54 protein-coding genes and 4 pseudogenes (1 of these 58 cut by a window edge) are annotated in these 57,313 nt (G+C 44.7%); 28 read left to right on the top strand and 30 right to left on the bottom strand.

Annotated elements, in window-relative coordinates:
- On the top strand, positions 1-24 hold the 3' end of the coding sequence (locus QUA16_RS08095; protein WP_333102576.1) for a hypothetical protein. 99 nt of this gene lie to the left of the window's left edge; 24 of the gene's 123 nt are visible here — the last part of the coding sequence; the start codon falls outside the window, past its left edge; the stop codon is at positions 22-24.
- Between the two features lie 112 nt (positions 25-136).
- Here the strand turns inward: QUA16_RS08095 and QUA16_RS08090 are convergent, their stop codons facing one another.
- Positions 137-838, bottom strand: a complete 702-nt coding sequence (locus QUA16_RS08090) for an alpha/beta hydrolase (RefSeq protein WP_333102577.1) — start codon at positions 836-838, stop codon at positions 137-139.
- Between the two features lie 304 nt (positions 839-1,142).
- On the bottom strand, positions 1,143-1,355 hold the full coding sequence (locus QUA16_RS08085) for a hypothetical protein (RefSeq protein WP_333102578.1): 213 nt from the start codon (positions 1,353-1,355) through the stop codon (positions 1,143-1,145).
- Positions 1,356-1,437: 82 nt separating this feature from the next.
- On the opposite strand from QUA16_RS08085, the gene hpsL reads away from it, so the two are divergent.
- Entirely contained in the window at positions 1,438-3,102 is a 1,665-nt protein-coding gene (hpsL, locus tag QUA16_RS08080; RefSeq protein WP_333102579.1) for a hormogonium polysaccharide biosynthesis protein HpsL, read from the top strand.
- Between the two features lie 140 nt (positions 3,103-3,242).
- On the opposite strand, the gene QUA16_RS08075 is transcribed toward hpsL, so the two are convergent.
- The 6 genes from QUA16_RS08075 to typA all read right to left on the bottom strand — a co-directional run bounded on the left by QUA16_RS08075 (position 3,243) and on the right by typA (position 10,088).
- The gene (locus QUA16_RS08075) at positions 3,243-4,664 is read right to left on the bottom strand and encodes a DPP IV N-terminal domain-containing protein (protein WP_333102580.1); all 1,422 of its coding nucleotides are present in this window, start codon (positions 4,662-4,664) and stop codon (positions 3,243-3,245) included.
- A gap of 23 nt (positions 4,665-4,687) precedes the next feature.
- A complete protein-coding gene (locus QUA16_RS08070) occupies positions 4,688-5,134 on the bottom strand; it encodes a hypothetical protein (RefSeq protein ID WP_333102581.1) in 447 nt (148 codons plus the stop codon).
- Entirely contained in the window at positions 5,131-6,003 is an 873-nt protein-coding gene (locus QUA16_RS08065; protein ID WP_172192852.1) for a ParA family protein, read from the bottom strand. The genes QUA16_RS08070 and QUA16_RS08065 overlap by 4 nt, the downstream gene beginning before the upstream one ends.
- A gap of 237 nt (positions 6,004-6,240) precedes the next feature.
- A complete protein-coding gene (locus QUA16_RS08060; RefSeq protein WP_333102582.1) occupies positions 6,241-6,834 on the bottom strand; it encodes a hypothetical protein in 594 nt (197 codons plus the stop codon).
- Positions 6,824-7,975: an AAA family ATPase gene (locus tag QUA16_RS08055; protein WP_333102583.1), complete on the bottom strand. Its 1,152-nt coding sequence runs from the start codon at positions 7,973-7,975 to the stop codon at positions 6,824-6,826. The genes QUA16_RS08060 and QUA16_RS08055 overlap by 11 nt, the downstream gene beginning before the upstream one ends.
- Positions 7,976-8,297: 322 nt before the next feature.
- Positions 8,298-10,088 (bottom strand): translational GTPase TypA, encoded by a 1,791-nt coding sequence (typA, locus tag QUA16_RS08050; RefSeq protein WP_333102585.1) that lies wholly within the window; start codon positions 10,086-10,088, stop codon positions 8,298-8,300.
- A gap of 247 nt (positions 10,089-10,335) precedes the next feature.
- Here typA and QUA16_RS08045 point away from each other — a divergent pair, with 247 nt between their 5' ends.
- The 3 genes from QUA16_RS08045 to QUA16_RS08035 all read left to right on the top strand — a co-directional run bounded on the left by QUA16_RS08045 (position 10,336) and on the right by QUA16_RS08035 (position 11,757).
- Complete coding sequence (locus QUA16_RS08045) at positions 10,336-10,701, top strand: type II toxin-antitoxin system RelE/ParE family toxin (RefSeq protein ID WP_333102630.1); 366 nt, start codon at positions 10,336-10,338, stop codon at positions 10,699-10,701.
- Positions 10,694-11,062: a transcriptional regulator gene (locus QUA16_RS08040; RefSeq protein ID WP_333102586.1), complete on the top strand. Its 369-nt coding sequence runs from the start codon at positions 10,694-10,696 to the stop codon at positions 11,060-11,062. The genes QUA16_RS08045 and QUA16_RS08040 overlap by 8 nt, the downstream gene beginning before the upstream one ends.
- Before the next feature lie 71 nt (positions 11,063-11,133).
- Positions 11,134-11,757 carry a GUN4 domain-containing protein gene (locus QUA16_RS08035; RefSeq protein WP_333102587.1) on the top strand — a complete coding sequence of 208 codons (624 nt, stop codon included), beginning with the start codon at positions 11,134-11,136 and terminating at the stop codon, positions 11,755-11,757.
- A 143-nt stretch (positions 11,758-11,900) separates the two neighbouring features.
- On the opposite strand, the pseudogene QUA16_RS08030 reads toward QUA16_RS08035, so the two are convergent.
- Both QUA16_RS08030 and QUA16_RS08025 read right to left on the bottom strand, forming a co-directional pair.
- Positions 11,901-12,128: pseudogene (locus QUA16_RS08030) on the bottom strand (type II toxin-antitoxin system HicB family antitoxin).
- Between the two features lie 612 nt (positions 12,129-12,740).
- Complete coding sequence (locus QUA16_RS08025; RefSeq protein ID WP_333102588.1) at positions 12,741-13,064, bottom strand: hypothetical protein; 324 nt, start codon at positions 13,062-13,064, stop codon at positions 12,741-12,743.
- Between the two features lie 217 nt (positions 13,065-13,281).
- Between QUA16_RS08025 and QUA16_RS08020 the strand changes: the two genes are divergently transcribed.
- Complete coding sequence (locus tag QUA16_RS08020; protein ID WP_333102589.1) at positions 13,282-13,494, top strand: helix-turn-helix transcriptional regulator; 213 nt, start codon at positions 13,282-13,284, stop codon at positions 13,492-13,494.
- Between the two features lie 70 nt (positions 13,495-13,564).
- The gene (locus QUA16_RS08015; RefSeq protein WP_333102590.1) at positions 13,565-13,786 is read left to right on the top strand and encodes a helix-turn-helix transcriptional regulator; all 222 of its coding nucleotides are present in this window, start codon (positions 13,565-13,567) and stop codon (positions 13,784-13,786) included.
- 26 nt (positions 13,787-13,812) lie between these two features.
- Here QUA16_RS08015 and QUA16_RS08010 read toward each other — a convergent pair whose 3' ends face one another.
- Complete coding sequence (locus QUA16_RS08010) at positions 13,813-13,956, bottom strand: hypothetical protein (protein WP_333102592.1); 144 nt, start codon at positions 13,954-13,956, stop codon at positions 13,813-13,815.
- A gap of 55 nt (positions 13,957-14,011) precedes the next feature.
- On the opposite strand from QUA16_RS08010, the gene QUA16_RS08005 reads away from it, so the two are divergent.
- The 4 genes from QUA16_RS08005 (at position 14,012) to QUA16_RS07990 (ending at position 17,437) form a co-directional block, all read left to right on the top strand.
- Positions 14,012-14,842, top strand: a complete 831-nt coding sequence (locus tag QUA16_RS08005) for a M15 family metallopeptidase (protein ID WP_333102593.1) — start codon at positions 14,012-14,014, stop codon at positions 14,840-14,842.
- A 156-nt stretch (positions 14,843-14,998) separates the two neighbouring features.
- Positions 14,999-15,577, top strand: a complete 579-nt coding sequence (gene coaD / locus QUA16_RS08000) for a pantetheine-phosphate adenylyltransferase (protein ID WP_333102594.1) — start codon at positions 14,999-15,001, stop codon at positions 15,575-15,577.
- Positions 15,460-16,146, top strand: a complete 687-nt coding sequence (locus QUA16_RS07995) for a DivIVA domain-containing protein (RefSeq protein ID WP_333102596.1) — start codon at positions 15,460-15,462, stop codon at positions 16,144-16,146. The genes coaD and QUA16_RS07995 overlap by 118 nt, the downstream gene beginning before the upstream one ends.
- A gap of 238 nt (positions 16,147-16,384) precedes the next feature.
- Complete coding sequence (locus QUA16_RS07990) at positions 16,385-17,437, top strand: acyltransferase (RefSeq protein WP_333102597.1); 1,053 nt, start codon at positions 16,385-16,387, stop codon at positions 17,435-17,437.
- A 14-nt stretch (positions 17,438-17,451) separates the two neighbouring features.
- Here QUA16_RS07990 and QUA16_RS07985 read toward each other — a convergent pair whose 3' ends face one another.
- Positions 17,452-18,183, bottom strand: a complete 732-nt coding sequence (locus QUA16_RS07985) for a TIGR04283 family arsenosugar biosynthesis glycosyltransferase (RefSeq protein ID WP_333102598.1) — start codon at positions 18,181-18,183, stop codon at positions 17,452-17,454.
- Between the two features lie 225 nt (positions 18,184-18,408).
- Between QUA16_RS07985 and ubiG the strand changes: the two genes are divergently transcribed.
- Both ubiG and QUA16_RS07975 read left to right on the top strand, forming a co-directional pair.
- Positions 18,409-19,254 (top strand): bifunctional 2-polyprenyl-6-hydroxyphenol methylase/3-demethylubiquinol 3-O-methyltransferase UbiG, encoded by an 846-nt coding sequence (gene ubiG, locus QUA16_RS07980; RefSeq protein ID WP_333102599.1) that lies wholly within the window; start codon positions 18,409-18,411, stop codon positions 19,252-19,254.
- 371 nt (positions 19,255-19,625) lie between these two features.
- On the top strand, positions 19,626-20,534 hold the full coding sequence (locus QUA16_RS07975; RefSeq protein WP_333102600.1) for an alpha/beta hydrolase: 909 nt from the start codon (positions 19,626-19,628) through the stop codon (positions 20,532-20,534).
- Between the two features lie 81 nt (positions 20,535-20,615).
- On the opposite strand, the gene QUA16_RS07970 is transcribed toward QUA16_RS07975, so the two are convergent.
- From QUA16_RS07970 to QUA16_RS07950, 5 genes are all read right to left on the bottom strand, one after another.
- Positions 20,616-21,059: a DUF4079 domain-containing protein gene (locus tag QUA16_RS07970; protein WP_333102601.1), complete on the bottom strand. Its 444-nt coding sequence runs from the start codon at positions 21,057-21,059 to the stop codon at positions 20,616-20,618.
- Positions 21,060-21,336: 277 nt separating this feature from the next.
- The gene (locus QUA16_RS07965) at positions 21,337-22,107 is read right to left on the bottom strand and encodes a WecB/TagA/CpsF family glycosyltransferase (protein ID WP_333102602.1); all 771 of its coding nucleotides are present in this window, start codon (positions 22,105-22,107) and stop codon (positions 21,337-21,339) included.
- A gap of 442 nt (positions 22,108-22,549) precedes the next feature.
- A complete protein-coding gene (locus tag QUA16_RS07960; RefSeq protein WP_333102603.1) occupies positions 22,550-23,920 on the bottom strand; it encodes an O-antigen ligase domain-containing protein in 1,371 nt (456 codons plus the stop codon).
- Positions 23,921-24,025: 105 nt separating this feature from the next.
- A complete protein-coding gene (locus tag QUA16_RS07955; RefSeq protein ID WP_333102604.1) occupies positions 24,026-25,147 on the bottom strand; it encodes a glycosyltransferase family 4 protein in 1,122 nt (373 codons plus the stop codon).
- Positions 25,148-25,571: 424 nt separating this feature from the next.
- Entirely contained in the window at positions 25,572-26,741 is a 1,170-nt protein-coding gene (locus QUA16_RS07950; RefSeq protein ID WP_333102605.1) for a glycosyltransferase family 4 protein, read from the bottom strand.
- 1,193 nt (positions 26,742-27,934) lie between these two features.
- On the opposite strand from QUA16_RS07950, the gene QUA16_RS07945 reads away from it, so the two are divergent.
- Positions 27,935-28,075: a hypothetical protein gene (locus tag QUA16_RS07945; protein ID WP_333102606.1), complete on the top strand. Its 141-nt coding sequence runs from the start codon at positions 27,935-27,937 to the stop codon at positions 28,073-28,075.
- A gap of 24 nt (positions 28,076-28,099) precedes the next feature.
- Positions 28,100-28,321 (top strand): annotated as a pseudogene (locus QUA16_RS07940) (ATP-binding protein); the annotation flags it as partial.
- A 28-nt stretch (positions 28,322-28,349) separates the two neighbouring features.
- On the opposite strand, the gene QUA16_RS07935 reads toward QUA16_RS07940, so the two are convergent.
- On the bottom strand, positions 28,350-29,075 hold the full coding sequence (locus QUA16_RS07935; protein ID WP_333102607.1) for a type II CAAX endopeptidase family protein: 726 nt from the start codon (positions 29,073-29,075) through the stop codon (positions 28,350-28,352).
- A gap of 329 nt (positions 29,076-29,404) precedes the next feature.
- Between QUA16_RS07935 and QUA16_RS07930 the strand changes: the two genes are divergently transcribed.
- On the top strand, positions 29,405-30,994 hold the full coding sequence (locus QUA16_RS07930) for an Hsp70 family protein (protein WP_333102608.1): 1,590 nt from the start codon (positions 29,405-29,407) through the stop codon (positions 30,992-30,994).
- Positions 30,995-31,123: 129 nt separating this feature from the next.
- The gene (locus QUA16_RS07925; RefSeq protein ID WP_333102609.1) at positions 31,124-31,951 is read left to right on the top strand and encodes a YwqG family protein; all 828 of its coding nucleotides are present in this window, start codon (positions 31,124-31,126) and stop codon (positions 31,949-31,951) included.
- A 197-nt stretch (positions 31,952-32,148) separates the two neighbouring features.
- Here the strand turns inward: QUA16_RS07925 and QUA16_RS07920 are convergent, their stop codons facing one another.
- Together QUA16_RS07920 and QUA16_RS07915 are read right to left on the bottom strand one after the other, a co-directional pair.
- Positions 32,149-32,670, bottom strand: coding sequence for a L,D-transpeptidase (locus tag QUA16_RS07920; RefSeq protein WP_333102610.1), 522 nt, complete (start codon positions 32,668-32,670; stop codon positions 32,149-32,151).
- A gap of 101 nt (positions 32,671-32,771) precedes the next feature.
- Positions 32,772-33,410 carry a bifunctional 4-hydroxy-2-oxoglutarate aldolase/2-dehydro-3-deoxy-phosphogluconate aldolase gene (locus QUA16_RS07915; RefSeq protein ID WP_333102611.1) on the bottom strand — a complete coding sequence of 213 codons (639 nt, stop codon included), beginning with the start codon at positions 33,408-33,410 and terminating at the stop codon, positions 32,772-32,774.
- 372 nt (positions 33,411-33,782) lie between these two features.
- On the opposite strand from QUA16_RS07915, the gene QUA16_RS07910 reads away from it, so the two are divergent.
- On the top strand, positions 33,783-33,965 hold the full coding sequence (locus tag QUA16_RS07910; protein ID WP_333102612.1) for a hypothetical protein: 183 nt from the start codon (positions 33,783-33,785) through the stop codon (positions 33,963-33,965).
- A 297-nt stretch (positions 33,966-34,262) separates the two neighbouring features.
- On the opposite strand, the gene ftsH3 is transcribed toward QUA16_RS07910, so the two are convergent.
- On the bottom strand, positions 34,263-36,101 hold the full coding sequence (ftsH3, locus tag QUA16_RS07905) for an ATP-dependent zinc metalloprotease FtsH3 (protein ID WP_006633639.1): 1,839 nt from the start codon (positions 36,099-36,101) through the stop codon (positions 34,263-34,265).
- Between the two features lie 284 nt (positions 36,102-36,385).
- Here ftsH3 and QUA16_RS07900 point away from each other — a divergent pair, with 284 nt between their 5' ends.
- From QUA16_RS07900 to QUA16_RS07885, 4 genes are all read left to right on the top strand, one after another.
- The gene (locus QUA16_RS07900; protein ID WP_333102613.1) at positions 36,386-36,769 is read left to right on the top strand and encodes a hypothetical protein; all 384 of its coding nucleotides are present in this window, start codon (positions 36,386-36,388) and stop codon (positions 36,767-36,769) included.
- Between the two features lie 232 nt (positions 36,770-37,001).
- Positions 37,002-38,333 carry a DUF268 domain-containing protein gene (locus QUA16_RS07895; protein ID WP_333102615.1) on the top strand — a complete coding sequence of 444 codons (1,332 nt, stop codon included), beginning with the start codon at positions 37,002-37,004 and terminating at the stop codon, positions 38,331-38,333.
- A gap of 97 nt (positions 38,334-38,430) precedes the next feature.
- A complete protein-coding gene (locus tag QUA16_RS07890; RefSeq protein WP_333102616.1) occupies positions 38,431-44,058 on the top strand; it encodes a glycosyltransferase in 5,628 nt (1,875 codons plus the stop codon).
- A 340-nt stretch (positions 44,059-44,398) separates the two neighbouring features.
- Complete coding sequence (locus tag QUA16_RS07885; protein ID WP_333102617.1) at positions 44,399-44,962, top strand: DUF7638 domain-containing protein; 564 nt, start codon at positions 44,399-44,401, stop codon at positions 44,960-44,962.
- Positions 44,963-45,074: 112 nt separating this feature from the next.
- Here the strand turns inward: QUA16_RS07885 and QUA16_RS07880 are convergent, their stop codons facing one another.
- Positions 45,075-45,224 (bottom strand): hypothetical protein, encoded by a 150-nt coding sequence (locus tag QUA16_RS07880; RefSeq protein ID WP_333181086.1) that lies wholly within the window; start codon positions 45,222-45,224, stop codon positions 45,075-45,077.
- A 2-nt stretch (positions 45,225-45,226) separates the two neighbouring features.
- On the opposite strand from QUA16_RS07880, the gene QUA16_RS07875 reads away from it, so the two are divergent.
- Positions 45,227-45,397, top strand: coding sequence for a hypothetical protein (locus QUA16_RS07875; protein ID WP_333102618.1), 171 nt, complete (start codon positions 45,227-45,229; stop codon positions 45,395-45,397).
- A 190-nt stretch (positions 45,398-45,587) separates the two neighbouring features.
- Here QUA16_RS07875 and QUA16_RS07870 read toward each other — a convergent pair whose 3' ends face one another.
- Positions 45,588-46,481, bottom strand: coding sequence for a CNNM domain-containing protein (locus QUA16_RS07870; RefSeq protein ID WP_333102619.1), 894 nt, complete (start codon positions 46,479-46,481; stop codon positions 45,588-45,590).
- A gap of 388 nt (positions 46,482-46,869) precedes the next feature.
- Positions 46,870-47,955, bottom strand: coding sequence for a hypothetical protein (locus QUA16_RS07865; protein WP_333102620.1), 1,086 nt, complete (start codon positions 47,953-47,955; stop codon positions 46,870-46,872).
- Between the two features lie 113 nt (positions 47,956-48,068).
- Here QUA16_RS07865 and QUA16_RS07860 point away from each other — a divergent pair, with 113 nt between their 5' ends.
- Complete coding sequence (locus QUA16_RS07860; RefSeq protein ID WP_333102621.1) at positions 48,069-48,977, top strand: YihY/virulence factor BrkB family protein; 909 nt, start codon at positions 48,069-48,071, stop codon at positions 48,975-48,977.
- A gap of 34 nt (positions 48,978-49,011) precedes the next feature.
- Here QUA16_RS07860 and QUA16_RS07855 read toward each other — a convergent pair.
- A pseudogene (locus QUA16_RS07855) lies at positions 49,012-50,281 on the bottom strand (RNA-guided endonuclease InsQ/TnpB family protein).
- A 316-nt stretch (positions 50,282-50,597) separates the two neighbouring features.
- Between QUA16_RS07855 and QUA16_RS07850 the strand changes: the two are divergent.
- The gene (locus QUA16_RS07850; protein ID WP_333102622.1) at positions 50,598-50,813 is read left to right on the top strand and encodes a hypothetical protein; all 216 of its coding nucleotides are present in this window, start codon (positions 50,598-50,600) and stop codon (positions 50,811-50,813) included.
- A complete protein-coding gene (locus tag QUA16_RS07845; protein ID WP_333102623.1) occupies positions 50,773-51,789 on the top strand; it encodes a glycoside hydrolase family 104 protein in 1,017 nt (338 codons plus the stop codon). The genes QUA16_RS07850 and QUA16_RS07845 overlap by 41 nt, the downstream gene beginning before the upstream one ends.
- Positions 51,790-51,869: 80 nt before the next feature.
- On the opposite strand, the gene QUA16_RS07840 is transcribed toward QUA16_RS07845, so the two are convergent.
- The 3 genes from QUA16_RS07840 to QUA16_RS07830 form a co-directional block, all read right to left on the bottom strand.
- The gene (locus QUA16_RS07840; protein ID WP_333102624.1) at positions 51,870-52,586 is read right to left on the bottom strand and encodes a DevA family ABC transporter ATP-binding protein; all 717 of its coding nucleotides are present in this window, start codon (positions 52,584-52,586) and stop codon (positions 51,870-51,872) included.
- Between the two features lie 237 nt (positions 52,587-52,823).
- Positions 52,824-54,008: an ABC transporter permease DevC gene (devC, locus tag QUA16_RS07835; RefSeq protein WP_333102625.1), complete on the bottom strand. Its 1,185-nt coding sequence runs from the start codon at positions 54,006-54,008 to the stop codon at positions 52,824-52,826.
- Positions 54,009-54,157: 149 nt separating this feature from the next.
- Positions 54,158-55,585, bottom strand: a complete 1,428-nt coding sequence (locus QUA16_RS07830) for an HlyD family efflux transporter periplasmic adaptor subunit (protein WP_333102626.1) — start codon at positions 55,583-55,585, stop codon at positions 54,158-54,160.
- A gap of 115 nt (positions 55,586-55,700) precedes the next feature.
- Here QUA16_RS07830 and QUA16_RS07825 point away from each other — a divergent pair, with 115 nt between their 5' ends.
- Positions 55,701-56,312, top strand: a complete 612-nt coding sequence (locus QUA16_RS07825; protein WP_333102627.1) for a TetR/AcrR family transcriptional regulator — start codon at positions 55,701-55,703, stop codon at positions 56,310-56,312.
- A gap of 88 nt (positions 56,313-56,400) precedes the next feature.
- Here QUA16_RS07825 and QUA16_RS07820 read toward each other — a convergent pair whose 3' ends face one another.
- Together QUA16_RS07820 and QUA16_RS07815 are read right to left on the bottom strand one after the other, a co-directional pair.
- Positions 56,401-56,688: a hypothetical protein gene (locus tag QUA16_RS07820; protein WP_333102628.1), complete on the bottom strand. Its 288-nt coding sequence runs from the start codon at positions 56,686-56,688 to the stop codon at positions 56,401-56,403.
- A 112-nt stretch (positions 56,689-56,800) separates the two neighbouring features.
- The gene (locus tag QUA16_RS07815; protein ID WP_333055399.1) at positions 56,801-56,947 is read right to left on the bottom strand and encodes a hypothetical protein; all 147 of its coding nucleotides are present in this window, start codon (positions 56,945-56,947) and stop codon (positions 56,801-56,803) included.
- 127 nt (positions 56,948-57,074) lie between these two features.
- On the opposite strand from QUA16_RS07815, the pseudogene QUA16_RS07810 reads away from it, so the two are divergent.
- Positions 57,075-57,313: pseudogene (locus QUA16_RS07810) on the top strand (RNA-guided endonuclease TnpB family protein); the annotation flags it as partial.

Here is a 57,313-nt window from a genome sequence, read left to right as displayed (position 1 = left end):
TCAACAGTCAACAGTCAACAGTGAACAGTGAACTCGGATTTACTATTCCGATGAAGAGTGGATTTGATATCAAAAGTGTCTGCAGAATGCCACAACAGCGGCTTCAAACCGCCTTTAGGACAAATTTAGGATTTTTTTACCAAAGCCCTCTGACCGGCGTCACAGGCTGCCGTGCGGGTGCTGGCAAGGGCGCGACGCGGCGCGGCGCTGGAGGCGGAGTTGTTGGCTGCACGCTGCGGCGAGGTTCGATCGGACTTTCAGTGCGATTTGTTTCAGTTGTGCGAGTTGTCGATCGCGTCACATCTTCAAGCAGGCTTCGCAGAGTTCCGGCTATACTCTGAACTTTCCCAACAGTGGTGCGAAGGCTGGCAACATCTACGTAAACCTCGTTAAGAGGATACTTTTTCAGGATTTCCAGCAGCGATACCTTACCGTCGTCCCCGGCAGCCAGGATCACCGCTGCCCGCAAAGCTTTCCCGCTTTCTGTGCGGCGCTGAGTCCGAATTGCTTGACCGATGTCGTCAGTGATTTTTTCTCCTGGGGTGCTGTAAACTACCCTCGCCAGATTAGCAGGCTTTAAACCAATTTCTAAACCCATGAACCCCCGCAGCATTTGCGCGTCCATTTTGGAGAACCGGATAATTTGTTGGAGGGTTGGCGTCGTCGTGCCGTTTTTAGCAAATTCTTCTAAGTCGCTGATATTGATGCCTTGTCTGATCGGGCCAAATGTGAGGACAACTTTTTCGGCCCCTAATGCTCTACTGTTGCTAGACAATATGCTCCCGCTTGCTCCTAAAAGTACGGCAATGCCGATCGATACAAATTTTGTTAATTTCATATTCACCGCTACATTAAAATTATTTTTTCGAGATTTGTACATTTTTGTACATTATAGATGCAGCAGTTATATTCTACAATGTCGCCCATGTAATTTGTGCCCGCGTCACACCGACAATCTCGACCGAGACTTTTTCTCGATCTTGACTTTAAAAATAAGTTACCACATCTGCCGAAATCTGTTCGCTTCTATTCCTTCTGCCTTCTACCTTCTACATCTGCAGCCTTCTATATCAGAGTGTCTTCCGCCTTCTACATAAGTGCCTTATAAAAATTCTAGGAACTGCCCTGACGGGAGGACGTTATTAATTCCACAAACATAAGGGATCGATTGCTTCTTCTTTGTCTCTTAGGCAACTAAATCCCTCTTCCTTCTTCCCTCCTTCTTCCTTCTTCCGACGGACATCGGACTGACATCCGTTACATCCGTTATAGAATCCGTGGCCGAACTTCCTTCTTCCATCCGTTACATCCGTTACATCCGTTACAAAATCCGTTGCCGAACTTCCCTCTTCCATCCGTTACATCCGTTACATCCGTTACATCCGTTACATCCGTTACATCCGTTACAAAATCCGTTGCCGAACTTCCTTCTGCTATATGTTGAAAACCAAGCGCAAATCCAAGAAATCCAAACACAAGCACAGCGAAAAAACAACAGCGCTAAGCAAAAAAGAAGTAGCTGCACAAAAACGCAAAATTTCAGAAAAGCGCAATGAATTGGTGCAGGCGATCGCCATAAGCTGCTTAGTCAGCGTTGCTCTCAGCATCCCCCTGTTGTTCGTAGCCCGCCCTAAGATTGCTATTGCAGGAGGCGCGGCCGCAGCCATCTTGCTGCTTTCCTACAAATACCCCCGTCAAGCTTTATGGGCTTTTCTAATTTACCTGCCTTTCAGTGGTACAATTACCTACGCAATTGGTGGCGGGAATGCGGCCTTTCAAGTAGCCAAAGATGCTTTCTACATACCAGCCCTCATCGCCCTAATTCAAAGCTGCAAAAAGAAACAGTTGCCCCTGTTCATTCCCAAACAAATGCTTTCTACCTTCAGCATCCTGTTGATGATGGCAATGCTGACTTTAATTTTTGTCAACGGGGAGATGCAGCTCAACCCTATGAAAGGCGACAAACCAATTCTGCAAGGAATTCTCGGTTTAAAAGTATTGATAGGTTACATACCGCTGATTGCTTGTACCTATTATCTGCTCCGCACTAAGAAGGATTTGGTATTTTTTAGTCGAATGCACATCGTTTTGGCGATCGTTTGCTGCCTTCTCGGTTTGATTCAGTACCTGTTGCTGCAAAGTGGAAAGTGTGCCGGAACCCGAGGAATGACCGGAGCAGAATTATATAAAGCAACGCTGCAAGCTAGATGTTTTGTCGGCGGTTCTTTGGTGTTCAGTCCAGAAGTCAAGTTTGTCCGCTTGCCGGGAACTTTTGTCGCGCCTTGGCAGTGGGCGTGGTTTTTAATTTCTAATGCTTTTTTAACCTTTGCTGCTGCCTTTTGCGATCCTTCATTTTGGTGGCGAGTTATCGGTTTATTTGGCATGGCTTTAGTATTTGCCAATGCAGTTCTTTCCGGTCAAAGAGCTGCTTTAGTTATGGTTCCCGTTGCTACGGCAATCCTGCTAGTTCTCACCGGTCAATTAGTTAATTTAAAACGATTTATTCCCATCGGTGCAGGACTGGCGATTCTGCTGTTTATCGGTGCAGCTATTAACCCGGGAATTATCGAGCAGCGGTGGGAGAGTTTTATTAACCGCTGGAATGCTGCACCACCCCAGCAGTTTCTATTTAATCAGTTCGAGCAGAGCAACAATTTTATCATTGACAAACCTCTCGGTAAAGGTGTGGGACGTGCCACTAATTCAACGCGAATATTTGGTGCCACGCAGCTAATTGAAACTTTCCAACCTAAGTTGATCTACGAACTCGGTTATCCGGGGATGATTAGTTTTCAGATCATGCTTTTACACTTAGCTTTTCTAACTTTTAGAGCTTACCGATCAGTCAAGGACAAAAGTTTGCGGAGTTACGGAGCTAGTTTTTGGGTGTTTGTTGCATTTATTACGATCAATACTCAATACTATCCGCTGGATGTAGATCCAGTGTCCGTGTATTATTGGGTTTTAGCTGGGGCGATTTTAAAGTTGCCCAAAATTGATAAACAGGTGCAGGATGAAAAACAGCAGGAAGTTGAGTCAAATGAATTGCAAGTTCACCAAGCATTAAATGAGAAAAAAATTATTGCATCTTCCCCAATTTGAGAAGAGTTTTGAGTGTTGAGTTTGGTGGATTCTTTCTTGTTCAGTAACCCGCTTTCGCTCCAAGGCGATGCAAAGATAGCCCGCCCTTCTGGGTTTATCTGTGCTAAAACTACCCCTACAGCATATTTTTGCTCTTAATTTTACTGCGGTTGCCAAACGGGATTGCTAGCATTCAAATCTTTGTCGTTTGTCACTTTAGTCAATCCCGAACCGTCCCGATTAATTACATACAAGTTGCTTTTGTCGCCTTCGGTTTCATTATATATAAAAGCAATTTGCTGGCTGTCAGAAGACCAAGCTAATTGAGAAATCCCCGACGGTTTTAGCCTGGTAGCTAGTTGATTTAGCTGGTTCCCGTCAGCATTGATTGTGTAGAGTTTTTGATGGTTGAACTCTCCGGCGACGAAAGCAATAAATTTGCCATCCGGCGACCACGAAAGTTGGCCGTAGTTTCTGGGTTTTTGGGTGAGATTCTTGGCTGTCCCCCGGTTAATGTCGAGCAGGTAAATATCTTGCTGTTCGCCTGATGAATCGCCGGGTTTATTGTAATAGTAAGCAATGCGACTGCTGTCGGGAGACCAAAATATTTTGACGTTGTAAACCTCATTTTGCGGGTTGTTCCTCAAATTTTTGAGGTTGGTTCCATCGGCATTAATTGTGTAAATTTGCTGTTTCGGATAAGCGCCGAACAGGAAAGCAATTTTTGTGCGATCGGGCGACCAAACAAGTTGACTGCCGCCGGATATATATTCGCCAGGACTTTTAGTTAGTTTTTTCATTCCCGAACCATCGGCATTCATTTTGTAGATATTTTTATCCTTGACAAATGCTACCTGCTGACCGTCCGGCGAAAGGTAAAATTGTGATGAAATTTCTGTTTTAGGCGGATATCCTCCTACTTCCAAATTCCTAACTAATTTAGTTCCTTGGATGCCAGAAGTGTCGCTTGTATAAAGTGATTGACTGCCGGGAGTATCAGAGGTAAAACCGTTGCAATAACGGGCAAAAAGAAGTTTCTGGCTGTTGGAAAACCAAGCTATTTCAAAATTAGCTGCTTTGCAAGCATCCCCAGCAAACAGTTTAGTTAGTCGAGAACCGTCAGCATTGACTGTATAAATGTCGGTATCGCCACCCACGAAAGCCAGTCGCTGACCGTTGGGCGACCAAACTAGGGTATAGCTAACATCTATGTTTGGGGCAAGTTCGCGGCGGGAGGAACCGTCAGCATTGACCCCAAATAAACTTGTTCTAAACTCGCTGCCGCGCATCTGGAGAGCCACAAACGCCAGTCGGCTTGGTTTTTGGGCTGCGGTTGTCGGAGGGCTTTGAAGGCTCAAAAACAAGGTGATTGAGAATGTTAGGGAGATGAGGCCGATCGCACTTATCGGCCATAATTTATGGAAGCTGAAAAGTTGCAGAATTTGCCACAAGCTTTTCAGGGGCAGCCAAGATGCCCAACCCCTACTCCCCACACTCAACTGAAAATCTTGTGGAACAAGCTTTTGTGGAACGGGCATCTTGCCTGTTCCATCTCGCAGCGGGAAATGCAAGTTAAAACGCATTTTATCGATTCCTCTGCTAATTTTCAAAGTGTTTGTCTGTCGATATGCCGCGACAGCCTCAAACTCTGTTTAATTCTGCCAATAATTAGCTCAAACATTTTTTTGCGGGACGGATTCTTGCTGCTGGGCGGCATCCCTAACTCGCAACACATCAAGTTCAAGTCAGTTGCACTCATTGCCAACAACTTTTGCCTCACCTCTTCTTCATTACCCTTCTTAGCTTGTAAACGAAGTTCTTCATAAACTTCTAGAACATTGGCCGCCGATAAATTAGCAGGTTTATTAACATCAGCACCCCTGGGAATATCCGAAGTTTTTGAGCCAGCAGAAATCACTCCCCGTTTGACTTGAGTCTCAAGCCGGGTTAATTTTCGAGCAACGTCCCGCAAGATTTCCTTAAGTTCGCCAATTTCCTCAACCAACCCCCCGCTTTCTTGTTGGGAAGCAGCCAAAATTTCTTTTTTACTCATTTCAGATACTCCTCACACTCGCGCCATAGTTTTTCAAATTCTCTAACTAATTCTCGTGGCAGTTCTCCCTCATTAATCGCCCGTTTTAGCCCGACGCTTTCCCGAATCGTCGATTCTAAAAATCTAACTTCTATGTTATTATCTTTTGATATCTCATCGCAAAGTCTCTTTACTTCTCTCATGTAAAACTGAACTTCATTTGTCAGCAATCCTCCATAGGTTTTAGCTTTATTCATAAAGACTGCTATCTTGGGAAACGGATAAGGCTCAATCCGTTTCTGAAGCGAGTTTAAAACTAAACTTAATCCCCTAGAACCAAAATAATCGGGATTGACGGGAATTAATATTAAGTCGCAGCAAGAGAGTACGCTGTAGGTGAGGAGACTGAAGGAAGGCGAACAGTCAAAAAGCATCAAGTCGTATTTGGGGAGATTGGCAGAGTTGGCGATTTTGCCGATGAATCTGCGGATGAAGTCTTTAACGCTTTTTCCCTCAAATCCATCGATATCCAACCAATACAATTCTTCAACTGAAGGAACAAAATGCAACTGTTCGTCAATCTGATAAATGGTGTCGAAACCAACGGGAAATTTAAAATTCTGTCCGGCTTTTTTAAAGACTTCTAGAGCGTCGTAAATTGTAAGTCTGTGCTTGAGAGATTGTTCGTACCACTTACCAAACTTATCATCTAAATGACCTGTATTTTCGTTAAGTCCGATCGCCTCTGTGAGCGACATTTGCGGATCTAAGTCTAACATCAAGACTTCTAAGTCGGTTCCTTGGGATATAATATTTCCCAGACTCCAAGTGACGGTAGTCTTCCCGACACCGCCTTTGAAGTTGATTACGGCTATTGATTTAGGACTCATGGCTGGCTTTGTTTGGATTTTGCTCAAATATAAATTAAAACATATTGTGGCGGTTAGTCGATCGCGCGATCGGCCATTAGGGTCACTAGGTGCAAATTTTTATATAAAAAGGAAAGTTTGATATTATATCATTAACTAAGTAGAACAACTTAAACAAAACAGAAAACCCAGATACTCGATGGCTTTAAGAAATCGGGGATATAACAGAACATCATGTCACATCAACTAACTCATTCTTTACAACTGTAGCCTTTGCAACTCCCTACACGCATAACGGAGAGAAGGCAAAGTAATGCGATCGACTCCCTGATGACATATTTCTGTAGCCAATTTTTTTGCCGCTCTTTTAGCTAGTTCAATCCTCTCTTCTGCACTCATTTTTTTATCTTTATAATCAGTATTTTCATTACATTCTTGCCCTTCCATATTGTTATTAATGTAATAAAACCACGTTTCAATATTTCGGGCGGGCACAAAAATAGCCACTTTCTCATTAGGCAGTCGCGGATCTTTGTTTAAATTCCCTGCTGTTTCGTCTAATGCTATATTTAAAGAACGCATTCGATCGTCCAAGCTATCTTCATCAGCATCAATCATCACTACTACAGCAATATTTCTGTACTTACGGCTTCTATAACTTTTAATCAGCTGTGGATAATGCTTGAGTATCAAAGCATTGTTATTTTTAATTGTTTTCCCTTTAGGATTGCCAAAGTCTTTAATTTTGCGATCGTCCAATCCGCAGCAGATCAGATATTGTCTGATAAATCGCTCTTGGTCAATATCTTCACAGAGAATAGTTACTTCTGGTAAATCATCTCTACTCGTCATAAATCCATCCAAGTTCTATAAGCTTAGCAACTGATAAACCTTCTTCTTCTGTATCAGTAATTCGCCGCACGCGGACTGCTTCATTATCTCTTCGTTCAAACCAATAACCTGAATTGCTTGCTAAGTAATTAATTAATGAGGGGTGATGAGAAATTAACATTACTTGTGCTTGATTTTCCAGACAATAGTCCATCACCCTACCCCACCAAGGTTTTATTTCCGGTAAAGCCAGGAAATTTTCTGGTTCATCAATACACAAAGTAAAATTATCATCAGGAGAACAATATATTAAGGTGTATAGAGCAATTAAAGCTTTTTGACCGTGCGATAATTCATTAAGCCTATAAGCAGCCTTGCTGGGACGGGTAAAAGATGCTGACAAAATCCTAACATCACCGGATTTAGAATTTTGAAATGAATCAAATCCTTGGATAATCTTTTGTAATTCCAGCGTTAACTTAAATATTTTACCTTGAGATTCTTGAGATAAATAGCTGTACCAAGCTGCATAATTTGACATATCCCAGTTAGGTGAACTTTCCTCCTTAAGGCTTTCTGATTCCATTATATAAGGATTGATCTGTACAATAAAAAAGTTAGAAATCCGTTTTTTGAACCATGTAAGCTTTAGATTGTCAGGCCTCTCGTAAATAAAACCAATGCCAGAACGCGACCAATCAAAGAACGGCACGAAAGCACCTTCGCGATCGGGATCGTCATTATACAACCTAGCTTGGCCTACAGTTATACCTATATCGCCTGGATCAACCCAGAAATTAAACAGAGGTTGTCCGTCAAAAGTTAAGCTTTCTAGTCGCATTCTAGGATGTGCATAGTCTCTTTGATGTTCGATCTCTAGGGTATATTTATAAAGGCCACCATTTCCTTCAATATCTAATTCAAATTTTTGAATGTTTGATTTTTGCCATCTTGTTAAATCCTTGCTTGCAAACAAATCTGATACTTTATAATCTTGCTGGAAAGCTTGATCGCCTAAAATAAATTTCTGTAGTTTTCTTAAAACCTCGAAAACGGTAGTTTTGCCCGATCCATTTGAACCCAGAAAAAGATTTAAGCTATCTACTGTCAATTCAAAATTAACTAGGCATCTAAAATTATTTACATAGATTCTCTTCAGCATAATTTGAATTATTGATAAACGTTAAGATAATGAGCAATTTAAGCGTCGATTAGAAATACATTCGTTCTCCCACAAGACTTTGTACTTGCAAAGCCAACCCAATTAGTTATTTTTATGTCTTGAAATTGGTTAACCGAAAGGCTTCTTTAACCAATTCTTAGTTAAGTTCAACGGTGGTTTTCATGGTTCCATCTGCTTAATTGCTTATCCAATTTAGATTTTCCTCATAATTACTGGGTTGTTTACAATTATTAATATTGCCTTTAAATACAGTTGGAAGTTGACACTAAGGACTGGCAAAATTGCCAGCCCTCAAGTTGTTTTAGCGTTTGACTAACTTCTTAGAAACCTTCCGCAAGCGAATTGATTTCGGTGTTACTTCCACCAATTCATCCTGGCCGATGTACTCCAAAGCACGTTCCAAACTCATATCGACTGGCGCTTGCAATTGTGCCAATTCTTCACCGCCAGATGCGCGGTGGTTTGTCAACTGCTTCGACTTGCAAATATTCAGCTCCATGTCTTCATCTCGGTTGTTTTCTCCGATAATCATCCCTCTGTAAACCTTGGTTCCGGGGGTAATGAAAAACACGCCACGGTCTTCAGCATTTTTCAGTGAATAAGTAGTTGCAACTCCTTCTTCAAAGGAAATCAATACTCCGTTGCGACGGGCGATAATTTCTCCACCGAGGGGGCGATAGTCGAGGAAGCTGTGGTTCATAATTCCAGCGCCGCGAGTCAAGCGCATGAACTCGCCTCGGAATCCAATCAAACCGCGAGCGGGAACTGAAAATTCGATTTGGGTGCGACCGGTGCTGCTGACGTGCATATCTTGCATTTCTGCTTTCCGCTGACCGAGGCGTTCGATGCAGCCACCGACTGCTTCTTCGGGTACGTCTAACACCAAACATTCAAAGGGTTCGCAGGGACGACCGCCGACTTCGCGGAAGATTACTTGGGGCTGGGATACTTGGAATTCGTATCCTTCGCGACGCATATTTTCGATCAGGATTCCGAGGTGGAGTTCGCCACGGCCGGATACGAGGAATTTGTCGGGAGAGTCGGTTTCTTCGACGCGCAAGGCGACGTTGGTTTGGAGTTCTCGCATTAGCCGATCGCGAATTTGACGCGATGTTACCAAACTACCTTCTTGACCGCAGAACGGCGAATCGTTCACAGAGAAAGTCATCTGCAAAGTTGGTTCGTCTACTTTGATTAAAGGCAGCGCTTGCGGGTCGTTGGGACAGGTAATTGTCTCGCCAATATACGCATCAGCAAAACCGGCAACGGCGACAAGATTACCAGCAGAAGATTCTGGGATATCAATCCGCTTCAGGCCTTCAAAGCCCATCAATTTGGTAATTTTTGATTTGACAATCGCGCCGCTTTCTGTGATTAAGACTGCTTGTTGACCGATTCTAATCGTACCGTTGTGGATGCGGCCGATGACGATGCGACCGACGTATTCTGAGTAATCTAAGGTGGTTACTTGCAGTTGTAGTGGCTTGTTGGGGTCGCCTACGGGGGGTGGTACGTGGTCGAGGATTTCTTCAAAGAGGGGCTTCATATCTACCCCTTCGTCTTCGAGGTGTTTTTTGGCGTAACCGCTTAAGCCGGAACCGAAGAGGTAGGGAAATTCGCACTGATCGTCGTCAGCACCTAGTTCGAGGAACAGATCCAAAACTTTATCGACGGCTTTGTGGGGGTCTGCTCGCTCGCGATCGATCTTATTGACAAAGACGATCGGGCGCAGTCCTTTTTCTAGGGCTTTTTTGAGCACGAACCGGGTTTGCGGCATCGGGCCTTCGTTGGCGTCTACGATCAGCAGACAGCCGTCAACCATGCCGAGAACTCGTTCGACTTCTCCGCCGAAGTCCGCGTGTCCGGGGGTATCGACGATGTTGATCAGGGTTTCTCCGTACCTGACGGCGGTGTTTTTGGAAAGGATGGTAATGCCACGTTCGCGCTCGATGTCGTTGGAGTCCATGACGCAATCTGGGATTTCTTCCCCTTCGCGGAAGATCCCGGACTGTCTGAGGAGAGCGTCCACAAGGGTGGTTTTGCCGTGATCGACGTGAGCAATGATGGCGACGTTGCGAATGGGAAGACTCATAATGCGTCTGGAACGTTAAACGGATCTAACTAAAGATTTCTTAATAATTGTAGCGCATGGAGTCAAGGGCCGATCGAGCGGGGCTGTAAGATTGGAGTGAGATCGTCACTAAAATCAAGATTATGGAAGCGCAACAAGCGTGAAATTGAGCGTTACACCACGCCTGACGGCAGAGTTTCTTTCGATCGGCGATCTTGAGTTGGCCCTGGTGAAGAAGGTTGGATACGGGGCGATCGCCGGTATTAAGATGAGGGTGCAAGTACGATCGACTTTATGGAAGTACAACGAGAGAGATATTCAGCAGTATCAGATACCTGATGGCAAAATTCCTTTTTCCGAGTGGTTGGAATCTCTTCGAGACTTTAAAGGCAAAGCCAAGATTGTTAAAAGGCTTGAGCGGATTAGCGATGGCAATCTGGGAGATTCTCGATCGCTGGGAGAGGGAGTCTGGGAATTTAGGATTGACTTTGGCCCAGGCTACCGCGTTTATTTTGGACAAATAGAAACAACTATAGTGCTTCTGCTCTGTGGCGGAGATAAAAGCACTCAAGAGCAAGATATTAGCACAGGTAAGAAATATTGGAGAGAATACAGGAGCAGAGAAAATGCCTAAAAGCGTACCTTACCATCCGTTAAAAATCAAATCTCTCAAAGACCCCTTATTTGCTGTGGCTTACCTCACAGAGATACTTGAGGAGGAAGAAGGAGATTTGGAATTAGGAATCATGCGAAAAGCACTTCGAGATGTATTTGAGGCTCTAGGCGAACCAAATATGTCTGCTGAAGATGCTAAATTGCATTTGGAAAAATTAGATGTTTTGTTGTCGGGAGAAGGAAGTGCGACAATTTATGCTTTGGCAAGTTGGCTAAATCGTCTGGGATTGAAGTTATCTGTTGTAGTTGATGAAGGGGATAAAGGAGAAGATAAAGATTCTGTTGGTACTGCTGAATTGGCGGAAATTGGTAATATTTGATTGGGGGCGATCGAGCTTGCTTGAATGTCGTTTATCTTAGTCAGGTAGCAATTGATAGAGGTAATTATTCAATGATAAACAATGACAATTTGATTTCAGCCGTAGGAGTAGATTACAGCTATCTACGGGATTTATTAGCTGCCCAAAAATGGAAAGAAGCTGATCAGGAAACAGTTTACAAGCTGAAGGAAGTTTTAGGAAGACAACATCCAGTATACATCAGAAGGGCAGACATCAAAGGCTTTTTCTGCGAAGACCTGCTTACCATAGACCAACTCTGGTTAAAGTACAGCAAAGGCCGTTTCGGTCTTAGTGTCCAGAAGCGGATTTGGGAGATGCTCTACAGAAATTGGGAGATGTTAGGCGAGCGCGTCGGATGGCGCGCTGAGGGCGGCGAATGGCTCTACCGCGACGAGCTCACTTACACTTTAAATGCCCCCCCTGGACACCTCCCAATTAGTATATGGGGTCAGTTCGGGTTTTTCTATGAGTCTAACCATCGCTGGGTTGTTGGCGGCAACGAAAAGAAGTTGTTTTGGTTATTATTCATAGGACGACCGGAGCGTAAAGCGGAGCTTCTCTTTCAAAGACTTGAGTATTGTAGTTTGTGCCAGAGGGGAGAGCGAGCTTCAAATTCATTATCAAGGGCGTACTTCAAATTCATGGCTCTCCTGCATTTGTGGTGGAAACAGTAGTGTGAGCGTCTCGCTAACGCGGGATCTGGGGCGCGCACTACGGGAATTTTTATTTTTACGATCGCCTAAAACTCAGGAGAGCCGAAGTTGGTAATGTTTGATTAGGGGCGATTTATTGCATTTGAAAGTAGGAAGCACCTTAATCAGACTAATTGTAACAGTTTGCCAAGGGTTTGAGGTTCTGGTAAAGCTTTCCCCTCTTCCTCGGAAGATTCGATTAAAAGTTCTAATACTTCTCAGGCATTGTTGAGAGCTTCTTCATAGGTATCTCCATGAGTGTGACAAAAAGGCCCCCATTCGGGAAGACTGGCAACGAAACAATTATCTTCTTCCGACCATTGAATTAAAATAGTGTAGGGATATTTAATCATTTTTCCGCCTCTTGTTGTTGTCTACTTTCCTAGGCCAGCCCTTCAAAAAGCCTGAATACACTCTTTCACAACAACATAAATTTTTCGCAGCCACTCCACCTGCAAACCTGACAAACCGTGCTTAATCTTACCCACCAATTTACCCCAGTTGTAGAGTTCTTCCACACTCCGAGACTGCCGAAATTTCCCCTCTTGACACTCCCTAGCCTAAAGGCGTAGGGATTCTTAATTCATCGACTGACCTTTAAGCGCTATGTCCTTTCGGCAATCTTTAAACTTTTCAACCGTGCAATTACACCAATTGACGAGCCTAATTCACAGCAACCCCAGAGGGTCTATCTCCAAAAGCTTACGCTTGATACGAACCTAGAGTTCGGGTATGCCCTACCCTACTTAACAAATGAACTAAATTATTTGTTTTCTGGTAAAGAGAATGCGTCGATACTCTAGCTGTTTTAAGAGTTTTCGCTGCTCTCGGTCCAACAATTTATGCCTAAAAGTGTGTCTCCGTTTCACTTCGGGCAAAGGAGTTTAACCTTGACTGTTCTAGTCTAGCACAAATACAAGAAATTTCCGGATTTTTAGGAATGGATTTAAGAAATTAAAGCCGTCCTAGAAGGACGGGGTTTTAAACCCTATTTTCTGATAAAAATCCACCCAAAATATCGGTGCTCGGTGTTGGCTGCTTCTCCAGCGTTTCCGCCACCGAATGCAATCTTGCAGCGTCGGCGGTTCGACTCCTAAAATTGGCGGCATATCTCCGTAGCTGACAAACCGACTAATCCCAACTCCCACAACTTGGATGACGTAAGCCCAGCAGCGAATGTCCCGAATCTGTTCTGGCTTGACTTTCAAGACTTTGGCCACTGCTTCTTTGGTGACAAAGCGAGCAAGTGGATTTATTTGCTTGGCTTCTGAGTTTTGTTTTGGTATCATGGTTGGTGACTCGGTGACTGCGACTTGTTTGGGGTGACTCCGACTTGATTTTGGGTGAATCCTACTTTTTGTTGGTGAATCCTACTTTTTGTTGGTGAATGCCAAATTGTCGGTCATTTGAATAAATAGCTGTTCGCTCTTCAGTTTTAGACGCCGGGGGGCGATCGCTATTTATGATGTAAATATTTTAAGGCCAATACTGGCCTCTTGTCAAGAAATGGGATTGGTTAAGTTGCGGATTCGAGAGCTGGCTGCCGAGAAGGGTTGGACTTTGACAGAGGTTTCTGAGCGATCGGGAGTTCACTACAGCACGCTTAAGAATTATGCTCGTTCGCCGGGGTTAGCAACGGTTGACGTTACTCATTTGCAAAAATTAGCTCGAACTTTTGACCTGTTGATTGAAGATTTGTTTGATGTTGTGGAAGATTAGGCCCCGGGAGTGCGGTTACGGTGGTCGGCGCTTTCAATCTCATATATAGTATAGGTGAAATTTCACCCTAATGTCAAGAGGCGAATTGGTTAAATTGCGGATCAGAGAGTTTGCTGCTAGGGAAGGCTGGACGCTGAAGGAAGTAGCCGATCGCTCCGGGGTATCCTACAATACTGTTAAAAGTTATGCCCGATCGCCCGGTATGGCAATGGCTGACATCGGTGCTCTGCTAAAATTGGCGCGGACGTTTGATGTGTCGATCGAAGAATTGTTAGATTTTGTGGAACAGTAACAAATTACACTTAAAATAAACCAGCGCTACCAGCGCCAACCAGTGCGACCTCGCAGGGACGATCGACTCTGGGCCCAAGCAACAAATACGAGAGTTGGCGGATGGGACGGGGCGAGGTCAGAAAGAGATGATATACTCTCAGCGACAATTGTAGCTGTTCGATCGCCCATATCGGTCTACAATTTGTAACGTTGAGCCTTATTGAAGTGCAGGAGTGGAGCTGGCTTGGATAACGCTAGTCTGTCAAGAAAACCCGCGCAAGCCTCGGAGCTTGTCGCCGACGAAATTCCAGAAGCAGTGCGAGATCACCCATACCCAGAAGCAGGGCAGAGTCAGTCTAAGAAAAAAGGGCTGATTTGGAAACTGCTAGGGTTGGCCGCATTAGCCTTTGGGGTCAGCATCTGGCTGCACCTCAACTTTAACTTGTTCCCAGCCACCAGTCAGGCAGAGCAAACTCAACAAGACTCAGCGCCGACAATTTCCGCGTCTCCGTCGGCCGCGAGTCCAGCTAGCAATCCAAAAGCCGGCACCGCCGCCCCAGAGAACCTGCTGGGACACTTGCCGTACTCCGAAGCACCAGCCAAAGACTTGGTAGGCGTCACCCCCGACGGTAGTGTCAAACTCCGCACCTCAGCAGCAGCAAAATATCAGGAAATGGCCAACTCCGCAGCGGCATCAGGCATCTACTTTGCTCCCATATCTGGCTTTCGCTCCCTGGAAGACCAGCAGCACGTATTTTTTGACGTGAAAGCCGAACGCAGGCAAAACGCCAGCAAGCGAGCGGAAGTCAGCGCCCCTCCAGGTTACAGCGAACACCACACCGGTTACGCGATCGACATCGGCGACGGCAGCGCCCCGGAACACAACCTCAGTCCCAGTTTTGAAAATACCCAAGCATTCAAGTGGTTAGAAGCCAACGCCGTAGCCTTCAGCTTTGAAATGTCCTTCCCCAAAAACAATCGCCAAGGCGTCAGTTACGAGCCTTGGCACTGGCGGTTTGTGGGGGACAAGCAAAGCCTCGAAACTTTCTACAAAGCTCATTCCATGAAAAAGTAGAAGTCAGTTGTCAGTTGTCAGTTGTCAGTTGTCAGAAGGAAGGCACTACACGGATTAACACGGATACAAGATAATAGACTCTCCCACTCCCCCGCTCTCTCCCTCTCCCCCTATCCCACATTCCCCCACTCCCCCCCACTTCGTTGAGCCAAACTCGTGATTGCAATCTATCCAGGCAGCTTTGACCCCATTACCTTCGGTCACGCAGACATTATCGAGCGGGGATCTAAACTTTTTGACCGGGTAATTGTTACCGTAGTCAGAAACCCCAGCAAAACCCCTCTATTCACCGTAGAGGAACGGATCGAGCAGATCCTGCGCTCTACCCAACACTTGCCAAATGTAGAAGTAGAAAGTTTTGAGGGTTTGACAGTAAACTATGCTAAGATTCGACAAGCCAAAGTGCTGCTGCGGGGGCTCCGGGTATTAACAGATTTTGAAATGGAACTCCAGATGGCCCACACCAATAAAACCCTTCTGGGGGAAATTGAAACAGTTTTTTTGGCAACTTCTAACGAGTACAGCTTTTTAAGTAGTAGTGTAGTTAAAGAAATAGCCAAGTTTGGTGGCTCCGTAGATCATCTTGTTCCGAAACACGTCGCCCTAGATATTTACAAATGTTACGCCAGCAGGAACCAACTCGCATCGAACCCGACATTACCGGACGCGGCACTGAGAACGAACCACCTCAGAACACAGCCGTCTTCGGAGATCCCACCCGAACCGCAGGAGTAGACATCCAGCGGGAATTGAACAGGCTTGAGGAAATTGTTCTCGACAGCCCGCGAATTCCTATGACCAGACGCACTCTGGTGGATGAAGAACAGTTGCTCGATCAGTTAGACTTGGTGAGGCTAAATTTGCCGATCGCCTTTCAGGAAGCCGAGACGATCATCCGGCACAAGGACGACTTGCTTCAAGAGGCGGAACTTTACGCTCAGGAAGTGATAGAAGCAGCAGAACAGCGAGCTGCAGAAATTTTAAACGATATGGGCCTGCTCCAGCAGGCGAAGATAGAGGCAGATCAATTGCGGCAGCAAGTTTTGCTCGACTGCGAGGCAATTCAGCAGGCAACGCTGGCGGAAGTCGAACAAATTCGCTACCAGGCTCAAGAGGAATTGGAAGAGATGAGAGTCAGGGCGATGGCTGAATGCGAGGAAATTCAAAACGGAGCCGATGATTATGCTGACCAAGTGCTCGATAATATCGAGCACAAGTTGAGCGATATGCTGCGCGTGATCCGCAACGGGCGCGAGCAGTTGGATAGTGTTTCTGCGTCGCACATCCATCACAACAACGGTTAGCCAACAGTGAACTCATTGCTTGAACATTTCTAAAAGTCTACCTAATTTAGGTAGATTTTTTTTCGCAATAGTCTCTATAGTCTTTCTTCCTCAATCCCCGCACTCGGTGACTTATTTTTGCAGACATAAGTTTTGTGAAGATTGGAGCAAGTATAAAATTTTATGCTAGAGTTTGGTAAAAACTCATCAGGCAAAAAATTCCTCATTGGATTCCAATTTTTACAATCTAATTGTTACCATGCAAAAAGTTTCTAATCGGTTCGCTGAATTTGATTTGCTCCGAGCTTTAGCGATCGTCAGTGTTGTGATTACTCATGCTGGGTTCTTCGCATTTCGCGATCGCAGAATTTTATTTGTGGCTATCGATACATTGCAACTATTTTGCGTACCTGCATTTTTACTGTTGAGCGGTTTTTTTCTCACCAACAAACTGGAAAATCAAAATAATCCCGCACTGGTAGTCAAAAAAAGACTGTCCAAAATTATACCCCCTTATCTGTTTTGGTCAGTAGCTTTGTACATCTTAAATAATTTGGGAGAAATCCAAAAATTTGATTTACTTTCATTCCTTAGAGATATCTTGACGGGTTCAGTGATGCCTCCCTATTACTTCATCGTTGTGATTGTTCAATGCTACGGCTGGTGGTGGCTTCTCGTGAAATTAAGATTTTTAGAAGCCAGAAAAGTTTTGGCTTTGGGCTTAACAATTCAAGCAATTTTTACAATCTTCTTCTACTTAACCGCTTTCAAATATATATCTATACCTCTACCTTTGATGGAGCGCTGGATTTTTAGTTGGATTTTGCCATTTTCAACAGGTATATTTTTGGGCGGTTCGTATGACAGAATTCAACCCGTTATCGAACGGAAAAAAATGCCAATTTTAGGGGCAACGCTCCTTTTTTATCTAGCGAGCATTTGGGAATATTACCTGATAAGTGGAGTGAATTCGGAGGGATGGTTTTTCCGCTCGTTTTTTAAACTATCGGCTCAAGGATACGCAATTTTGTTCGTATTATCGATCCTCGCATTTTCTAAGAGTATTGCACTTCCCAGTAGAGTATCTGGGTTAGTCAAAATATTGGCTGCTTATTCATTCCCTATATATCTCCTGGATTCGACAGTAGTGAGATATGTGGCGTTAGTGTTTTATAAGTTTATTGACACCGTACATCCGCTGCTGAAGCTCGGCTTTTTAGTGACAGGCACTTTGTTCGGTTGTTGGGCGATTATTTACCTGTTGCAGAAAGTTTTGCCAAAAAATTACAGCCAGTACATTCTGGGAATTTAATCTGATTTTGTGTGTCAGCGGATGTCTTCATAAAACTGCTTGAGATAGCGGGGAGAAACGCCAAAACCCCACAAAAAACCAATCGAAAGATAGATGGCAATAGCTTTAAATTCGCCCCAACTCGCAACTCGCCGATCGCTACTTTCCACTACTCTATTTACTAACTTAAGTCTCCCCCGTCGCACTAACTTCAAACACAAATCCGCTTCCTCCATAATTGGCAGCGCAGCATCGAAACCCTCGCAGTCCCAAAAATCGGTACGGCGGCAAAAAATAACTTGGTCGCCAAACAGCAGGCGCAATCCTTTGAAAAATAAATGAGGTCGAAATAACAGCGGCGCGTAATAAGTTTTCAGGTAATTGTGGAGGGAAAAACCCCATCTTGTTTGCTGCGAACCAGCCATCAGGGAGATAAACCCGCCGCCGGAAATTTCGGCATCGGACAAGGTTTTCTGGATGACCGCTACAATGTCGTCGGGAACTAAAGTATCGGCGTGGAGAAAGCACAGAATTTCACCGGTGGCGACTTGAGCACCTAAGTTCATTTGCACGGAACGTCCGGCTGTACTGCTAGAAATAACGCGCGTGGCGGCCGAAAGTGCGATCGCCACAGTGTCGTCTTGACTGCCGCCGTCTACCACTAACACTTCCCAAGCGGGAGGATTGAGGATGCTGAGTTGGCGGAGGGTGCGTTCCAGACAAGTCGCTTCGTTGAGGGCTGGGATGATAATAGAAACGCGATCCATCTGGTTGAAATTTATGCCAGAGATATTATAATAAAAAACTGTGGCGATTCACAACTAACGAGAAAATAGAACTTACGCGGGCGGATTCCGAAACCCGCTGTCTGCCTGCGAAGTTGTCACGAAACCTCGGTTTTTTCACAAAAATTAGGTGTATTGGCGTCCTATAAAATCTAGCAAATGTGCAATCGCCATATATATTTTCCACTAATCAGGACTGAAAAAATCGTGCAGAAAACCGAAGTAAAAAATGATTTAGAATTTTATGAGGAAAATGCCGAGAATTGGTGGGACGAAAATGCTAAAATTTATGCTCTCTACCATCTAAACAAACCCAGATTTGAGTTTTTCGACAGACACGCGACTAATTGGCAAGGGCTGAAAACCTTAGATGTCGGGTGCGGCGGCGGCTTTTCTTGCGAGTTTATGGCCGAGAGAGGGGCTATTGTTTCTGGAATAGATCGATCGGACAAATGTATTGTAGCCGCTCAAAATCACGCAGTTACCAGCGGTTTTGAGATTGACTACAGGCAAGGTTTTGCGGAAAATATGCCCTACGACGACAATACCTTTGATGTTGTAATCTGCGTGGATGTTTTGGAACACGTTGCCGATTACAAAAAAGTTGTGTCTGAGGTTCACAGGATTCTCAAGCCTGGGGGACTGTTCTTTTTTGATACAATCAACCGAACTTTTTCTTCGCAAATTGTGATGATTGGGCTGATGGAAAATATTTTGCAGGAGATTAAGCGGGGCGTTCACGATTGGGAAAAATTTATTACCCCGGAGGAACTATCTGTGGTAATGCAGGATATTGGTTTTGGCAAGATTGAAATTAAAGGTTTTGATATGTTTGGCGAAATTGGCGCTATGTTAGCCGCAATGCACGGGTTTTGGGAAGATTTTACACGCGGAAAGCAGGTGTTTCCTTCGGCGAGTATTTTCAAACAAGTATCTCAAACTTTAACATCTAATCTAGCTAACTATATGGATTACAAAAAGTCGGGGTTGTTTAAAATCAAAATTAATGAGGATCAGTCGATTATGTATGTTGGCGTTGGGGCGAAGAATTAGTCGGTTAATTGTTAACTGTTGTCATTTGGGGCGAGTTGGAGACGGATTTGGGCGATCGACAAATCCGGCTAAAACCCGCCTCTATTGCATTTTTTAGGGTACGCAGGCTGCGGTATACCTTATCCTGTGGAGTGCAATACACATATTCCGTAGGCACGGTGCTGTATCCTTAGTATATTGCGGGCAATTGAGAATTGCTATATTGGCGATCGCACGACAAACCTAAGCCTGGGCTGAGGGATACTGAGTATCGATCGAATTTTAATGACTCGCCCCAACTCCTAAAATAGCGATCGAGCAAGCATATATACTTAAATGTTAGGGCGGACAGAGTGGCATCGCCCCTACCGATTCACAATTTATCAAGAATTATGCCAGCAAGTTTTCTGCCAAAATCGATCGCACAACTCACAGAATCTACCTCAATTGCCTTAGCCCAAAGCATTCAACGAGAGGCAATTACAACTCCCCTATCTTCTGGGCCAATTGCCACAACCTACGTGCGCCAAGGCAGCGGCAACACACCGATTTTACTACTTCACGGCTTCGACAGTTCCTTGTTTGAATTCCGCCGCCTGTTGCCGCTGCTGGCTGCCGAAAATGAAACTTGGGCGGTTGATTTGTTGGGTTTTGGCTTTACAGAAAGATCGGCTGGTTTGGCATTCAGCGCGAGGGCAATTGAAAGTCACCTTTACTATTTTTGGAAAACGCTAATTTCGCAGCCTGTAATCTTAGTCGGTGCTTCAATGGGAGGTGCAGCAGCAATTGATTTCACTCTCAATTATCCCCAAGCTGTAAAACAATTAGTGTTAATAGATAGCGCAGGTTTTGCCATCAGTTCTAATAAGGGAAAGTTTTTAATTCCTCCTCTAGGATATCTGGCAACTTCATTTTTACGCAATCCCAAAATTCGCCAGCGAATTAGCGTCAATGCTTATTTCGATAAAAATTTGGCTTCTCTAGACGCTCAAACTTGTGCTGCTTTACATTTGGAAATGCCCAACTGGAATCAAGCTTTAATTGCGTTTACCAAAAGCGGCGGTTATGGTGGTTTTGGGGAAAAATTATCGCAAATTCGGCAGCCGACGCTGATTTTGTGGGGAAAACAAGACCGGATTTTGGGGACGGCGGATGCGGAAAAGTTTGCAAGGGCGATCGCAAATTCTCAACTAATTTGGATACCCGACTGCGGGCACGTTCCCCACTTAGAAAAGCCACAGATTACCGCGCAGCATATTTTAGAATTCATCACCAAAAGCGGACTCACGCAAAAAAATTAAACCTAGGGTGCGCTGCGGCGCACCTTACATATATGGTTTCCCTGGCACATTTGGTATAGTTTTAGGTCAAATAGACAGGTTTCAAACTTTCGGCAAATACTTTTGTACGATCGTCCATCCTGTGAGCAACACAGTCAGAAATCCCCCAAACAAGGCCAAATTAGTGCCGATATGGAGGGGACGCGCCCAAGGATGTTTAGGGCCAATTTGCAGCCCGCTTCCGACAGAAACCAACACCAAAGCTACAACAGCTAACCCCGCCGGTAAATGAGCCGAGTGACCCAAATTACCGTAGTATCCTAGCGTACCGACTACACCAATTCCCAGCAGTAAAATTACCAAAGTCGCCATCCCCGCACCAGTGGCTAAATGAAAGGGACGCAGCCATTTTGGGCGCGGTTGTTTGGTACTCCTAGCGGCAAACATCCACGTTCCAGTAACGGCCAGCAACAGGTAAGCCAACAGGGAAACACCCATTGACCAAGCCGCTATTTTCCACAACCACAAGAAAGAAGGCAGATTCATCGGTTGCATCCCTAATTAGGATTTTCCACAAAAGGTTTCTTTCCGATTTTACCTGCACTTGAAAGCAAAAATGAATTATTTTGAGAGAAAGTGCGATCGGACTATCCACAGATTGCATCAGTCTTACCTTGAAGTCAAACGCACTTTCTCTGATACTCAGCTTAATTTACGCTAGAGATTTGTCGCTCCAGCTTTTAGGAACCGCCTTCCCCTTCTAGCTTCCTGGTTTGGCGGTCAAGGCAAGGCTTTTTATAAAAGCCTAATTTTTGTTCTAAGATTAATCGGAAAAAAGGCTGTCGAAAGGCATTTTATAAAAGCCTAATTTTTGTTCTAAGATTAATCGGAAAAAAGGCAGACCTTCAATCAAATATCTTTTCCACAACCTTCTCGGTTCACTTAACAGTCGGTACGCCCATTCTATGCCGACTTCGCTCATCCATTTGGGGGCTCGGGCTTTGCAACCAGCTTCAAAATCAATGGTTGCACCTACTGCTAAGAAAATTTTGACGTGTGTTAATTTGCTCCTGTATTTAACCAGCCACTTCTCTTGCTTGGGCGCTCCCACTCCTATAGCCAGAACTGTCGCTCCTGATTTATTGATCGCGTCAATTATTGTTTCACATTCTTCCTCATTTTTTTCAAAGCCAAAAGAAGGAGAAAGTGCTTCAACCACTATTTCTCTACCAATTTTTTGGTTAATTTTTTCCTGGGCTTTCTTAGCTATACCTTCAGAAGCTCCTAGCAAAAATATTTTAATCTTCTCGTTATCTTTGTGATACATATAAAATGCCGGAAACAAATCCGAACCCGAAATCTTTTCTTTGAGGGGAGTACCCAAAAACTTGGAGGCATACATCAATATTTGGCTGTCGCAGACTCTATAAGTAGATGTATTGTAAGCTTCATAGAAGTCGCGGTCATACTGCAACTTAATCAAGTGGTCTACATTGGGTGTAAATACGACACCACCTTCGCAGTCGAGTTTTTCAAACAACTCTGTTATTGACAAGTTATCTATCGAGACATTCAATAAATTAACTGTTTTCATTTATTATGCCCTTCCCGTTTTAGATTAAACTACAACTCAAACTATTATAACCCACAATAGAGTTTCGTGTTTTAACTACTTGGGCGCTTCAATGAACATACTTTTCTCAGTATATCCTCCTAGACCCTACCTGTCTACTCAGGATTTTTAAAGATTATGTAAAGAATCAACTCGTTTTAGAAAAAGTGTATAAAGCCAATTTTTAAGTTTACAACTCGCAACACAGTTTCAATCAAAAAGCCATCCCGTGCTCATACTTGTTGAAGCATGGCAACTGAATGTAAAAAAGAGTTTATGAGATTAAAATTTTAGGCTAGTGAGAAATATCTCGCAACTTCCGAACTTGATTTCATGCAAAAAGGGTAGATTTTTTAGTTGTTGTCTCCACGGAAGGCAAGATAGTGTCAAGCTTGAAGTGAAGCGGCGATCGCATTCCTGAAAATCATCCTGATTTTTGGTGAACCAGCGACTGTCTTCTGGGTGGCAAACTGGTTTTCTTGGCCTTAAGACTTTCTGGAGCTTTTAAAACCAGACCCGATATTCCTCCAGCAATCATCGCAAAAATCGGGTTAGTCATAGCGTTCAAAACACAGTCAAACACGTACATAGTTAAGGCTACTCCCAGGGCGGCAGCGGGCGCTACTTTCGGATTAGACCAGGTTCTGGCAGGATACTTGAACACGCAAAAGACGATAACAGGAAGTAACAATGAAGAAAATAAACTAGCTAAACCGACTGCACCGTTGATGCCAAATGTAATAATCCATAAGCTGTCGGTGACCGTGATATCTTTACCGTACCCGTTGTACACGCGGTTTGCGCCGGAATCTCCCCAGCCAAAAAGAAATCTTTGCCGCGCTTTTTCCCCCAAAATCTCTTCCATGTCAAATCTAAACTTCAGAGAGCCGGCTCGTTCTTCGCCAAATATTTGAGTGATGAATCCAATCACGTCTTTGCTCGAAAATTGACCCGATGCAGCTATGTACAGATAAAACACTATATATCCAATTATGAAGAGCAGGGGCAAAGAGGTGCGAAACCACTTGGCAGAGAATAATACGATCAACGCCATTCCAAATAAACTGTAGGCGCCAGTAGAACGGCACAGGAAAAAAGCGATAGTTAATATAATTGCTAAAGTCTTGATGTTACGACCCATAAACTTTTTGAGCGTCCCAGTTTGCCACAGCCAAACAGCAATTAAGGCGGCTGTCATCATCCACATACCCACCATCAAACCGTGCTGCATAAATACTACCGGTCTCCACCCCCCCATACGCCTTGCTTGACCCCAGTCCTCAAAGGCACTGACGCCGTAAACCATTTGGTGCAGAAGTGGGCCCTTAACCCCTTCAACTAAAGTAAAAGGAATGTAGGCTAACCCACCTGCAAAAATCCCGATCGCCAATTGTCGCAGCCCGTCTAAATTACCCACATACAAGCGTCCTAAAAAATAAGGCAGACCCCAAGTAACGATTTGGTTGAAAGTCGGAGAAATCGGGCTGCCGCCATTACTAACTTGTGAAACAATGGGACACAAACAGTAAATTACCATTGGCACGTCCAGCCAACCGGGCTTAAAAGAGGTGATGCGCGAAGTATCGTAGATAAGAGTCCCCAGCAAAATGCCGTAGCAAGCTGCGGAGATTTTGGTATACGCTGGCAATAGGGGGATGGGATAAGAAGCTTGCGGTAAAAACAGCCACGCTGCCACAAAACTTATAATTACCGCCCGCTGAGCCGGAAACCTCACAAACAGGTAAAAAACGACTGGAATAAAGCCGAACATAGCAACTGGGATTAATGCAACCATAGGTCTTTTTTGGCAGTAAAATTATACAAAGACAACTCAAATTGCCCGATAAAAATTCTCGATTAAACGATCGCCCAACCCCAATCTTTTAAATCAACCTCAATTTTACGTCTTGTTCGTTAATTGTGCCTGACGTTCCAAAGCAGTGTATAGTGCCGCCTCGAAGAGATTAGTTGCATCCTCCCAAGTATAATTTATTACCGTCTCCAAAGCAGTCTCGGACATTGCGCGCCATTCGGCATCAGGCAAGTGACTAATCTGCTCGATCGCTTTTGCCATATCCTCTGGGTCTTCTGACTTGACAAGTATGCCACCCCCGCCAGCAAGTAGTTCCGGAGCCGCACCAGCCGGAGTGCCGATGACTGGAGTGCCGCAAGCCATAGCTTCTAAAATTGGCAAACCGAAGCCTTCGGAGCTGCTGGAAAAGAGCCAAGCATCGCATTTGCTGTAAAATTCTTTTAGTTGGTCTTGACTAGGTGCTTTATTATACTCAGTACCCGGGGGCAGAAAATTGGGAGGAGGAGTATCGCCGGAACCAAAGGCAACTAAACGAAGGTTAGGAATTTTTTCAGCAGCTATAGAGAAAGCTTTCAGGGCCAGAATGCAGCCTTTCCAAGGAGTTGTAGTATAGTACATCCCGACTGTGGGAACTAATTGCTTGCCTCGGGGCTGCTTCGCTCGCGAGTGGGGGTCGTAAAACTGTTTGGTGTCCACCGTAGGAGGGACGAGAGATACAGACAAATCGCCGTATTCATTCCGAGCTATGTCGGCCAGCCACTGGGCCACAGCGATTTTGTGCATCGGCAGCCGCCAAGTTGCCTCTACTCGACCTTTTGGTATGTAGTCAAAAGCCTCGTAGTGTTGTAGAAAATATACTTTCGTTCCTTTGCTGGGAGAGAGTTTTGCCACCCACTCGGCAGTTTCCCACCAAGTAGCCATGACAATATCGGCATCAGGTACGTCCAAATCGGTAATTGGGCGGTTGGTTTCGAGAACTCGACTTTCGACCTCCACTTTATCAAAGTGAGACTTTGGTGTCTTGGGAGGGGACTCCCAACCCCTACCCCTCAGCAACGAGCGCAATTGTTGGATCAAAGCCGGTTGCCACGGGGGTTGAGAGACGATAAATATTTTGTGTCCTCGCTTTTGCAGCAGTTCTGTGTAAATAGATAACACCCTCATGCCACCTGTAAGACCAAGGGTAGGAAGGACAAAAGTAATTTTCATGAGTAGATGCTGAAGATTGATACTGGTTAAAACTCCTTCATAACAAAAACTTCGCACTTACCAGCCTCTGTTTGGCTTTTGTGGGGGGTGCGGATCTCTGCAGGAGGGATCGTAACTCGAGAGTCAAGCCGATCTTACTTTGTCGTCAGGGACTTTTCCCCATTACAAATGGGCAGATGTTTGACGACAAGACAAGTTTAACCTGTAACGGAGCCAGCCTTAAAACCTCCGTTGCCCTCTGGTTCAGATTTGGGCAGATCAATTTATAACCAGTATTCCCTCGTCGCTGCGGTCAGAACTCGTGTCGAGACTGCTGCGTAGAAAATAGGACACAGGGGATTTTAGTTGTGGCAGAAGAACCCCACCAAACGATATTGAGTTTCTCCTCAGAATCCCGCACCTAAAACGCCCGTAGCGCCCAATTTCAAATGGCGGCGCGACTGTTAGCATACAACCGGATTTTTTTTTCTCCCTTGAAGGGAGAACAGGAATCTATGTTAACCTCGCCCTGCTTAGATTTGTCTACAGCAACTTTCAATGCCGCTTCAAAATGAGCCGTGGCATCATCCCAAGTATAATTGTTCACCTTGGCATAGGCGGCTTCAGACATGGCTTGCCACTTGGAAGTTGGCATCTGACAGATACGCTCTATGGCTTTTGCCATTTCTTCGGGATCTTCTGGTCTTACAAGTATGCCAGTACCGTCGCTCAAAATTTCAGGAGCAGCGCCTGCTGGGGTACTGATGACGGGAGTGCGGCACGCCATCGCTTCGATAATTGGCAAGCCGAAGCCTTCTGAGCGGCTCGCCAGCAGCCAAGCATCGCATTTGCTGTAATAGTCTTTGATTTTGTCTTGGTCGGGTTGAATTACATACTCGGCATTGGCCGGTAGGGGCAATTCCGAGGATGGGGCCCCTGTACCGAAGGCAACCAGACGCAGGTTGGGGATCTTTTCGGCTGCTAGGGAAAAAGCTTTGAGGGCGATGTCGGTTCCTTTCCAGTAGATTGTAGAATACATTAGACCAACTGTAGGAACCGATTGTTTGTTGCGAGGACAGGCGTAAAATTGCTTGGTGTCCACGGTAGGAGGAGCTAAGGAAACTTTCTCATCGCCATATTTAGTCCGAGCTAGCTCAACTAACCACTCAGAGATCGTGATTTTGTGCATGGGCAGCATCCAAGTTGCCTCTACTCTACCTTGAGGTAGATAGTCAAAAACTTCGTGGTGCTGGATAAAATAAGCTTTTGCTCCTTTTCTAGGAGAGAGTTTGGCTACCCACTCGGCGGTTTCCCACCAGGTGGCAACTACTACGTCAGCGTCAGGTACATCTTTGTCCTCTACCGGGCGGTAGCGATCGATAATTTTGTGTTCTACACCTAAGTTATCGAAAAATGAGGGTTCGTTTTCAGGTGGGGAAATCCAACCCCCTCCCCGCAGCAGCGACTTGACTTGCTGGCGCATACTCGGTTGGGCGTGGGGTAGAGAGATGACGAACACGGAGTGTCCTCGCTTTCTCAAAAGTTCTGCGAAAATAGATATTACTCGTATTCCACCAGTTAGAGACAGAGTAGGAAGAACAAAGGTGATTTTCATTTTTAAGTCCCGCTGACGACTTAAACTCGCTTTCGGCGCTGCTACCAGCGCTGATGTTAGAGCCCAAAAGGAAAGGGGGGCGGGTGAATATTAATTACCGCTTTCCTGGTGTTTACATAGAATCCAACCGATCGACTGTTCGCAACACCCCAATATCTATCTGCCAAAACTTGAATGTCATTGCAATGATAATAACGATGGATGCGATCACGGAACAGTTCCCATAGGGATAATTTGCAGGTAAGCGAAATTTCCCCCTGAAGATGGATACCTCATCAAATAGGATCTTTTTTCGCGACAAACACCAAGCTAGACCACAGCATCTGTTAAAGATAACATCATTTACTATCCAACGGACAGGGATGTACGGGAAACCGAATATCAGCCAACTTTTAATGTGGGGATAAAGGTAGCATTAACAACAATACGCAGGATATTGATATCGCCTTTGGCCAAATTTTATACTGGATTCAAGAGGGGAATTCTTACCTTGAGAATGTTGATTGCCCCATTGAACTAACAGATATAAATACCATCAGTGGCTATGATTTTTTGGTAACTGTGGTGTCGGTATTGCTTGATACACTATCCTATTTTTTCAAGATTCAGAGATGGTGGTTTTCTCAGATACCTGCAAGGGCGCGATCGCGCGAATGACCGTTGTGGACGCGCAAATGAGGGGAGAAACCCTGTTTTTCAAGCGATATCCCTCGCCCTCAGTTTTCGTATGTTCATGAAAAAACCTGGTTGATGCGTCCACTGTTTGAAAAAATAGGTTGCCCAATCGTGCTACAGAACATAGAGTTTCACCGATATAAATTTAATTAGCTGCCTGAGTTTTAAATTTGTTAATAAAAGGCGCTCGCCTGAAAAATTTGCCACAAGAAACTGCCACTGCGGGGCAGAGTATATGTAGCGTTCCTGCCCAATTCCGGTCTAAGTAATTACCGTAACAAAACTTGAGCAGCAACTTATCAAATGACCCTATAAAGATCAAAGGAATACTCCAGGGGGATCGGCCTATATCGTGCAAACTTTGACTCCTAAGCAGTAGCAGCAGCTTCGTGATATGTATCAAACGATTTCGCCTACAAAAAATTGGATGTTATGAAAGCATAATTTTTCCTAAGTTGGCAATTCCAGATGACAATCGGTGTGATCTTGGGGACCGGGCCGCCGATGCTTGTAGCGATATGTGGGCCAGTTTTCATGCAGCTAAAATTATGCGATCGCAAGCAAAACCGAACCTAGAATTAAAAGCAAATGCCTTAACCGCAGGCATCTTCCTGTGGGAAGATATGAACGTTCGATTATTGCACAGCATCAGTCAATAGCCCAGTTCGGATATTCCGGCTGCTGAAGAATGGATTAGTTTTAAAGTCAGCGATACTGGAATTGGAATGAATACAGAGTAAATTGAGAGAGTATTTCAAGCTTTTAGGCAAGCGGACGAGTCTACTACTCGCCGATACGGCGGTACGGGTTTGGGATTGGCAATCGCCCAGAAATTCTGTCAGATGATGCGGGGAGATATTAGTCGGGAGAACGAGTTGGGAAAAGTGTCAATTTTTACTGTATAATTGCCGACGATAGTCGCTGAAAAAGCAGCTAGTTAAAGAGGATTTGCCAACCAATAATTGCCAAGGCCAAATCTGCGATCGCGTGGCTGATATAACTCGACCAAAGCGAACGGTAAGTTAGATAAGAATGCGACCAAATTATCCCGGCGGCGAAGACAGCTAAGGAGCCTAATAGCACAGCCTGCCAGTCGCTGTAAGCTGCTATTACAAAAATGTGGTGGAGGGTGAAAAATAGCGAACTCAGAAATATTGCTTTTGTGCCCGGTATGAGAATCTGGCACTTGTTGCAGACAAACCAGCGCCAAGTAAATTCTTCTATCAGCGAGTTAACTAGCACAAAATATGCTTCTACAATCAAGTAAATAGTAGGGCTGCTAATACCTAATTGGTAGGATTTTTCTTTAGCAACTACAGGATCGATCCAGTGCTGACCAAAAAGGCTATAGATACCCAGAATTACCGCAAACATGAATATTCCCCAAATAGATCCAGCCAGCAATTCTTGGCGCTTGGGTAGGGATAAACTGAGCTTTTCGCGATCGACAAAAACAGACCACGCGATCGGAAAAACTAGCAACCAAACTTGACAAAAGACAGACAGTGTTTGTCCCCAGCTTCCAGGGGCAATATACAAGGCTGCTATGATACCCATACTAGCCGCAGGGACAAGCAGTGTTAGAGCCAATAGTGCTGATTTGCGATCGCCCATATCCAGCATTTTGCAGGCTTCCTTAAAAAATTGGATTGAGATCAAAGGAAAAAGCTTGGTGGCGGCGGACAAGTTATACCACTTTCAAGAAACAATGCAACTGTAGGCCAGTGTTCCAAACCCTTATGCCGTCAGCCATTCCCAAGTGTTTAATCTAAAATTTAAAATGGTATGAGTTTTGTGCCGCTTATAAAAGTGGCGCTTATTTGTTGCAACCAAAAATATGCAGTTGCACAAAATTGAAGACTCCGCTGCTAAAGCAGTTTTGATTGCAACTAAGTATTTATGCAAGCACAAGTTGATAATCTATTTGCATTTGGGGTTCAAAATACAATAATATGATTGAATCCTTCGTAGCTGTGTATTTTGGCTGAATGGCGATCGCAATTGATTTTGGAACTAGCAACACTGTCGTCGCTCGCTGGAATCAAGTCCTCCAGCAGCCCGAAACTTTGAAATTACCGGGATTGTCGGCAATCTCGGCTCAAAATCCGCCCCTAATTCCCAGTTTACTCTACGTTGAGGACGCTGATCAAAGTAAAGTCATACTCGGTCAGCAAGTCCGCGACAAAGGCCTGGATTTGAGTGGAGATTCTCGGTTTTTCCGCAATTTTAAGCGGGGAATTGGCACTTCGGTTCAGGGTTTTGTGCCGGAACTTGACGGGCAACTTATTACTTTTGAACAAGTAGGTGAGTGGTATTTGAGCCAAATTGTGAACTCAATTCGCGAACTGCCTTTGCCGATCGACTCTTTGATTTTTACAGTGCCTGTAGATAGTTTTGAAGCTTACCGCCATTGGTTGGGCAAAGTGTCTCAATCTCTGGAAGTAGAACAGGTGCGGATGTTGGACGAACCTACGGCGGCTGCTTTGGGTTACGGTTTAGCCGATCGCGAAAATCTGTTAGTCATTGATTTCGGCGGCGGAACTCTAGACCTTTCTTTGGTGCGTTTGGACGCTTCCTCCAATAAAAAGCCCCTCGGTTTTATTCTCAAGTGGGGCGAAAAATTATTAGCTGAATCTTCAGCGCAAAAAACAAAAGTTGCCCGGGTTTTGGCTAAAGCCGGACAAAATTTAGGCGGTTCTGATATTGATAATTGGCTGGTTGACTATTTTGTGCAAACAAAAGGGCTGGCAAAATCTCCCATTACAACGAGATTGGCAGAACGGTTAAAGATTCAGTTATCTTTGGTGAATCAGGCAGTTGAGGTTTATTTTGATGACGAAAATTTTGAGAGTTACGAATTAGAATTAGACCGAACTCGTTTTGAATCTATCCTCGTTGAACATCAGTTTTTTGACAAACTGGACGAGTGCATGAATCAAGTATTGCAGCAAGCGCGGCGCCAAGGCTTAGAAATTGGCGACATTGATGCAGTTTTGCTAGTTGGCGGTACTGTGCAAATTCCCGCTGTCGGGCGTTGGGTGCAGCAATATTTCGATACGGCAAAAATTCGCTGCGACAAACCCTTTGAGGCGATCGCCCAAGGTGCTCTGCAACTGAGTCAAGGCATAGAAATCAAAGATTTTCTCTATCACAGTTACGGAATTCGCTACTGGAACCGCCGCGAAAATTGCCACAGTTGGCACAGTTTAATTAAATCCGGCCAGTCTTATCCGATGAGCGAACCGGTAGAATTAGTCTTGGGGGCTTCTTTAGAAAGTCAGCCAAGTATAGAATTAATTATCGGCGAATTGGGAGCGGAAACTGGCGGCACGGAGATATATTTTGACGGCGACAGGCTAATTACTCGCCAACTCGCGGGCCAAACATCGGTACAGCCCCTAAATGATAAAGAAGGAGCCCGCAGCATCGCGCAATTGACGCCGCCTGGGTATCCGGGGAGCGATCGCATAAAAGTTTTATTCCGCGTTGACGAACAGCGCTTTTTACGCATTACCGTGGAAGATTTGCTGACAAATGAAACTTTGTTAGAGGATAAACCAGTGGTGCAGCTAAGTTAAGCATTCCTGAACGCATAGGAGCTCAGAAACCGGGTTTTTTAGGAAAATCCTTTGTTGCAGCCCGCCGATGAAGTGAAAAACCCGGTTTCTTTGATGGAGTGTGTCCAAGACTAAAATTATTAAAAGCAGATGAACTACAAACTAGAATTTCCACTCTCTCGAGAACTAGAAAAGTATCGCGACAGAATCGAAGCTACCATTAAACCTTACATCGAAATTCAAACCCAGAATAATGACCAGGTTAATTGGTGGCAGAGTAAATTTGGGGGATTGCCCTATTTACCTAAAGGCTTTGAATATCCCAAAACTTGTGACGGTAAATATTTATTTTTGCTAGCGCAACTCAACTTTGATGAAATACCGCCTTTAGATGGTTTTCCCGATCGGGGTATCTTACAGTTCTATATAGCTGACGATGACCTATATGGTTTAGATTTCGGCAATTACGCCAATGTAGATAATCCCGCAGTCGAGCAAAAATTCAAAATAATCTATTTTCCTCAGCCCGACTTCCAAGTTGAAAATATCATTACCAATTATGATTTTTTGCCGCCACCCCAATATTTTCCTGTTGATGGCTGTTGCAGCTTGCAGTTTACTAAAAAATATGCGCCCATTAGTACCAGTGACTACCAATTTACAGAAATTTTAGGCGCGGAAATTGAAGAGTTATTTATGAACTCTGAAATAGAGGATGAGTACCTAGAAATATCGCCTTCCTTTGGTCATAAAATAGGTGGTTATCCTGATTTTACACAAACCGACGTAAGAAAATATAGGAGTAACTCCACTCAAAAACAAAAGCCAGACATTCTTCTCTTCCAAATGGATACCGATTGCAATGAGACAGTAGATATCATGTGGGGAGACGGTGGTATAGGTAATTTTTTTATTGATGAATCAGCACTCCGGGAATTAGAGTTTAGTAAGGTTTTCTACAATTGGGATTGTGGTTGAAGGCAGCAGTTAAGCAAGTACGCGTAAAAAACCAGTCCTAGACGCACTACGACCAAAGAAACCGGGTTTTTTACTCAATCTAAGGGCTGTACCAAAGTATTTCGCAAAAAAACCCGGTTTCTGACCACCGGTGCATAAGTTCTAATAATGTTCGACGATGCCCGATGCCCGATGCCCCATGCCCCATGCCCAAGGGCCTAAATTTCAGATTTGTGCACCACCACTGGCGTTCCCACCGAAGCCCATTCAAATAGCCATTTAGCGTGATTTACAGCTACATTTGTGCAGCCGTGAGTAACGGGATTGCCAAACAAATTGTGCCAGTAAGCGCCGTGAATTGCCATGCCTCCGTCGTAATACATTGTATAGGGAACGTCGGGCACGTCGTAGTCTGGCCCAGTCATTCTAGCAACGCGGTATTTGGTTTGAACGGCAAAGGTTCCCGTGCGGGTGGGAGTCGATGATTTGCCGCTGGAAATAACCACCGCGTAAACGGGTGTATTTCCTTCCCAAGCTATTAACCTTTGTCTTGACAAATCTATTTCAATCCAGCGTTCGCTGGATTGCTGCAACTGCATAATTTTATTGGCAATTAGGTTGTGCTGTTCGCTGGCAAATGCGGTCATTGAACCGCCGCAGAATGTAGCAAAAGTGAGGGCGCAGCCGGCACAGAAAGTTCCAGCGCGACGGAAGTAAGTTGAGTTGATAATGCTGTTCATTTCTCACACCTCGTACTATTTTAGATTTTAGATTTTAGATTTTAGATTGGCTTGTCCTATTTTAGATTGTAGATTTGAAAAGTTGGATTGGGAAACGGGACTTAACAAGTTGTTAAGTTTTGGGAGAGAGTTCGGGCAATTTGGACGATCGCCCGCCAATCGCGATTTTCCACTAAGTGTTTAGGAAATAAGTCTCCGGCTAAACCAACGGCGATCGCCCCAGCGTCAATAAATACTTTCGCATTTTCCAACGTCACCCCGCCAGTGGGAATTAAAGGAATGTTTCCCAGGGGGCCTTGCAGGCTTTTCAGGTAAGCCGCGCCTCCCAAAGCCGATATCGGAAACACTTTAACGCAGGTAGCACCTGCTTGCCACGCGGTTACAATTTCCGTAGGAGAAAAAGCACCGGGGACGATCGGCACTCCCGCGTCAACGGCTGTTTTAATCATAGCTAAATCGGTGTGCGGAGTAAACAGAAATTGAGCGCCGCAGTCAATTGCTTGTTGCAACTCTTCTAAGTTTAATAAAGTGCCAGTACCAATACTAAAAGTAGGGAATTCGGAGCGGAGTTCGGCAATTACTTCAGCGGCTTTGTGGGTATTCCAAGTAATTTCAATAAACTGGATTCCTCCTGCTGCTACCGCTTTTGCCATCTGGGAAGCGAGTTCCTTTTCTGAGGAACGGATGACTGCGATCGCGCGGTGTTTTTTTAGTAGTGTCAACCAAGATTGATTATTCATACAAGTTTAGAGTTGAGAGTTTAGATTTTAGAATTTGGCGCGATCGGTCGAAGGATTTTAAAGTGGGCAGATCCCAAATTTGAAACTCATATCATTCTGACTAGCCTCTAATTTTAATACAGGTTGCTAACTTCGATATATGGCAAATTACAATATGTGCGACGTTCAATTTTTAACGGACAATCTAGGCAACAAAACCGCTGCAATTTTTGACCTCAAAAACCACAGAGATTTTTGAGCTGACGTGCTGGCTGAATGCGGCGAACCGACAGACTTTCAGTTTTTATATCAATTCCTGTTGTATCGGAATGATGAAACCGCTCTTGACACAGAGGATACAGAGAAAGGGAAGAGAGAGATGAATACAGGACGATGCCAACGGATTTGATATTAGTTGAGTCTCAAGGCGAAAAAGTCGTGGTGCTGCTTGACTTCCAGTACCCAGACGATATCTGGGAGGAGTTGAGGACTGTCGGATTATTGAATATAGAAAAGAGGAACCAAGAGTTCCCTGGGAAGAAGTTAAGCGCTAGCTGCTGGAAAAAGGTATGCTGAATGTCTGATATCATGTCCGATCGATTGACCATAATATCCCGGCTGGGCGGGTTTTTGAGATGGTCAATTATTGGCCGATATTATTGGTGAACCCGCCCCTACCTGATTTCGGGCGAAGCGACCGGACATAATATCATTCTTTAGATTAAATCTAAAATCCAAAATTTAAAATTTAAAATCGATCGATCGCACTCATAAAAAAATCGGGGCGATTCCAGACAATCCCAGAATCACCCCAATTATTGATTTCAAATTTTAGATTTGATCTAAAATCCAAAATCCAAAATCCAAAATTGATTAGGCGATGGTCGCCATTTTCACATCGCTATTAGCTAACAAATTTTGCAATTCATCAGCATCCACCGTTTCCTTTTCAACTAGCATATCTGCCAAGGCGTTCAGGACGTGGCGGTTGCCGACGAGTACATCTTTAGCGCGGCGGTAAGCTTGTTCTACCAACAAACGCACTTCATCGTCGATCGTCGCAGCAGTTTCTTCCGAGAAATCGCGTTCAGCCATGATATCGCGACCCATGAACATATTGCCTTGTTGGCGACCGAGAGCTACAGGGCCTAGCCGATCGCTCATTCCGAAGCGAGTCACCATTTGCCGCGCTACTCTTGCCACTTGCTGCAAGTCGTTCGACGCGCCAGTCGTTACTTCTTCTTCGCCGAAGACAATCTCTTCAGCAATGCGGCCGCCCAAAGCTACCGCCATTTGATTTTGCAAGTAAGACCGAGAATACAAGCCAGAATCCATCCGATCTTCGCTGGGTGTGAACCAAGTCAAACCGCCAGCGCGGCCGCGGGGGATAATGCTAATTTTCTGCACGGGGTCATAATCGGGCATCAGCGCGCCGACTAAAGCGTGACCGGCTTCGTGGTAAGCTACCAAAGTTTTGCGCTTTTCGCTCATCACGCGGTCTTTCTTTTCCGGGCCAGCGAGCACGCGGTCGATCGCGTCGTTGACTTCATCCATCGAGACTTCGGTCAAGTTGCGACGGGCGGCTAAAATTGCTGCTTCGTTGAGTAGGTTGGACAAATCCGCACCGGTGAAACCGGGTGTCCGGCGGGCGATTTTTTCCAAGTCCACGTCTTTTGACAAAGTTTTGCCGCGGGCGTGAACGTTGAGAATTTCTAGGCGGCCTCCGAAGTCGGGGCGATCGACTACAACTTGGCGATCGAAGCGACCCGGACGCAGCAGCGCCGCATCGAGCACGTCGGGGCGGTTGGTGGCAGCAATCAAAATGATGCCTGTATTGCCCTCAAAGCCGTCCATTTCTGTCAGCAACTGGTTGAGAGTTTGTTCCCGTTCGTCGTTACCACCGCCCAAACCAGCGCCCCGCTGGCGACCTACGGCGTCAATTTCATCGATAAATACGATACAAGGAGCGTTAGATTTAGCTTGTTCAAACAAGTCGCGGACGCGGGAAGCACCGACACCCACGAACATTTCCACAAATTCTGAACCGGAAATCGAGAAGAAGGGAACGCCTGCTTCTCCAGCCACTGCTTTTGCCAGCAGGGTTTTGCCAGTTCCGGGAGGGCCCACCAGCAGTACGCCTTTGGGGATTTTTGCTCCGACTGCGGTGAACCGGTCTGCATTTTTCAGGAAGTCCACGACTTCTGCGAGCTCTAGCTTGGCTTGTTCGATGCCGGCCACGTCGCCGAAAGTCACCTGAGTTTGTGGCTCCATTTGGACTCTAGCTTTGGATTTGCCGAAGTTCATGGCTTGGTTGCCGGGCCCGTTTTGGGCGCGCCGCACCAGGAAAAACAGTCCGACCAAAAGCAGAATCGGGAAGAACAGGCTGCTGAGGGCTTTTACCCAGAAGCCTTCGTCGCTTTGGGGCAGAACTGAAATATCTACGTTATTTTTGGTCAGGATGTTGATCAGTTCGGGGTCGTTCGGCAGGTTAACGAGTACCTTGTTGCCGTCCTGGGCTGTGACCAGGGCTTTGCTGCGATCGGAACTGATATTTATTTTGTCTACTCTCTTGCCTTCGACTTCCTGAATGAATTGACTGTACTTCCAAACTTCGCGGCTTGGGGGCTGTTTGTCAAAAAAAGCCGTTGCTAAGGCAATGACTACAATAGCCAGCAGTGCGTACAGGCCAGCGTTTCTCCACCGTTTATTCACCGAGGTCGATCCTCCTAATTTTTAGTCCCTGTGATCTGGGAATTTTTATTTATGTTCATCAATCTTAACGTAATTGTAACTTGTTTTTGTGTGGTGAGGAATCCCGGCCATGCTGTGGCGGTCTGATGTGGCGGGAACGGAACTTCTCATCTGCCCGCGAGTAAGCCATCAATTACAATATTAAATGATTTTTGTCAAGAGTTGGCGTCCCCCAGCCCACAAGGTTTTCGGCGATCGGCGGGCGATTTTCAGTTAATCTAGTAGAAACCAAGAAGTGAGCAGCGATGGGAATTACCTACACTACCTTAAAAATTAGAAATTTTTTGACTGACAGCGAGATAGTGGATCAGGAGGCAAAAGTAGATACAGGAGCGACGATGCTAGTTTTGCCCGAATCAACTGCTGCACAGTTTAACTTCCCTAAGATTAGGAAGCAGATAGTTAAGTATGCTAACGAGCAGACGGCCCAAAGAGATATTGTTGGTGGGGTTGAAGTCGAAGTGTGCGGTAGGAAAGGTTGGTTTGAAGCAATCGTCTCACCTGGGAAAAAGTATGCTTTACTCGGTGCTATGGTGATGGAGACGCTCGATTTGATTGTCGAGCCCAGAGGGTTGCAAATATATCCAAATCCGCGATCTCCGAATATGCCTATGGCTGAGATAGAGTAGAGCGTTGAATTTGTCAATTGAACGAGAGAGAGTGATGTTAAAGCTGCTCGCTTGCGATCGGATGTCTCAATCCTCAGCGTTTTCTATGTAAAATAATCCTGTGTGCGTGCAAAAACGTTGTATAAAATAGTAGGGACTATTCTGGGAACAACCAAAATGGGTGTTCAGCCCTTGCAAGCTTAAAGAACCTAGGAAACGATTACCAAGCAAACTCTAAATTCAGGAAGGTTTTATGATTTCAGATATAGAAAAAATGTTTGATGCTTTTGCTAGTTCCCGATCGGTAAATATCAATGCTCCCCAAATTCAAAAGTATAAACAAGACTTTATTGATTATTTTACCCGCTTTAACGAATCCGAAGAAGAATCAAAAGAATTCCCTAATACCATATTTTATCCTTGCCTGGGCGATGACCTGCCGAATACCCCGATCGACAAATATTATTTATACCAAGATACTTGGGCGAGCAGAAAAATTTTTGAACAAAAACCTTCTGCGGTTGTAGACATTGGTTCAACGGTACTTTATGCCAGTATCATCTCTCAATTTGTCCCGACAACTTTTGTCGATATCAGACCCCCAGAAATCAACTTACCTGGATTAAAATTAGTTGCTGGAAGCATTCTAGATCTGCCTTTTGAAGATGCCTCTCAAAGTTTTGTAACTTCCCTATGCGTTGTCGAACACATCGGTCTTGGCAGGTATGGAGACCCAATCATGCCAAATGGGACGCGACGTGCTTGTGCAGAAATAGACCGAATTCTTAAGCCGGGAGGTGAGTTAATTGTCAGTGTTCCATTGGGAACCAGTTGTATTGCATTTAACGCTCACCGCATCTTTTCAAAACAGCAATTTCTTTCCTATTTTCCAGGATACCAAATATTGGATGAAGTTTACTTAGCCCCTCACCCTTCAGAAGCTGATGTGGTAAAATCTTTGAGAGTTGGCGAGATGTGTGTTTATGTCGTTCATCTTAAAAAAATTCAAAGTAAAAGCGAGCTTGAAGTCCAATATTGGATCGCATCTGGCAAGCCGGTACCGCCTCCCCCAGCAATTAAACAGCAAGTCGTGAAAGATTATGCTCAGAGATTTTCACTAACTACTTTGGTAGAAACAGGAACCTACTTGGGAGACATGGTTTTCAGCATGAGGGATGTTTTCAGACAGATATTTTCTATTGAACTCAGCGTTCCGCTTTACTTAGAAGCAAAAGAAAGATTTAGCAGCCGCTCCCATATCCATATTTTACAGGGAGATAGCGCTCAAGTATTACCGAAAACTTTGACTTATCTTAATGAACCCTGCCTTTTTTGGCTGGACGGGCATTACTCAGCCGGAATCACGGCAAAAGGAGATTTAGAAACGCCTATCATGCAGGAGTTAGAAGCTATTTTATCACATTCCATTAAAAATCATGTCATCCTCATAGATGATGCCCGTGAATTTACAGGAATGAATGATTATCCAACTGTGAGTCAACTAAAAGAGTTTGTCGCCAAAAGCAGACCTGATTATCAAGTTGATTTAGAAAATGATATTCTGAGAATACACCAGCCTAGTTAGTCAAATTATTCGATTAATAAAAAGAGAATAATTTCATTCAATTGATGCTTAGATCAAATGGCAGAGCCATAAACAAATTAACAAAGGATACCCGAGAATGCTGTCAGTTATAGTTTTTTCCAAACATCGGCCCCTCCAACTGCAAGCTTACCTAGAAAGCCTGCTTTATTACTCAGATTTAGAAGAACGTAGCATCTATGTTTTGTACAAAGAGACAGGAGGAATATCCTATTGGGAGTTAATCAAAAAATACCCAAAAGTCAACTGGATAGAAGAGACAAACTTTTTGAGTGACTTAAAAAACATTTTTAAGTATGTAAAGCCATACGTTTTGTGGGGCTGTGATGATGTTTTCTATAAATCAATTTGTGATTTTAAAATTTGTATTAAAGCTCTTAGCGAAAAGCCAGAAATTTTTGGCTTTAGCCTCAGACTTGGCAGGAATATTCAGCCCTACCCTGAACTGATTAACCAAAAAGATTTTTTAATGTGGGATTGGACGCAGGTAGAATTGCCTCATCAGTCTTACGAAGCTGGTATCAGTGATTGGGCTTATCCCTGGGAAGTCAGCGGTTCTATTTACCGCAAAAGCGATATTTCAGAGTTTTTGAAGTTATCTAATCAACCAGTTAATCCGAACTACCTAGAAAGCAATGTAGCAGACTACTGCACTCGAACAAAATCATCTCAAAAGCGCAAATATCTTGCTTGCTTTGAACAGAGTAAGTGTCTAACTCTGACTATTAATAGAGTCCAAGAAACTCATAAAAATGCGTTTTGGACTACAAAAAAAACAGATGTAGATAGCCTTTTTAGATTTTTCCAGAGTGGGTATAGGCTGAATTGGAAAAAATATCATAACTGTCAAAACCCTTCAGTTCATGTGGGTTCTGACTACTTTGAATTAGAGAGCGAAAAGTTAGAGGGAAAGTCAGTGCCGAAAATTTCTGTAATTATCCCTTGCTACAACCAAGGGAGATATTTGTATGAAGCGCTTGAAAGTGTTGTCAAACAAACTTACCAAAATTTTGAAGTAATTATCGTCAATGATGGTAGTACCGATAACACTCAAGAAGTAGCTGAAGAATTTATTCGGATTCATCCTCAATATCAAATAAAACTGATCGCTCAAGCTAATTCTGGACAACCTGCTATTCCTCGAAATCGAGGAATTTCAGAAGCGAAGGGGGAATACATACTACCTCTCGATGCTGATGACCTGATTGATCCAACCATGCTAGAAGAATGCCTGAATTTATTAGAAACTAATACTTCAGTGGCTATTGCTTACAGCGATAGACAAGACTTTGGTGAATCCACTCAACTCATTTATGCTGGAAATTATGATTTTTCTAAACTAATCTACGCTAATCATATTTCTTACTGTACGCTGTACAGAAAGACAGTATGGGAAAACATTGGCGGCTATCGCACTAATGTTAAGGGTTGTGAAGACTGGGATTTTTGGATTGCTGCGGGTGTCAGAGGTTACTTTGGATATCGAATTCCTAAACCTTTATTTAAATATAGAAACAACCACACAGGCCTCTATCAAGAGGTTTTGAGAAACTACAAGAAGATATTTGCCAAAATTATTATCAATAATCGAGAGGCTTACAAGCAGGAAGAAATTTCTGCTGCTGAGCTTTTAGGGGATGAAATTTCCACTCAAGGATTAGAGGCAAATTTAGCGATAACAAGTACAGTAAGTTTGGCAGATACTGCGGTAAATAGCGATTTAAATGGAGTAAAATCTCCTCTAATATCTGTAATTATCCCCTGCTACAATCACGCAACTTTACTCAGAGAAGCTGTTGAAAGTGTTGTCCGTCAAACCTATCCAAACTGGGAGTGCATAATTGTCAATGATGGCAGCACTGATGATACCAGCAACTTGGGAAAATATTTAATTAAACTGTATCCTCAAAAATCGCTTCGCCTCATAGATAAACCCAACACGGGGCCGGCGGATTCGAGAAATGTTGGCGTTCAGCAGTCGTCAGGAAAGTTTATTTTATTCCTAGATGCTGATGATAAACTTCATCCCAAATTTCTAGAGGAGTGCCTGGAAATTTTATTAGCAAAACCCAAGGTTGGTTTTGTCTATACAGATGTGCAGCACTTCGGAGCAAACTGCGATTTAGTTGTTCACGGTGACTTTGATGCCAATCGGTTTTTGAGAGAAAATCAAGCCCCTGCTACTTCGCTCTTTAGAAGGGAGATTTACGAGCAAGTAGGTGGCTTGAAAAAAGTGATGAAGCTGGGATGCGAAGATTGGGAATTTTGGGTTTCTGCCTATGAAAAAGGTTGGTTAGGCGATCGATTACCTAAGCCTTACCTCTATTACAGGCAGCACGGCGACGGATCTAGCAGAACCCAAAAAATGGCTGGCGAGCGCCCAAAACTAGACTTAATGAGAGCCACAATTATTCACCTCCACTCTCAACTTTACAAACCAGAAGAAGTGCGTTGGTCACATCAAATTTTGCAGCAAAACGGCAATTTAATTGCTAATGAATTAGTTGAATTTAACAAACCCGAACAATTTTTAACTTTGCTCTCCCAATATGTGGGAGAGTATCAAAAAGACCAAGCTAATGAAGTAAACCTCGCTAACCTCCGCCAATCCCGGCAGCAACTTGCCAATTATTGGCTGAATCTGCCCGCCGAACAACTGGCAAATGCCTATGGCGGTGATGCAGGTAAGGCCCATCAGCTACTGCTAAACAGCAATATCAAAGATGAAGCGCTGACAGATGCCGAAAAGACTGTTATCGATCGACTAGCAGCACATCTCTCCCAGGGAGTTAAAAATCCCAAAGATATTAACTACCTACTAGCAGCTGCCCTCTATCGTCGTGCAGATCAGTTACTGCTGAACTATGAAAATGCAGTTATACCTAATTGGTTTGTCAACGACTATCTCAAATTTATGTTTGCTGCGCCTACTCTCTTTCAAGAAATAGGAGAGGCTGACAATTATTGTCGGTATGTGCAGGGATGGGTCAGTTATTTGCATAGCAATATCTTCAAGAACCAAAACTCACAAGTCTGGCAGGACATCGCCTGGTTTTTCACTCAAAGCGCTAACTTTATTCCTCTGTACTTCAATAGTGAAAATCTCAAGGATATATACACAAAGCGGGCAGATATTATTGAATATGCCATGAAAAATCGTGGCGCTGCGATTGATTGCATTTTTCCGGCTAGACCTGCGAATAGGCCGAAAATTCGCCTTGGTGTCCTGACTAAACATTTCGGGGCGATGACGGAAACTTTCGCTACTTTGCCAGCTTTTGAATATCTGAATCGAGAGCAATTTGAAATTATTTTATATGCTCTCAATCTCGACGGGAATAAACTAGAAAAGTATTGTCAGAGTCGCGCTGACAGACTGGTTAAACTGTCTAATGACTTGCCAACTCAAGTTCAGACAATCCGCGCTGATGATTTAGATATTCTGCTGATTGCTACCAATATTACTGCGGTTACTCATCCGATTAGTTTACTAGCACTGCATCGATTGGCGCGGGTACAAACTACCTGTTTTAATTCTCCCATTACTACAGGAATGCGACACATTGACTATTACATTGCTGGTAAGTTGATGGAGCCTGCGCCTGAAGGACAGGAGCATTATCGCGAGCAATTAGCAACTATTGACGGGCCTGGCTGCTGTTTTAGCTATACCCTCGAACCTTACACTCCTAACGTTAATTTCACCCGAAATAGTATCGGCATTTCCGAGGAATCGGTGGTCTTTATTTCGAGTGCGAACTTGTATAAGCTAGTGCCGGAGTTAAGGGAAACATGGGCAAAAATTATGGCGGCTGTTCCTAATTCTGTGCTGTTTTTAATGCCCTTCGGCCCTAGCTGGACTAATCATTATCCTGGAGGGGCTTTTGTGAATAATATGAAAGCCGTATTTGCTAAGTATGGCATTGAGAGTAATCGTTTGCGCGTGTTGAAGAGTTTTCCTAACCGTGCGGATGTTAAAGAAGTTTTGAAGTTGGGAGATGTTTATTTAGATTCCTATCCCTATGCAGGGACTACTTCCCTTGTAGATCCGTTAGAGGTGGGACTTCCAACTGTGGTTAGGGATGGTGATACTTTGCGATCGAGAATGGGGGCTGCGGTGGTACGATCGCTCTCTATGCCTGATTTAATTGCCAATAGCGAAGCATCTTACATTCAACTAGCAGTTACCCTCGGCACTAATCCTGAACTTCGGCAGCGCTATCGCCAGGAAATTCAGCAGAAAATGCAAGCTAATCCGGCTTGTTTTGACAGTGTGGCATACTCTGGGGCGATCGGCAAATTATTCCAAGAACTCTTTGGCAACTGGCAAAGCAGCCACCTGGAAGCATCGCACAACTTACAGGATAGCATTCCCAAGCAGCCAGATTTCGACGAGATTCTCTCGAACACCGTCAACCTTTACCAACGAAACTCCTCAAACATCTCAGCAATATCCGAACTGCGTCAAATCCGCAAACAAATCGCTGATTTTTGGGTGAACATTCCCACCAAAAACCTCGAAACCGCCTACAAAAGCGCTTCAGGTAACAGCTATAAAATCCTGCTCAAGAGCGGCTTTCAACGTCAAGCGATGATCGAAAGCGAACAAATGTTTTTGCAGCAATTAACCCAGATTAGCAAAGGATTAGTGCATCCCAAAGCTGTCAACGCCTTGCTTGCCGCGATGCTGTATTTCCCGCCGGGAACCATGCGAATTCCCGACGCTCGCAACCGCTTGCCGCACTGGTTAATTGGGGATTACGAACAAGTTTTTGAGACGGAAGCCGCCGCCAAGTCTGATTCTACTTCTGACTTGCTAGCTCAATACATTCAATCACCACAATTTGGGAATCAACTGTTAGGATGCGTCAATCTTTACCGCATCGATCCGTCAGACGAATCGGTTGTTTTGGAACTCCGCCAAATCAGAAAACAAATGGCTGATTTTTGGCTGACTGTTCCTTCAGAAAAACTCGAAAGTTTTTACCGAGGAGAGGTTCGCAAGGGATATCAAGCAATACTTAGCTGCGGCTTGCAAGCAGAATCAATGACTGAAGCCGAACAGCAGTTTTTGCAGAGATTGACTGAAATTAGCAAAGGGTTGGTGCAGCCTCAAGCTATCAATGCTCTGCTGGGGGCAATGCTGTATTTTGTACCCGGTAAAATGCGGGTTCCCGATGCTCGCACCCGCTTGCCGCAGTGGTTGCTTGAAGATTACGAAAAGGTGTTTGAAAGCGCATTTACGACAACAGAACAACCACTTGTCAAACAAGATTATCTGCCGCAGTTTCTCAATCAATTAACTGCTGGGGTCAATCTCTATGAAATCGACCCGACGGCTGAATTGGTAATAGCAGATTTGCGGCATATTCGCAAGCAAATTGCCGATTTGTGGCTGAGCGTTTCCGGCGAACAAGTAGAAGTTTTGTACCGGAGCGATTTTGGTAAGGGTTACAAAGCAATGCTGGGCAGCGGGTTTATTAAGGAGCCATTGAATGAGAGCGATCGCGAGTTTTTTAACTCGTTGGTTGTTGAGTTGAGTAAGGGGTTTGGAGCGCCTAAAGCTGTAAATAATTTGTTGGCGGCGATGCTGTATTGTCGCCCTGGACTGTTACGGGTTCAGGATGCAAATACTTGTTTGCCGGAGTGGTTGTTGGCGGATTACGAGCAGTTTGTTGGGGGTGCCGTTAAGGTGGCTGTGGGGTAAACGAAGGCGGAGTAGGCGATATCTGTAGGGAAACGGCACTGCCCATTAATGTCAACTTAAGCTTTTAGTCCGCCAGTTCTCCCGCTCACCCGGCAGTCCGCCAGGGAATGAATTCCCTGTCTAATAGCGAAAGTCCTCTGAAAGAGGACTGAGAAGAAGAATTCTTAACTCATTAGTCCTCTTTGAGAGGACTTTCGCTTTGAGGCAGGGGTTTCAACCCTTGCCGGACTATGGGTTTTACCTTAAGTTGACACCCCTTGGGCACGGCGCCGTGTCCGTAAGAGGAGACGGCAGTGCCGTTTCCCTACTGGAATACGCTTGATTGTTAAGGGCAAAAGAAATGCTTCAATTATATAGAAACGGTGAAAATGGAGAAATAATTCGGGGTAAAGGGTTGTCGGCCTTTATACACAACGGCGACTACTACCAAACCATCATCCGAGTTTTTGAGGACGGTATGATCGATTGTTGGGAATTGGTTAACTTTGAGGAATTCAAAACCAAAGTTGCTAAGGGATGGGTTGTTACCGAAGTTCCCCAGGGTGCGAGGATAAGCTGTCACCACCTCTACTACGGAAACTCGACTTTAGAGTTCTATGTAGAGATTGATGATTTTGTAAAAGAAGTGGAAGATACGATAAACCGGCTTCAGGGCAAGCAAACAGTTGCAGAGACTTGTATTCAAGCCTTTGGTAGATTCCTAACCTTGCCAACAAAAGAAAATAAAAGTAGCTTGCAAGAAGCTTACAATGCTATTCCCAAACATCTGAGAATTTATGTGCTTGGTGATATGGATTGTAAAGATTCTGCTATCAGAATGTGTATCGAAGATACAGAAGTTTCCCAGAAAGTTCTAGAAAGCTTTAAGAGGCACTATGAATGGATCTTGGAACGGTTAAATTAAGCGAAGGTAGGTATGTGTAAATAAACTTTGGTATATCACAAGAAGTAAAGCTATAATAAACCTTGCGATTGCTTCGTTTCACTCGCAATGACATACTCATGTATTTGACAGCTCATTTACTACTATCTGAATCCTCAGTATTGTCCCAAACTCTATCTAGTGATGTTTGACTCGCTTGAAGCCAAAACTCAGCTTCTTCATCAGGTAAGAGTGTTACTAATACTTTTGCCCCTTCGGGTAATTCTGATAGGGAGCATCTCACCTTTGCAGCCCTCCGCTAGAAATTGGAGTTTTGAGGCAGGAGGCAGGAGGCAGGAGGCAGAAGGAAAGAGGAAGAAGGAAAGGGGCAGAAGGAAAGAGGAAGAAGGAAGGAGCCAGAAGAAGGAAGGAGCCAGAAGAAGGAAGGAGCCAGAAGAAGTATTTTTACAAATATGAGATGCTCCCTTCTGATAACTCCAGCAGTTCAATTTTCCCTTGTCGAACTGTAGTCCAAAGTGTTTTTAGCATATCCACCTCATAAACTGTGCTTGATGCAATTTGCAGATTTCTGGTACAGTGTCGTACTGAGCGACTAATTACAACCTCACACACATAGATCGAGGAAGTATTTAAGCCTGATTTAGTATCAATTTAACACAAGTTCTGGCTGCTGAGTCTCAAATAAGGGGCGAGTTACCTGACGCAGTAGCACGGTTTCTAAACAGCCTTCTACTACATTTTCTGCTTCTATTTCCAACTCGTCCCACAATAGCCGATCGCCTTGATTGGGCATTTTACCTAAATTGTGGATCACAAATCCGGCGATTGTTTGGTAAGCTTGGTTAGTCGGCAGGTTTAACCCGAGTTTTTCGTTAACTGCTGTCACTTCCCATAGGCCAGAAATTAGTGCCGAATGAGCATCTTTTTGAACGAGAGTTGCTTCGGAAGGTAACAGCAGCGGTTGAGACTCTTTACTGGTAATCCAACCGGTCAGCAGCCGGACGGTACCGTTGAGAATTGCTAGCAGCGGCCACAGTAATTTTGAGCAGAGTTCGAGGGCCGGCATCAACAGCAAAGCGGTGCGTTCTGGGGCGTGGGTTGCTAATACTTTGGGGATGAGTTCTCCTAAGACTATTTCTACGTAAGTTACTAGGATAAAAGCTGTGGGAACTGCGATCGAATGAGCAGTCAGCACGGCCGAAAAATGACCGATCGGCAATTTGTCGATCCACGGTTCGATCCAGTGTACAGTCGCGCCCTCACCCAACCAACCCAACAGCAAACTCCCTGCTGTTGTGCCAGTTTGAGTCACAGACAGGTAATGCGGTATGTTGTTTTGAGCTTGGTGGACGAGTTCGGCAGTTTTAGCGGTTGGGCGATCGTCCAACTGGGCAAGTTGGCGGATTTGATGGCGATCTGCTGATACTAATGCTAGTTCTGACGCCACAAAAAAGGCGATTAAAAGTGTTAAGCCCGCCAACATTGCTAATCTCAGCGTTGTTTGAGCGACTTCTATTTCCAGGCAAGTAAGGTTGTTCAAGATAGATATCTAATATGATAGATGTTTTAAGTTAATTATTTTATTTTAGCTGGGGATTGAGATAGATCGATCGCCAGACATTGTGGATATCCGCACTACCCGTATTCGTAGGTGCGCCCAGCGCACCTTACCCGTAGAACTTGTAAACTCTTTCTCTTCTCTTCCTTCGCGCCCTAGCGCTTACGCGCCGCTTCGCTAACGCGTCTTCGCGGTTCGTTTTAACTGAGATATTGCACCCTTCTCAATTATTTGTTTAGGAACAGGCATCTTGCCTGTTCCACAAGAAAATTCATCTCTTGTGGAACAGGCCGAAAAGCCTGTTCTTGAAAATGGTGCAAAATGTGAGTAAAAAAAAATCTAATTCACCAAACCCGAACTCATTGGTGTATCAACTCTCCCTTACTCCCCGGAGCGAGTTAATTTCCGTAAAAGTCTGCACCGGATCGGACTTCAACCCGCCTTGAATGTAATTCAACTTCACTTCTTCTAACAAATCCGACAGCAGCGACTGCAATTCTCCGAGAGTTTTCTCATCTTGCAATTCCCGCCGCAAACTTTGATTAAATTCTTGGCTGAAATTATCGAGAATTTTTCTACCTTTATCGTCTTCATAAGTAGTAGATACCACATCAACAGCAGTTTGAGCCAAATAATTCGCTAGCTGTTCCGTCATCTCCGTCGGCAAAATATTAATCGGAGAGAAAGTTTGCAGGATTTGATAGAAATCCGACTGTTTGATTGTTGTTTCCAAATTGTGGTGCAGCAATTCTTCTAAATCCGGTTGTACCTGCGGCAAAACTTTGTAAATTGTCAGATCCAAAATCCGCTTGGTAATTTGTTCGATCGTATTTTCCTGATTGACGTGAAGGTACGGCTGCTGCGCCAGCAACATCTGCGCCGCGTCGCCCTGTTTTATCGAACTTTTAGCTTGATTGATAAACCGCACCATCATGTATTCCGACATCGTATTGGCTAAATAAGCCACCGGTTCATAGGTAACTTGAGCAACTACGCGATCGAGATTCACCAAACCCGACTTGTGCAGCCGCACCAATACCGGCAGAATGCGGCACCCCTGCCAAATCGGCATCACCAGAAACACCTCGTACCAGCGCCTTAGCAGAAAATCAAACCAAGTTACCCCCGGTTTACGGCGGGTGTGGAACAGACTTTTAATCAAAAACTCCGCCCCAAAAAAACCGATAAAAAACGTATCAATTCGCCAAAACTGGTCAGCGCTTTTCAAATATTCGGGATTTGGCAAACTCGAATCAATGCCTTTAATCGGGTCATAAATTTTAACTAAACCCGGAAAAAAGCTCTGATAAACAGGGCGCAACTGAAGGTAACTGAAATGGAAAAGCACCAGCAAAAAATTAACCAGCGCTACTAAGGCGCTCAATTTAGCCCAAGAAATTGCTTTTTTGGACAATGTTACATCGGTGTTGTTAACAGTTGTGTGGGAATCTGACATAAAAGTAATTTTCCGAATTGGGTAATCGATAAATCTATCTTGTGGCCGACGCTAAAAAACTCCTAACCTCTTAAAATCCCTGGTAAACGCTAAGTATAAGGAAACCCAAAACCGTGAACTTAAAAACAGTGATATCACTCCTAAAACAAACTTTTACTGAATGGCAAGAAGATAAAGCGCCAACCTTAGCCGCCGCCCTAGCCTATTACACAGTCTTCTCCCTCGCCCCGCTGCTAATTATCGTAATTGCGATCGCCGGTTTAGTCTTTGGTGCAGACGCAGCCCAAGGTCAAATCGTCACCCAACTCCAAAGTTTAATCGGCAAAGAAGGCGCCGAAACCGTCCAAGAACTCATCCTCAAAGCCTCCGAACCAAAGTCGGGAATGATTGCTACTTTAGTAGGTATCGCTACACTTTTGTGGGGGGCTTCCAACGTATTTACTAATCTCAAAGAAGCCCTCAATACTATTTGGAATGTTTCACCGCCCCCCGGACGAGGAATCTGGGGATTTCTGCAAGACCGCGTATTGTCTTTTGCAATGATTTTAGGCATAGGCTTTCTACTGCTAGTATCTTTAGTCATTAGCGCCATTTTAGCCGCCGTCAGCTATTGGTTGAACGGCTTGCTGCAATTACCAGTCGGCATTTGGCAGATTGTGGACTTTGCTCTCTCCTTTGGCGTAGTTACGCTGCTTTTTGCCTTAATTTACAAACTTTTGCCCGATGTCCATCTTGCCTGGAATGATGTTTGGATCGGCGCCGCCATCACCTCAGTGCTGTTTACGATCGGCAAATCCATAATTGGAGTTTACCTCGGAGGTAGCGGTATTGCCTCTACCTACGGTGCTGCGGGATCGTTCGTGATTATCTTACTTTGGATCAATTATTCAGCTCAGATTCTCTTCTTAGGTGCTGAGTTTACTCAAGTTTGGGCTAACCGCTACGGTTCCCTGATGCTGGCAAAACGCAAAAATTTGATCGGCATTCAAGCTGAGGAATCCTCCGGGCCCAAACACCGGTAGAATTCTTAATATTAGATAGCTGGTAAAAGTATAGTCATTTATAGGCATGGGAGGCTTCAAGTCCCTCCCCCTTCACTTTTACTTTGAGCGGATTGACCCGCCTCGGCTGAACTACGCAGCTCCCTATCAAGAAAGCTGAACGCATTTGGGATTGCTTTTCTGAGGATGTTGTACGAAGCGTTGATATCAGAATTAATTAACTGACCCGTCGATGTTTTGTACAAACCTCGCTTAATCCGCTTACCAGTAAACACAGGCTCTTTATCAGTTTTTTCGTAAACAGGAATTGGGTCTAGACCCAGAAAGCTACTTCTGGACGTGTAGGATTCTTCCTGCACAATTACTGTGATTCCCACCAAGCGAGCTTTGTATTCTAACATCTCAATTAATCGAGAGTGAGGAATACTGACAAAATTTTGGTTGGTTTGTTTACCTAGATTGATATCGGTTTTCCACTGTGCATTTTTGCCGATGACCAGCGTTCCAATTTGGTTCACTACCAAATGGTCAACAATCACGCGACTAGCATGATGCAAGTAATTATCAACTTTTTGATGGCGACAACGAGTTAAGCGCTGAATCCGGGGTGACGTTTTGCGATTCCCTTTTAACTGGGATTGTAATCGGGATTTGCGTTTGTTGTAAAACTGGTTAATCGATTTCAATGGTCGCCCGTTAATCAACAAAGGGATAAATCCCGGTTGATTTGAAGTTAACGCCACTAAGTTATCCAGTCCTAAATCAATACTAGCTACAGAATTAGCGTTGCCAAGGGTGGACTCCGGTTCATCATAAATCACCTCAATTACATAGGAATCACATTTCGGAACCAGCCTAACTTGACAAATCTGGTTGGGATTGAGTTGGGTTTTAATTGAAAGTTCAGTGCCGGAAAGTTTAATGATTCCTTTCTTCAACTGTTTGCTGCTAATTGCTTGAATCGTGTAGACGAGAAGATTTCGCCCTTTAGTCTTATCTTTGTACTTTGGCAATTTTGGGCTACCCGTGAATTTTGAAGAATCAACTTTGTAAGCTTTAACGGATTCAAAAAACGATTTCCAATTCTTGTCTAGCACCATCAAGATTTGCTGACTTACTTTAGCAGGCAAAGCCTTATATGCTTCGTGAGACTTCATCAATCGGTTCATTTCGTTATAACTGACATAACCCCATCCATAAATAAAGCTCTGACGAATGACGTAATTGGCGGCATTGTAGAGGTTTTTGGACTTGAAAGCTAGTTCGTCTATTTGGGCGAAACGGTGTTCCGTCGATTTAATGATGTGCCTCTGTGTTAGTTGCATTTGAGACTTGCGTTCTTCAGGCTGTGCGTATTCCTTATTCAACACTTACAACATAATACCATTATTGTTTATAATTGCTTATAAACTCAATGAAGTTTTACAATACAAAAAAATGCGATCGCTCACTTTTGAGTCAGCCGGATGCCAGCACCTTGAAACCTATGTCAGTTGGGACGGCGAGGCCTGTGGAATCACTAAATTTTAGACTCAACCCATCGCCAAATCTGCCCATGAACTTGACCGGGCGAACACTTAGTAGTATCACTGGATATGGTTGAAACCAGTTTATCTTGATCCCTGTCGCTGCCCTTCGGTGATGACCGAAAAATTTGAAGTTTGCGATCGCCCCGAAAAAGATTTGTTTCCTTGCCAGTCCCGAATTGCAACGGTGAAACCAATCTCAAGTCCACAAACTGGGATATTTCAACCTGAACTCATATCAGGAGGTACTTTTGTACGCATCAAAACATCTGGGAAGCCACCTGCTCCCTATGTCAGACATGGAGCTAATTCGCCTGTGGGTAAACGGTAAATCCCCCCGCAACCGGCGCTTTAGCTGGCAGGCGGCCAACCATTTTCGAGTGTTTGTCGCAAAACCACTGGCACAAGTTACTTTGACAGATGTGGAGACTTTCGCCGCAGCGATGAGAGCTCGGAAACTTCCACCGCGTTTCTACCAGCAAACCTTGGTAGCGCTGAAATCGCTGTTCGCCTTCGGCCAGCAAACGAAAATTTTGCCCGCAACACTCCCCCTTCATCGGTGGCCGGTTCGGGGCGGGAATCGCTCCAAACGCCTTCGTTTTCAACTCTCTTGGGGTTTCTTAATCTGTTTGTGCTTTTTCTTAGTAGGTAGAATGACGCCGAGACTGTGGGGGCAATCGGTCTCGGCAGAAAGCTCGCCCGCCCCGAAACGCCTGCCGGAAGTTGCGGCGATCGACTCACCAGACAAAGGAGAGGATAACATCGATCGCGATCGATCGCCCGAAACTGCAACCCTGAATTCACCAGAGCCCATACAGGATAGCAGACTCGATAGCATCGGGCCGGAACGTCGAGTCAAAGCCTTTCTCGACACCATCGCAGCAGCCGAAGGAACCGCTAGCCCAGACGGCTACCGCACCCAGTACACCGGTACAAAATTTGTCAGCTTTCAAGATCATCCCAGAGAAATGAGGTGCGGCCGCCGCTATGGCAAAAAACTCTGTTCCGACGCAGCGGGGCGATATCAGTTTCTCAGCACAACTTGGGACAGATTCGCCAAAAAATTTAGCCTCAGAGATTTCAGCCCCCAAAATCAAGACCTTGTAGCTATAGAGTTAATCCGAGAAAAAGGTGCATTAGAAGATATAGAAGCGGGTCGATTGGAGTCAGCAGTGAGAAAACTCGCTTACATCTGGCCTTCTTTTCGGCGTTATGGCGGTTCTGTAGAATCGTCGATGCCCAAACTCGAAGCAATGTACCTGCAAAATTTGGGGATTTACCGGCAAGGATTAGTTGTTAGCAATTAGTTCATTGTTATGGGTTATTTGTTATTTGTTATTAGAACCAACAAATAACAACCAACAAATAACAACTAACTAATAACTATTTATGCTAATTTTCCATCTTCCAGGTGAAGGATGCGATCGGCAATATCCAAAATTCGGTTATCGTGGGTTACTAACAAAATAGTACAACCCTGCTCTTTAGCCAGTTGCTGCATCAAATTCACCACTTCGCGACCGGATTTGCTGTCCAGCGCGGCTGTCGGTTCGTCAGCTAAAACAATTTGCGGTTGACTGACCAAAGCGCGGGCGATCGCAACTCTTTGTTTCTGTCCTCCCGACAAATCATCTGGATAATAGTTAATCCGCTGTTCCAGTCCTACTAACTCTAGCATTTTTGCAGAGCGATCGCGCATTTGAGAACGCGACAAATTCCCGTGAACTTCCAAACCCATCTGCACGTTTTGCAGCGCCGTCAAACTCCGGTGCAAGTTGTGCGCCTGAAAAATATAGCCAATTTTGCGTCGCGCCCTTACCAATTGGTCTGCACTCGCTTTGCACATCTCTTGACCGATAATTTTGAGACTTCCCGATTGACCGGATCTCAATCCGCCAATCAAAGTTAAAAGCGTAGTTTTTCCCGAACCCGAAGGCCCCGTCATTAGCACAATTTCACCTGCTTTAATGTCGAGATTAATGTCAAAAAGTACCTGTTTTCGCAGTTGACCTTGACCGAAGTAGTGGTCGAGTTGGTGCGCGGAAATTATAGGCGCAGGAATCTGTAAGGCGTTGGTTGTTGGGTCGAGAGTAGTAGAATTCATAAGTTATTGGTGTGAGGTTTTAGATTTAAGAATAAACAGCTTTATTCGCCGAAAATGCCGAGAAAAAAAAAGAGAATGATTACAAAAAATATGTGTGTAGTCAGGAGTTTATACAAAATCTGGCTTTAATACCCCCTTTATTCTTTAGTCCGCGGAGGCGGACTTCGTTTGTGTAGTAGCGGTTTCAACCGCCGAGTCTTATAAACAGGTTTCTAGCCCTCTATTCTTCATTTTCCCTTAAAACATATCTGCCGGATCGGCTGATTGCAGTTTTCGAGTGGCAATTGCTCCCGAAATACTGCACATAATCACGTTCAAAAGTAATACTATAACTGCTCTAAGCAGCGTCATATAAAGGGGTAAATTTGTAGCTTTGCGAGTTAAAGAGTAAAGTCCGAAAGAGACTCCCACTCCCGGCAAAAAACCGAGGACGGAAAGAATTAGAGCTTGTTCAAAAACGATGCCGAGTAAATAAACATTGCGGTAGCCCATCGCTTTGAAAGTAGCGTATTCTCCCATGTGGTCGCTGACATCGGTAGAGAGAACTTGATAAACAATAATGACACCAACTACAAAACCCATCGCGACGCCTAAATTAAACACAAAGCCGATCGCAGTATTCTTAGCCCAATAGTTTTTCTCAAAATCGATAAATTCTTGTTTAGTTAGTACCTTGACATCCGGCGGTAAATATGCTTTCAAAACTTGTTGAACTTCCACGGGGTCAGCACCCGGTTGCAGTTGAATTAATCCGGCATTAACACTCGCGGCGTTTTGTCTCGCAAACAGGCGCAGGTAATTTTGATCGCTAGTCATCAAAATACCGTCGGCGGCAAAAGATGCTCCAACTGTGAATAAACCGCTGACGTTAATCGTGCGTCGCTCGACCTCAGCTTTAACGGCTTTTCCTCGATCGATTTGTGCGATCGTTTTTTGGTAATCTCCCCTAGAAGCTCGATCGAACAACACAGTATCCGGCAATTTAATCGCGCTCAAATTTTGGTTAACTTCTGGAAGCGCAAACGCCGGGTGATTCGGATTGAAACCGACCACCATCAGCGACGTTTCGCGCCGAGTTTCGGGATTTTTCCAGTTAGCAATTTTCACGTAAAGCGGCTCGGCGGATTTCACGCCCGGTACGTTCATTGCTTGATACAATCTACGTCTGGGGAAGGAAGACAAATTAATCAAATTTCGCGCTTGGGGGTGAATCAAAACTAAGTCTGTTTGCAAGCTTTGGTGCAGGCGCGTATTGCTGGTGTAAAGCGCATTTTGAAAGCCTAGCTGCATGAACATCAAAACGTCAGCAAAGGCAATTCCTGCTACTGCAACCAGCATTCGCCCTTTGTCGTGACTCAGTTGCAGCCATCCGAGGGAAGTTCTGCGTCTTAACTGTTGTAAGGGTTTTATTAGTCCAATCATAGGATTTTAGATTTGGGATTTTGGATTTTGGATTGAAGACAGCAACCTGATGTTGGAACAATTCTTAATCTTTAATAATTAAGTCAGAATGATTCATCTCTCTATTCTCTTCCTCTGTGTCCTCAGCGCTCTCTGTGGTTAAAAAATTCTTAATCCTTAATTTCCCCGATCGCCACCTTGACTTGCAAATTGGTTAATCCCGCTACTTTCTGGCTGGAAGCTTCATCTAAGCGCACTTTTACTTCGACAATTCGACCATCAATATTCGCAGAAGGATCGGTGTTAACAATGTTTTGCCGCTGCACTTGCAAACCAATATGTTCGACAGTTCCCCGCAATTCGCCTGTCAAAGCATCGCTAGTAATTTTGGCGGTTTGTCCGAGGCGTACTTTGTCCACGTCGCTTTCGTAGATTTCCGCAACAGCCAGCATCTCGCGAGTTTGTCCGAGTTCGACAATGCCGTCGTTTCCCACTTTTTCCCCCGGATGCGTGTGAATTTTCAGGACTTGCGCGTCTCTGGGAGCACGGATGTAAGCTAGATCCAGATTGGCTTTGGCTTGTTTGGCTGCTGAAGCGGCGGCACTGACTTCGGCGACGGCTGCTGCTATGTCAACGGGACGCACTTCGGCGATGCGATCGAGATTTGCTTTGGCTTCGTCGATTTGCTGTTGTCGAGATTGCTCAACTTGGCTGAGTTTGGCTTGGGCTTCGTTAATTTGTTGTTGGCGGGATTGCTGAATTTGATTCAATTTGGCTTGGGCTTCGTTAATCTGCTGTTGGCGGGATTCCTGAATTTGATTCAGTTTTGCCTTTGCTTCGTTGATTTGCTGTTGGGCGGTTTCGGCGGCGAGGCTTTTGCTGTCGCTAGTTGAGGCGGAAATTGCTCCCTGTTCATACAGTTGGGAGTAGCGCTGATCCTCGCTTATGGCGTTGCGGAGTTCGGCTTGTAGACGGGCAATTGTGGCTTGTTGGGTTTGAATTTCTCCTTGCTGTTCGGCCCTGATGCGCGCAATTGTGGCTTGTTGCGCTGCCATTTCGGTGCTGCGATCGATTTCTAGGCGGGCAACGATCGCCTGTTGCGCTGTGATTTCGTTGCTGCGATCGGCTCTGATGCGGGCAATGGTGGCTTTCTGGGCTTGAATTTCGCCGTTTTTGGCTCCAGCTTTGACTTTTGCTAGGTTTGCTTCGGCGACGCGCACTTGTTCTTGAGCTTGGTCGAGGGCGGCCGAGAGGCGATCGCGACTATCCAAAATTGCGATCGCCTGACCTGTTTTCACCCTGTCTCCTTCTTTTACCAAAAGTCGATCGATCCGGTTTCCTTCCGCTGCACCGGAGGCGGAGACTTTTATTACTTCTCCTCTGGGTTCGAGTCGTCCCAAGGCTGTAACTGTTGTTAATTGGGATGCTGCGACGGCTGCTGCTGCGGCTACTGCATTGGGATCGGGTATGCGCGATCGCCAGATCGTGTAGCCTGTGGTTCCCCCTGCCGCCAGGGTTGCTACTGCTGCCACAACTAGGAGTTGTTTAACTAGGGATGGAGTTGAGGATAAGCCGTCTGCTGTTGGTTGGTGTACCATGACATAACTCTTTGTGAGAAAATAAAACTAAACGGTTTAGTTCTGATGTGTCTCTATACTAAACCGTTCAGTATAATGATGTCAAGAGCCCAAATAAAAATTACAGAAGCAAGGTATGGCAAGGACAAAACCGATCGAACCAGACAGCGCCGCAGCAAGTGACAAAACCGAGCAAATCCTGCAAGGTGCGATGCAAGAATTTTTAACCCACGGCTACGCGGGGACGAGTATGGACAAGGTAGCGAAGACGGCGGGAGTTTCCAAAGCCACGGTTTACAGCCGTTTTGAAGATAAAGAGGGATTGTTCGTGGCTTTGGTTGAGCACCTGGCGAGAAAAAAAATCCATTTTATAATTCTGGATGAAGAACCGGCCGTGGCGCTGCGGTTCATTGCCACAACTCTATTAGAGCAGGTGACGCAGGAACCTGAATTTCTCAATTTTGTGAGGTTAGTGATTGCGGAGTCGGGGCGTTTTCCCCAGTTAGCGCAGACATTTGTGAGAAACTTAGCTAAACCGGGTATCGAGCGGCTTACTCAATATTTGGCATCGCATCCAGAGTTAAAATTGCCCGATCCGGAGGCCACGGCGCGGATTTTTATTGGATCGCTGGTATATTTCCAGTTAACGCAGCATATGATGCACGGCAAAGATATTATCCCAATGGATCGCGATCGACTGATCGATGGTCTGCTGCATTTGATTTTAGGCCCGCAGTCCAATTCCTAAGTGCGATCGACAGAATGTAGGAATTTTATTCGAGAATATTTTAAATGCCATAAAGAGCGAGATGCCTTTATGGCTGCGATCGCAGGTTTTAGTCAGGTGTTTTCCCTAACCTCTCCCTCAATTCCTCAGCCGATAACTGTGGCAGTTGTTCTACAAACAATGTCAATTCTGCCACAGGCAATGCCAATAAATTAGTAACGACTGTAGGCATAATAGCGCCCAATTCAGGCGATCGTATTTGCAACGCACTTTCAGCCAACAATTTAACCGCTGATTCCCGCCCCAATTCATCGACGGTCAGCATCGAGATTGCCAGCAATAGCACTGTAAATTCCGCCGCAGCCAACTTGGATATTGGAGATAGAAAAAGTGCCATTTTTGGACTTAATTCTCCAAATCTAACTCGCAGAAAGTTTTCTAAGGATCGTCGATTAAATAACTTCGTAGGTTGGGTTTCGTTCCTCAACCCAACCTACAAAAAATGCAAGTTATTTAATTCTCATTCCTAATATTAAGCGCTGTTGTTCTTGTCGGCCTTGTTCTAGTCCTTGTTCTAGTCCTTGTTCTAGTCCTTGTTCTCTAGCTTGTTGCTGTGCTGCTTGTATTTGTTGTTGAAAAAGTGGTGCAATGGCCATAATTAACTCCCGCTCTTCTGGCTCTAATACTTGTGGCGCATCGGTTACTAAAATAATTGGGTTTAAAGCCCCGTCCTTGTAGGACGGCTTTCTGTGTTATACTTACGCTGACACGACAAGCGTAACTATGTTGGTATTTGAGGCAAAACTTGAGGGGACGAAGCAACAGTACGAGAGGCTAGACGAAGCCATCCGCACCGCTCGCTTCGTTCGCAATAGCTGTCTGAGATACTGGCTCGACAACTTGGGAATCGGCAAGTACGAGTTAAGCGCCTACTGCGCTGTCCTAGCCAAAGAATTTCCTTGGGCTGCTAAACTCAACTCTCAAGCGCGTCAGGCTTCTGCCGAAAGAGCTTGGTCTGCAAT

This window comes from Microcoleus sp. S13_C3, assembly GCF_036700905.1.
Lineage (GTDB): Bacteria > Cyanobacteriota > Cyanobacteriia > Cyanobacteriales > Microcoleaceae > Microcoleus.
This window is presented reverse-complemented; position numbering and strand designations above follow the sequence as displayed.

Coding starts and splice junctions, on each gene's coding strand:
- QUA16_RS08090 (WP_333102577.1), bottom strand. CDS start 838: ATGAAATTAACAAAATTTGTATCGATCGGCATTGCCGTACTTTTAGGA.
- QUA16_RS08085 (WP_333102578.1), bottom strand. CDS start 1,355: ATGGAAGAGGGAAGTTCGGCAACGGATTTTGTAACGGATGTAACGGAT.
- hpsL (WP_333102579.1), top strand. CDS start 1,438: ATGTTGAAAACCAAGCGCAAATCCAAGAAATCCAAACACAAGCACAGC.
- QUA16_RS08075 (WP_333102580.1), bottom strand. CDS start 4,664: ATGCGTTTTAACTTGCATTTCCCGCTGCGAGATGGAACAGGCAAGATG.
- QUA16_RS08070 (WP_333102581.1), bottom strand. CDS start 5,134: ATGAGTAAAAAAGAAATTTTGGCTGCTTCCCAACAAGAAAGCGGGGGG.
- QUA16_RS08065 (WP_172192852.1), bottom strand. CDS start 6,003: ATGAGTCCTAAATCAATAGCCGTAATCAACTTCAAAGGCGGTGTCGGG.
- QUA16_RS08060 (WP_333102582.1), bottom strand. CDS start 6,834: ATGACGAGTAGAGATGATTTACCAGAAGTAACTATTCTCTGTGAAGAT.
- QUA16_RS08055 (WP_333102583.1), bottom strand. CDS start 7,975: ATGCTGAAGAGAATCTATGTAAATAATTTTAGATGCCTAGTTAATTTT.
- typA (WP_333102585.1), bottom strand. CDS start 10,088: ATGAGTCTTCCCATTCGCAACGTCGCCATCATTGCTCACGTCGATCAC.
- QUA16_RS08045 (WP_333102630.1), top strand. CDS start 10,336: ATGAGGGTGCAAGTACGATCGACTTTATGGAAGTACAACGAGAGAGAT.
- QUA16_RS08040 (WP_333102586.1), top strand. CDS start 10,694: ATGCCTAAAAGCGTACCTTACCATCCGTTAAAAATCAAATCTCTCAAA.
- QUA16_RS08035 (WP_333102587.1), top strand. CDS start 11,134: ATGATAAACAATGACAATTTGATTTCAGCCGTAGGAGTAGATTACAGC.
- QUA16_RS08025 (WP_333102588.1), bottom strand. CDS start 13,064: ATGATACCAAAACAAAACTCAGAAGCCAAGCAAATAAATCCACTTGCT.
- QUA16_RS08020 (WP_333102589.1), top strand. CDS start 13,282: ATGGGATTGGTTAAGTTGCGGATTCGAGAGCTGGCTGCCGAGAAGGGT.
- QUA16_RS08015 (WP_333102590.1), top strand. CDS start 13,565: ATGTCAAGAGGCGAATTGGTTAAATTGCGGATCAGAGAGTTTGCTGCT.
- QUA16_RS08010 (WP_333102592.1), bottom strand. CDS start 13,956: ATGGGCGATCGAACAGCTACAATTGTCGCTGAGAGTATATCATCTCTT.
- QUA16_RS07995 (WP_333102596.1), top strand. CDS start 15,460: ATGTTACGCCAGCAGGAACCAACTCGCATCGAACCCGACATTACCGGA.
- QUA16_RS07990 (WP_333102597.1), top strand. CDS start 16,385: ATGCAAAAAGTTTCTAATCGGTTCGCTGAATTTGATTTGCTCCGAGCT.
- QUA16_RS07985 (WP_333102598.1), bottom strand. CDS start 18,183: ATGGATCGCGTTTCTATTATCATCCCAGCCCTCAACGAAGCGACTTGT.
- QUA16_RS07975 (WP_333102600.1), top strand. CDS start 19,626: ATGCCAGCAAGTTTTCTGCCAAAATCGATCGCACAACTCACAGAATCT.
- QUA16_RS07970 (WP_333102601.1), bottom strand. CDS start 21,059: ATGAATCTGCCTTCTTTCTTGTGGTTGTGGAAAATAGCGGCTTGGTCA.
- QUA16_RS07965 (WP_333102602.1), bottom strand. CDS start 22,107: ATGAAAACAGTTAATTTATTGAATGTCTCGATAGATAACTTGTCAATA.
- QUA16_RS07960 (WP_333102603.1), bottom strand. CDS start 23,920: ATGGTTGCATTAATCCCAGTTGCTATGTTCGGCTTTATTCCAGTCGTT.
- QUA16_RS07955 (WP_333102604.1), bottom strand. CDS start 25,147: ATGAAAATTACTTTTGTCCTTCCTACCCTTGGTCTTACAGGTGGCATG.
- QUA16_RS07950 (WP_333102605.1), bottom strand. CDS start 26,741: ATGAAAATCACCTTTGTTCTTCCTACTCTGTCTCTAACTGGTGGAATA.
- QUA16_RS07945 (WP_333102606.1), top strand. CDS start 27,935: ATGTGGGCCAGTTTTCATGCAGCTAAAATTATGCGATCGCAAGCAAAA.
- QUA16_RS07930 (WP_333102608.1), top strand. CDS start 29,405: ATGGCGATCGCAATTGATTTTGGAACTAGCAACACTGTCGTCGCTCGC.
- QUA16_RS07925 (WP_333102609.1), top strand. CDS start 31,124: ATGAACTACAAACTAGAATTTCCACTCTCTCGAGAACTAGAAAAGTAT.
- QUA16_RS07920 (WP_333102610.1), bottom strand. CDS start 32,670: ATGAACAGCATTATCAACTCAACTTACTTCCGTCGCGCTGGAACTTTC.
- QUA16_RS07915 (WP_333102611.1), bottom strand. CDS start 33,410: ATGAATAATCAATCTTGGTTGACACTACTAAAAAAACACCGCGCGATC.
- QUA16_RS07910 (WP_333102612.1), top strand. CDS start 33,783: ATGCCAACGGATTTGATATTAGTTGAGTCTCAAGGCGAAAAAGTCGTG.
- QUA16_RS07900 (WP_333102613.1), top strand. CDS start 36,386: ATGGGAATTACCTACACTACCTTAAAAATTAGAAATTTTTTGACTGAC.
- QUA16_RS07895 (WP_333102615.1), top strand. CDS start 37,002: ATGATTTCAGATATAGAAAAAATGTTTGATGCTTTTGCTAGTTCCCGA.
- QUA16_RS07890 (WP_333102616.1), top strand. CDS start 38,431: ATGCTGTCAGTTATAGTTTTTTCCAAACATCGGCCCCTCCAACTGCAA.
- QUA16_RS07885 (WP_333102617.1), top strand. CDS start 44,399: ATGCTTCAATTATATAGAAACGGTGAAAATGGAGAAATAATTCGGGGT.
- QUA16_RS07865 (WP_333102620.1), bottom strand. CDS start 47,955: ATGTCAGATTCCCACACAACTGTTAACAACACCGATGTAACATTGTCC.
- QUA16_RS07850 (WP_333102622.1), top strand. CDS start 50,598: ATGACCGAAAAATTTGAAGTTTGCGATCGCCCCGAAAAAGATTTGTTT.
- QUA16_RS07845 (WP_333102623.1), top strand. CDS start 50,773: ATGTCAGACATGGAGCTAATTCGCCTGTGGGTAAACGGTAAATCCCCC.
- QUA16_RS07840 (WP_333102624.1), bottom strand. CDS start 52,586: ATGAATTCTACTACTCTCGACCCAACAACCAACGCCTTACAGATTCCT.
- devC (WP_333102625.1), bottom strand. CDS start 54,008: ATGATTGGACTAATAAAACCCTTACAACAGTTAAGACGCAGAACTTCC.
- QUA16_RS07830 (WP_333102626.1), bottom strand. CDS start 55,585: ATGGTACACCAACCAACAGCAGACGGCTTATCCTCAACTCCATCCCTA.
- QUA16_RS07825 (WP_333102627.1), top strand. CDS start 55,701: ATGGCAAGGACAAAACCGATCGAACCAGACAGCGCCGCAGCAAGTGAC.
- QUA16_RS07820 (WP_333102628.1), bottom strand. CDS start 56,688: ATGGCACTTTTTCTATCTCCAATATCCAAGTTGGCTGCGGCGGAATTT.
- QUA16_RS07815 (WP_333055399.1), bottom strand. CDS start 56,947: ATGGCCATTGCACCACTTTTTCAACAACAAATACAAGCAGCACAGCAA.